The organism is Micromonospora sp. NPDC007230 (genome assembly GCF_042869115.1).
Taxonomy (GTDB): Bacteria; Actinomycetota; Actinomycetes; order Mycobacteriales; family Micromonosporaceae; genus Micromonospora.
Genome location: NZ_JBIAFE010000006.1, coordinates 224590 through 280338, shown reverse-complemented (window position 1 = coordinate 280338; position 55749 = coordinate 224590). Strand labels below are relative to the sequence as shown.

The 55749-nt window shown below is 73.1% G+C and carries 58 protein-coding genes (1 of these 58 only partly in view); 22 read left to right on the top strand and 36 right to left on the bottom strand.

The window, feature by feature from the left end:
- Window positions 1-58: 58 nt before the first annotated feature.
- On the bottom strand, window positions 59-736 hold the full coding sequence (locus ACFYML_RS11775) for a carbonic anhydrase (protein ID WP_387420539.1): 678 nt from the start codon (window positions 734-736) through the stop codon (window positions 59-61).
- A gap of 201 nt (window positions 737-937) precedes the next feature.
- Here ACFYML_RS11775 and ACFYML_RS11770 point away from each other — a divergent pair, with 201 nt between their 5' ends.
- Both ACFYML_RS11770 and mycP read left to right on the top strand, forming a co-directional pair.
- Window positions 938-1279 (top strand): helix-turn-helix domain-containing protein, encoded by a 342-nt coding sequence (locus ACFYML_RS11770; RefSeq protein ID WP_357442256.1) that lies wholly within the window; start codon window positions 938-940, stop codon window positions 1277-1279.
- A 57-nt stretch (window positions 1280-1336) separates the two neighbouring features.
- The gene (gene mycP, locus ACFYML_RS11765) at window positions 1337-2575 is read left to right on the top strand and encodes a type VII secretion-associated serine protease mycosin (RefSeq protein WP_387420538.1); all 1239 of its coding nucleotides are present in this window, start codon (window positions 1337-1339) and stop codon (window positions 2573-2575) included.
- A 132-nt stretch (window positions 2576-2707) separates the two neighbouring features.
- Here mycP and ACFYML_RS11760 read toward each other — a convergent pair whose 3' ends face one another.
- From ACFYML_RS11760 to eccCa, 7 genes are all read right to left on the bottom strand, one after another.
- Complete coding sequence (locus ACFYML_RS11760) at window positions 2708-2989, bottom strand: WXG100 family type VII secretion target (protein ID WP_073839147.1); 282 nt, start codon at window positions 2987-2989, stop codon at window positions 2708-2710.
- Between the two features lie 30 nt (window positions 2990-3019).
- The gene (locus tag ACFYML_RS11755; protein ID WP_073839146.1) at window positions 3020-3328 is read right to left on the bottom strand and encodes a WXG100 family type VII secretion target; all 309 of its coding nucleotides are present in this window, start codon (window positions 3326-3328) and stop codon (window positions 3020-3022) included.
- Between the two features lie 228 nt (window positions 3329-3556).
- A complete protein-coding gene (locus ACFYML_RS11750; protein WP_387420537.1) occupies window positions 3557-3844 on the bottom strand; it encodes a hypothetical protein in 288 nt (95 codons plus the stop codon).
- Window positions 3841-4569: a hypothetical protein gene (locus ACFYML_RS11745; RefSeq protein ID WP_387420536.1), complete on the bottom strand. Its 729-nt coding sequence runs from the start codon at window positions 4567-4569 to the stop codon at window positions 3841-3843. The genes ACFYML_RS11750 and ACFYML_RS11745 overlap by 4 nt, the downstream gene beginning before the upstream one ends.
- 31 nt (window positions 4570-4600) lie before the next feature.
- Window positions 4601-4894, bottom strand: a complete 294-nt coding sequence (locus ACFYML_RS11740) for a hypothetical protein (protein WP_357442245.1) — start codon at window positions 4892-4894, stop codon at window positions 4601-4603.
- A gap of 16 nt (window positions 4895-4910) precedes the next feature.
- On the bottom strand, window positions 4911-5330 hold the full coding sequence (locus ACFYML_RS11735; protein WP_387420535.1) for a YbaB/EbfC family nucleoid-associated protein: 420 nt from the start codon (window positions 5328-5330) through the stop codon (window positions 4911-4913).
- Between the two features lie 68 nt (window positions 5331-5398).
- Window positions 5399-9364: a type VII secretion protein EccCa gene (gene eccCa / locus ACFYML_RS11730; RefSeq protein WP_387420534.1), complete on the bottom strand. Its 3966-nt coding sequence runs from the start codon at window positions 9362-9364 to the stop codon at window positions 5399-5401.
- A gap of 171 nt (window positions 9365-9535) precedes the next feature.
- Between eccCa and eccD the strand changes: the two genes are divergently transcribed.
- Entirely contained in the window at window positions 9536-10933 is a 1398-nt protein-coding gene (eccD, locus tag ACFYML_RS11725) for a type VII secretion integral membrane protein EccD (protein WP_387420533.1), read from the top strand.
- Here eccD and ACFYML_RS11720 read toward each other — a convergent pair.
- Entirely contained in the window at window positions 10917-12089 is a 1173-nt protein-coding gene (locus tag ACFYML_RS11720; protein ID WP_387420532.1) for a type VII secretion protein EccE, read from the bottom strand. The genes eccD and ACFYML_RS11720 overlap by 17 nt on opposite strands.
- 162 nt (window positions 12090-12251) lie before the next feature.
- On the opposite strand from ACFYML_RS11720, the gene eccB reads away from it, so the two are divergent.
- The 9 genes from eccB to ACFYML_RS11675 all read left to right on the top strand — a co-directional run bounded on the left by eccB (window position 12252) and on the right by ACFYML_RS11675 (window position 19384).
- On the top strand, window positions 12252-13721 hold the full coding sequence (eccB, locus tag ACFYML_RS11715) for a type VII secretion protein EccB (protein WP_387420531.1): 1470 nt from the start codon (window positions 12252-12254) through the stop codon (window positions 13719-13721).
- 115 nt (window positions 13722-13836) lie between these two features.
- Window positions 13837-14211, top strand: coding sequence for a hypothetical protein (locus ACFYML_RS11710; protein WP_387272837.1), 375 nt, complete (start codon window positions 13837-13839; stop codon window positions 14209-14211).
- Window positions 14204-15445: a WXG100 family type VII secretion target gene (locus tag ACFYML_RS11705; RefSeq protein WP_387420530.1), complete on the top strand. Its 1242-nt coding sequence runs from the start codon at window positions 14204-14206 to the stop codon at window positions 15443-15445. Before ACFYML_RS11710 ends, ACFYML_RS11705 begins: the two co-directional genes overlap by 8 nt.
- 144 nt (window positions 15446-15589) lie before the next feature.
- Window positions 15590-16042: a hypothetical protein gene (locus ACFYML_RS11700; protein WP_387420529.1), complete on the top strand. Its 453-nt coding sequence runs from the start codon at window positions 15590-15592 to the stop codon at window positions 16040-16042.
- A 146-nt stretch (window positions 16043-16188) separates the two neighbouring features.
- Window positions 16189-17010, top strand: coding sequence for a hypothetical protein (locus ACFYML_RS11695; RefSeq protein ID WP_387420528.1), 822 nt, complete (start codon window positions 16189-16191; stop codon window positions 17008-17010).
- Between the two features lie 39 nt (window positions 17011-17049).
- Window positions 17050-17391, top strand: coding sequence for a YkvA family protein (locus ACFYML_RS11690; RefSeq protein WP_073839134.1), 342 nt, complete (start codon window positions 17050-17052; stop codon window positions 17389-17391).
- A gap of 51 nt (window positions 17392-17442) precedes the next feature.
- Window positions 17443-17862 carry a pyridoxamine 5'-phosphate oxidase family protein gene (locus ACFYML_RS11685; RefSeq protein ID WP_387420527.1) on the top strand — a complete coding sequence of 140 codons (420 nt, stop codon included), beginning with the start codon at window positions 17443-17445 and terminating at the stop codon, window positions 17860-17862.
- Window positions 17863-18164: 302 nt separating this feature from the next.
- Window positions 18165-18815: a C39 family peptidase gene (locus ACFYML_RS11680; RefSeq protein WP_387420526.1), complete on the top strand. Its 651-nt coding sequence runs from the start codon at window positions 18165-18167 to the stop codon at window positions 18813-18815.
- A 113-nt stretch (window positions 18816-18928) separates the two neighbouring features.
- Entirely contained in the window at window positions 18929-19384 is a 456-nt protein-coding gene (locus ACFYML_RS11675; RefSeq protein WP_387420525.1) for an HAD family hydrolase, read from the top strand.
- On the opposite strand, the gene ACFYML_RS11670 is transcribed toward ACFYML_RS11675, so the two are convergent.
- From ACFYML_RS11670 to ACFYML_RS11655, 4 genes are all read right to left on the bottom strand, one after another.
- Entirely contained in the window at window positions 19385-19633 is a 249-nt protein-coding gene (locus ACFYML_RS11670; RefSeq protein ID WP_387420524.1) for a ferredoxin, read from the bottom strand. It abuts the gene before it with no gap.
- A 28-nt stretch (window positions 19634-19661) separates the two neighbouring features.
- Window positions 19662-20867, bottom strand: coding sequence for a cytochrome P450 (locus ACFYML_RS11665; RefSeq protein ID WP_387420523.1), 1206 nt, complete (start codon window positions 20865-20867; stop codon window positions 19662-19664).
- Window positions 20868-21054: 187 nt separating this feature from the next.
- On the bottom strand, window positions 21055-21237 hold the full coding sequence (locus ACFYML_RS11660) for an antitoxin (protein ID WP_387420522.1): 183 nt from the start codon (window positions 21235-21237) through the stop codon (window positions 21055-21057).
- Between the two features lie 65 nt (window positions 21238-21302).
- Window positions 21303-21962, bottom strand: a complete 660-nt coding sequence (locus ACFYML_RS11655) for a dienelactone hydrolase family protein (protein WP_387420521.1) — start codon at window positions 21960-21962, stop codon at window positions 21303-21305.
- 225 nt (window positions 21963-22187) lie between these two features.
- On the opposite strand from ACFYML_RS11655, the gene ACFYML_RS11650 reads away from it, so the two are divergent.
- The 3 genes from ACFYML_RS11650 (at window position 22188) to ACFYML_RS11640 (ending at window position 23176) form a co-directional block, all read left to right on the top strand.
- Window positions 22188-22580: a MerR family transcriptional regulator gene (locus ACFYML_RS11650; protein WP_387420520.1), complete on the top strand. Its 393-nt coding sequence runs from the start codon at window positions 22188-22190 to the stop codon at window positions 22578-22580.
- Window positions 22550-22912 carry a thioredoxin gene (gene trxA / locus ACFYML_RS11645; RefSeq protein ID WP_387420519.1) on the top strand — a complete coding sequence of 121 codons (363 nt, stop codon included), beginning with the start codon at window positions 22550-22552 and terminating at the stop codon, window positions 22910-22912. The genes ACFYML_RS11650 and trxA overlap by 31 nt, the downstream gene beginning before the upstream one ends.
- An 87-nt stretch (window positions 22913-22999) precedes the next feature.
- A complete protein-coding gene (locus tag ACFYML_RS11640) occupies window positions 23000-23176 on the top strand; it encodes a hypothetical protein (protein WP_387420518.1) in 177 nt (58 codons plus the stop codon).
- Window positions 23177-23269: 93 nt separating this feature from the next.
- Here the strand turns inward: ACFYML_RS11640 and ACFYML_RS11635 are convergent, their stop codons facing one another.
- The 11 genes from ACFYML_RS11635 to ACFYML_RS11585 form a co-directional block, all read right to left on the bottom strand.
- The gene (locus ACFYML_RS11635) at window positions 23270-25642 is read right to left on the bottom strand and encodes a glycoside hydrolase family 65 protein (protein WP_387420517.1); all 2373 of its coding nucleotides are present in this window, start codon (window positions 25640-25642) and stop codon (window positions 23270-23272) included.
- Complete coding sequence (locus ACFYML_RS11630; protein ID WP_387271789.1) at window positions 25639-26388, bottom strand: HAD family hydrolase; 750 nt, start codon at window positions 26386-26388, stop codon at window positions 25639-25641. Before ACFYML_RS11630 ends, ACFYML_RS11635 begins: the two co-directional genes overlap by 4 nt.
- 47 nt (window positions 26389-26435) lie before the next feature.
- Entirely contained in the window at window positions 26436-26903 is a 468-nt protein-coding gene (locus ACFYML_RS11625) for a DUF4442 domain-containing protein (RefSeq protein ID WP_387420516.1), read from the bottom strand.
- Window positions 26904-26958: 55 nt separating this feature from the next.
- Entirely contained in the window at window positions 26959-27339 is a 381-nt protein-coding gene (locus ACFYML_RS11620) for a VOC family protein (RefSeq protein ID WP_387420515.1), read from the bottom strand.
- 722 nt (window positions 27340-28061) lie between these two features.
- Window positions 28062-28436: a hypothetical protein gene (locus ACFYML_RS11615; RefSeq protein WP_387420514.1), complete on the bottom strand. Its 375-nt coding sequence runs from the start codon at window positions 28434-28436 to the stop codon at window positions 28062-28064.
- Between the two features lie 261 nt (window positions 28437-28697).
- Window positions 28698-30002, bottom strand: a complete 1305-nt coding sequence (locus ACFYML_RS11610; protein ID WP_387420513.1) for an ABC transporter ATP-binding protein — start codon at window positions 30000-30002, stop codon at window positions 28698-28700.
- 124 nt (window positions 30003-30126) lie between these two features.
- Window positions 30127-32316 (bottom strand): CDP-glycerol glycerophosphotransferase family protein, encoded by a 2190-nt coding sequence (locus ACFYML_RS11605; RefSeq protein WP_387420512.1) that lies wholly within the window; start codon window positions 32314-32316, stop codon window positions 30127-30129.
- Between the two features lie 16 nt (window positions 32317-32332).
- A complete protein-coding gene (locus ACFYML_RS11600; protein WP_387420511.1) occupies window positions 32333-34285 on the bottom strand; it encodes a DUF5941 domain-containing protein in 1953 nt (650 codons plus the stop codon).
- Window positions 34282-35025 (bottom strand): ABC transporter ATP-binding protein, encoded by a 744-nt coding sequence (locus ACFYML_RS11595; RefSeq protein ID WP_073839119.1) that lies wholly within the window; start codon window positions 35023-35025, stop codon window positions 34282-34284. The genes ACFYML_RS11600 and ACFYML_RS11595 overlap by 4 nt, the downstream gene beginning before the upstream one ends.
- A gap of 23 nt (window positions 35026-35048) precedes the next feature.
- Complete coding sequence (locus tag ACFYML_RS11590; RefSeq protein ID WP_387420510.1) at window positions 35049-35876, bottom strand: ABC transporter permease; 828 nt, start codon at window positions 35874-35876, stop codon at window positions 35049-35051.
- Window positions 35877-35940: 64 nt separating this feature from the next.
- Entirely contained in the window at window positions 35941-37311 is a 1371-nt protein-coding gene (locus tag ACFYML_RS11585) for an L-serine ammonia-lyase (protein ID WP_387420509.1), read from the bottom strand.
- Window positions 37312-37955: 644 nt separating this feature from the next.
- Between ACFYML_RS11585 and ACFYML_RS11580 the strand changes: the two genes are divergently transcribed.
- Window positions 37956-38165, top strand: a complete 210-nt coding sequence (locus tag ACFYML_RS11580) for a PspC domain-containing protein (RefSeq protein ID WP_387420508.1) — start codon at window positions 37956-37958, stop codon at window positions 38163-38165.
- Window positions 38166-38413: 248 nt separating this feature from the next.
- Here the strand turns inward: ACFYML_RS11580 and ACFYML_RS11575 are convergent, their stop codons facing one another.
- The 7 genes from ACFYML_RS11575 to pdxH all read right to left on the bottom strand — a co-directional run bounded on the left by ACFYML_RS11575 (window position 38414) and on the right by pdxH (window position 44564).
- Window positions 38414-39178 (bottom strand): DUF4230 domain-containing protein, encoded by a 765-nt coding sequence (locus ACFYML_RS11575; protein WP_387420507.1) that lies wholly within the window; start codon window positions 39176-39178, stop codon window positions 38414-38416.
- A 99-nt stretch (window positions 39179-39277) separates the two neighbouring features.
- Entirely contained in the window at window positions 39278-40438 is a 1161-nt protein-coding gene (locus ACFYML_RS11570) for an acyl-CoA dehydrogenase family protein (RefSeq protein WP_387420506.1), read from the bottom strand.
- Window positions 40439-40550: 112 nt separating this feature from the next.
- Entirely contained in the window at window positions 40551-40856 is a 306-nt protein-coding gene (locus tag ACFYML_RS11565) for a type II toxin-antitoxin system VapB family antitoxin (RefSeq protein ID WP_073839113.1), read from the bottom strand.
- A gap of 176 nt (window positions 40857-41032) precedes the next feature.
- A complete protein-coding gene (locus ACFYML_RS11560; protein ID WP_387420505.1) occupies window positions 41033-41635 on the bottom strand; it encodes a nitroreductase family protein in 603 nt (200 codons plus the stop codon).
- Between the two features lie 2 nt (window positions 41636-41637).
- Window positions 41638-42567 carry an aldose 1-epimerase family protein gene (locus ACFYML_RS11555; protein WP_387420504.1) on the bottom strand — a complete coding sequence of 310 codons (930 nt, stop codon included), beginning with the start codon at window positions 42565-42567 and terminating at the stop codon, window positions 41638-41640.
- Window positions 42568-42636: 69 nt separating this feature from the next.
- Window positions 42637-43938: an MFS transporter gene (locus ACFYML_RS11550; RefSeq protein WP_387420503.1), complete on the bottom strand. Its 1302-nt coding sequence runs from the start codon at window positions 43936-43938 to the stop codon at window positions 42637-42639.
- Window positions 43935-44564, bottom strand: a complete 630-nt coding sequence (pdxH, locus tag ACFYML_RS11545) for a pyridoxamine 5'-phosphate oxidase (RefSeq protein WP_387420574.1) — start codon at window positions 44562-44564, stop codon at window positions 43935-43937. Before pdxH ends, ACFYML_RS11550 begins: the two co-directional genes overlap by 4 nt.
- 270 nt (window positions 44565-44834) lie before the next feature.
- On the opposite strand from pdxH, the gene ACFYML_RS11540 reads away from it, so the two are divergent.
- The 4 genes from ACFYML_RS11540 to ACFYML_RS11525 all read left to right on the top strand — a co-directional run bounded on the left by ACFYML_RS11540 (window position 44835) and on the right by ACFYML_RS11525 (window position 49748).
- Window positions 44835-45941: a citrate synthase 2 gene (locus ACFYML_RS11540; RefSeq protein WP_357442192.1), complete on the top strand. Its 1107-nt coding sequence runs from the start codon at window positions 44835-44837 to the stop codon at window positions 45939-45941.
- 251 nt (window positions 45942-46192) lie between these two features.
- The gene (gene serC / locus ACFYML_RS11535) at window positions 46193-47320 is read left to right on the top strand and encodes a phosphoserine transaminase (RefSeq protein ID WP_387420502.1); all 1128 of its coding nucleotides are present in this window, start codon (window positions 46193-46195) and stop codon (window positions 47318-47320) included.
- 189 nt (window positions 47321-47509) lie between these two features.
- On the top strand, window positions 47510-48592 hold the full coding sequence (gene sepH / locus ACFYML_RS11530; protein ID WP_387420501.1) for a septation protein SepH: 1083 nt from the start codon (window positions 47510-47512) through the stop codon (window positions 48590-48592).
- 169 nt (window positions 48593-48761) lie between these two features.
- Complete coding sequence (locus ACFYML_RS11525; RefSeq protein ID WP_387420500.1) at window positions 48762-49748, top strand: aldo/keto reductase; 987 nt, start codon at window positions 48762-48764, stop codon at window positions 49746-49748.
- A gap of 142 nt (window positions 49749-49890) precedes the next feature.
- On the opposite strand, the gene thpR is transcribed toward ACFYML_RS11525, so the two are convergent.
- From thpR to ACFYML_RS11505, 4 genes are all read right to left on the bottom strand, one after another.
- Complete coding sequence (gene thpR / locus ACFYML_RS11520; RefSeq protein WP_387420499.1) at window positions 49891-50469, bottom strand: RNA 2',3'-cyclic phosphodiesterase; 579 nt, start codon at window positions 50467-50469, stop codon at window positions 49891-49893.
- A 5-nt stretch (window positions 50470-50474) separates the two neighbouring features.
- Complete coding sequence (locus tag ACFYML_RS11515; protein WP_387420498.1) at window positions 50475-50984, bottom strand: hypothetical protein; 510 nt, start codon at window positions 50982-50984, stop codon at window positions 50475-50477.
- Between the two features lie 119 nt (window positions 50985-51103).
- Window positions 51104-52390 carry an MFS transporter gene (locus tag ACFYML_RS11510; RefSeq protein WP_387420497.1) on the bottom strand — a complete coding sequence of 429 codons (1287 nt, stop codon included), beginning with the start codon at window positions 52388-52390 and terminating at the stop codon, window positions 51104-51106.
- 72 nt (window positions 52391-52462) lie between these two features.
- Entirely contained in the window at window positions 52463-52912 is a 450-nt protein-coding gene (locus ACFYML_RS11505; protein ID WP_387420496.1) for a MarR family winged helix-turn-helix transcriptional regulator, read from the bottom strand.
- Window positions 52913-53099: 187 nt separating this feature from the next.
- Between ACFYML_RS11505 and ACFYML_RS11500 the strand changes: the two genes are divergently transcribed.
- Window positions 53100-53360, top strand: coding sequence for a DUF2530 domain-containing protein (locus tag ACFYML_RS11500; protein WP_387420495.1), 261 nt, complete (start codon window positions 53100-53102; stop codon window positions 53358-53360).
- A gap of 24 nt (window positions 53361-53384) precedes the next feature.
- On the opposite strand, the gene ACFYML_RS11495 is transcribed toward ACFYML_RS11500, so the two are convergent.
- Window positions 53385-54224: a DUF3027 domain-containing protein gene (locus tag ACFYML_RS11495; protein ID WP_357442183.1), complete on the bottom strand. Its 840-nt coding sequence runs from the start codon at window positions 54222-54224 to the stop codon at window positions 53385-53387.
- 87 nt (window positions 54225-54311) lie between these two features.
- On the opposite strand from ACFYML_RS11495, the gene ACFYML_RS11490 reads away from it, so the two are divergent.
- A protein-coding gene (locus ACFYML_RS11490; protein WP_387420494.1) for an MFS transporter crosses the window boundary here: on the top strand, window positions 54312-55749 show its 5' portion. It continues 173 nt past the right edge of the window; 1438 of the gene's 1611 nt are visible here — the first part of the coding sequence; it begins with the start codon at window positions 54312-54314; its stop codon lies beyond the right edge, outside the window.

Below are 55749 nucleotides of genomic sequence, written 5' to 3'. Positions count from 1 at the left end.
ACCACGCCGAGGGGCCGTCCCGCCACCGCGCGGGCGGCCCCTCGGCGTCAGGAAGGGCTCAACCGGCGACGGCGGTGGGCGCCGGGTCCGCGGGCGTGGCCGCGCCCGGCAGCGTCGCGCTCGGCTTGCCGGCCGGCACCTCGGCCACCGTCCGCACCTCGCCCGCGCTGAGCCGGTACGACATGCCGACCACCCCGCACCGCCCGGCCGTCACCCGCTCGGCGAGCACGGCGGACCGGGCCAGCAGCGCCTCCACGGTCCGCGCGATGTGGATGTCGACGATCTCGTCGAGGTCCTCGACACCCTCCCGGGCGGCCCGGGCCAGGCTGGGCACGACGGCGTCCACCAACGCGCCGAGGTGGCCGGCGGGGGGCGTGCCGGTGGCGACCACCTCGCGGGCGGCCTGCACCGCGCCGCACGAGTCGTGGCCGAGCACCACCACCAGCGGGGTGCCCAGCACGGTGACCGCGTACTCGACGCTGCCGAGCACCTCGGGGCCGACGGTGTGGCCGGCGGTCCGCACCACGAACAGGTCACCGAGGCCACGGTCGAAGATGATCTCGGCGGCGAGCCGGGAGTCGGCACAGCCCACGATCACCGCGAACGGGTGCTGGCCGTCGGCGACGGCGGCGCGATGCTCGGCGTCCTGGTTGGGATGACGGGGTACGCCGGTGACGAACCGCCGGTTGCCGGCGAACAGCTCGGCGAGCGCCTGTTCGGGATTGGTCGGCAGCACTGCACTCACCTCGTCCTCGCGCGAAACGACCTGGTCAGCCGGCCGGCGGCAGAGGCGGCCTCGACCACCACGGTCACACCCGAGCCAAGACACGTCAAGATTTACGTGATACGGATTTCATACGTCACCGGTCACTTGACGGCCGCCCGCTTGCGGCCCGCCGCCGCCCGGGGCCGGTCGACACCGGCGCGGGGCCATACCATGACCACCATGGCGACGACAGCGGGCGAGAACGGGAGCGGCCGGAACTGGACCTTCCTCACCAACCACGGGCACGTGCTGCTGGCCATCGCGCGCAACCCCACCGCGCGGCTGCGTGACGTGGCCGACGAGGTGGGGGTGACCGAGCGGGCCGCCCAGGCGATCGTCGCCGACCTGGCGGCCGGCGGCTACCTGCGGCGCACCCGGGTCGGCCGGCGCAACGAGTACACGATCAACCCGAGCGGCCACTTCCGGCACCCGGCGGAGGCCGACCAGCAGGTCGGTGCCCTGCTCGCCCTCTTCACCGCCGAACCGGCCGACAGGCGCGCCGCCGAGGCGTGACCGACCCCGGCGGCTCCCGTCACCGCACGGCCGGCGCGCCGACGGTAATCTCAGCGCGTGCGCGAGAGCTTGCGGCCGGACGGGACGACGGTGCGCGTCCGTACCGGTCACCGGATCCGGTCCATCCTCTGTGGAGCGGGAGCGGCCGCCCTGCTCGGCGCCATCCTGGTGGCGCCAGGGCCCGCCTCGGCGGCCCCGAAGTGCGGCCCACCCGGCGGCCCCGCCCCGACCGAGGCGTCCTGGGCGCTGGAGCGGCTCGACCCGGCGGCGGCCTGGCGGATCACCCGGGGCCAGGGCGTCACCGTGGCGGTCATCGACTCCGGCGTCTCCCCCAGCCACCCCCTGCTGCGCGGCCGGGTGCTGCCCGGCGAGGACTTCAACAACCTGGTCCACCTCAAGGGACAGTGCGACCTCGTCGGCCACGGCACCCTGGTGGCCGGCATCATCGCCGGCAAGGAGGGCACCGGCGTGCCGTACAGCGGGATCGCGCCCGAGGCCAAGATCCTGCCGATCCGGGTGCTGGCCGACAACCAACGCACCTTCGACGAATCGATCCCGGCCGAGATCGGCCGGGCGATCAAGTGGGCGGCCGACCACAAGGCCGACGTGATCAACCTCTCCCTGGTGACGCTGGACGACCCCCGGCTGAAGGACGCCGTGGACTACGCCCTCGACAAGGGGGTCGTCGTGGTGGCCGCCGCCGGCAACCGGCAGGAGAACCAGCAGGACCAGCCGGGTTACCCGGCCGCGTACCCGGGGGTCATCGCCGTCGCCGGGATCGACGACGCGGGCGAGCACGTGGGCAGCTCGGTCACCGGCGACTACGTGGACATCGCCGGCCCCGGGCTGAAGATCGTCGGCCCGGCGCCACAGGGGTCGGGATACCGGGCGGAGCCGCAGGGCGGCACCAGCTTCGCGACCGCGTACGTCTCGGGGGTGGCCGCGCTGGTCCGCGCCGCCCACCCGGACCTTTCCCCGAAGGAGATCGCCTTCCGGCTGACCCAGACGGCCGACAACCCGCCGGACGGGCACAACGCCGAGGTCGGGTACGGGATGGTCAACCCGTACCGGGCGGTGACCAGCCTGCTGGGGAGCCGGACCGACCCGCCGCTCGGCGCGCTGCCGAAGCCGGCGCCGCCGGCCGACCCGCTCGCGTGGCAGCGGACCGTGGCGATCTGGGTGGCCGCGGTCGGCGGGCTGCTGGCCGTCGCCCTGCTGACGCTCCGGCCGATCCTGATTCACGGCCGCCGGCGCGGCTGGCGCCCTGGCCGCCGCACCGCCGCGCTGGACGCCTGAACCCACCCACCCCGGCCCCGGACACCGCCCCGGGCGCCAGCGACGGTCAGCGTGCCTCTGGCGGCGCGGGAAAAGCACTGCGGCCCCGACCCCGGACAGAGCCGGAGCGGGGCCGCAGCGGGGCCGGTCGGGTCAGTTGCCCCAGACCTTGGAGTTGCTCATCTCGGTGGTCATGTAGTTCTCGCGGGCGATGCCGACCGCCTGGCCGATGTCGTTCAGGACCTTGTTGATGTCCCGCACGGCGGCGTCCCACTGGGCCTGGTGCTGCTGGTAGGCGACGCGGTCCTGGCCCTCCCACTCGAGCCTGGTCAGCATCGAGCGCAGCGTGTCCAGCTTCTCGTCGATGGTCCGCGAGATGGCCTGCATCTGCTGGTTGCTGCTCTCGAGGACGGCGTAGTCGACCTTGATGCTCATCGTTCCTCCTCTACCTGGCTACTACGCGGATCACGGGTTGAGAGCAGCGTGGAACTTGTCCAGCATCTGCTGCTGCTCTTCGTCGTTGACCTGGTGCGTCGTACCCGACTTGTCGAGCAGGTCGGCGATGTTGTCCATCGCGGTCAAGAGCTTGTTCGTGTCCTCGTTCCAGCGCGTCATCAGGCTCTGAAAACCCGTGGACGCCTGGCCCTTCCAGGCCATCGCCAGGTCGTCGACGACATTCCACAGCTTCTTGAGCTCACCGTCGACGTCGCTGCGCGTGGACCGCACGTCACTCGCGGCGGTGTGCAGAGTCGCTGCACTGACCTCGAACGCCATGCTTCACACCCTTCCGTCATCTTCGTGGCGGCGGATCCGCCGCGCCCCTCCCCCGCGGCAAGGCGTACACACCCCACCGACGGACACTTCAACCGAACCGTAGCGGACGACGTCCAACCCGCGCAGCCCTGTCCCCCTATCGTCGTCTCCCGGCAAGCCAGGATCCACAACACATTCCCTGGCGGACCGTACGATATGGACGGACGACCACCTCGATCCGCACCGGCCTCAGGACGGCTGGCGGTACGACTTGACGTGCATCATCACCCCGAACACCAGCAGTATCGCCAGCAGCACCACCACGGCCCACAGCACCGGCCGCTCGAAGGCGCGCTGCAGCACCACCGGAAGCAGCGCCACGCCACCGGTGAGCATCACCACTTCAGCGGCTCGCCGGACCCCCGCCGAGCCCGTGAGCCGGGCCGCCAGGGCGAGGCCGAGGAAGACCGGGATGGTCAGCAGGAAGTACATGAACAGCCAGTAGAGCGCCGCGAACACCCCGACCCCTCTCGTCACTGGTAGAACTTGGAATCCTTGACCCAGTCGATCTTGATGTCCTTGATGTCCGGGTCGGAGCCGGTGGGCGCCCAGCCGGGGCGGGAGTCCGACACGAACGCGAACCGGCTGTTGGTGTTGAAGCCAGCCATCACGGCGTGCAGGAGCGCGCCGATGTCCCCGAACACCATCACCAGGATGGCGGAGGCAGCCGCCAGTCCGGCGATGCCGATCGCCTGGGCCAGCGCGGTGGTGCCGGGGAAGAACTGGAACGCGATCGAGGCGATCACCGCGACCAGGATCGGCATGAGCGCCTGGGCCATCCCGGAGACCGCGTCGTTGTAGGCGTCCCGCGCCGAGGTGAGCGTGTCCTTGTTGGCGTTGAACGCCTCGGCCAACGAGTTGATCTCCGCCCCCAGCTTGCGCATGAAGAGGTCGAACGCGTCCCGGTCGTCGAAGTCCCACTCCTTCGGGTCCGGCGGGACCGCCGCGAGCGCCGCGCCGAACTGCTCCGAGCCGAGCAGGCGCGCAGCGTCGCTCCACTTCTTGATGGCCTCGTTGACCTCCTGGTTGTCGAACGTCTCCAGGTAGAGGATCGAGCCGATCAGGATCCCCGAGAAGACGATCCACATCCAGTTTCCGCGCGCGACGGCCGCCGCCGTACGCACCGGCGCCGTCGTCTCGGCGACCGAGACGGTGCCGGTCACCGCGCCGGAGGCGTTGGCGATGAAGATCTCCGGTGGCATCAGATGCTCCCCCCGTGGCTGGCCCGGCCGGTCACTTGACCACCCAGGGCTGGTCCGACTTCTCCCAGTTCTTCGCGCTCTGCTCGAGCTGCTCCGCAGCCTTGTGCAGGTGGTCGATTCCGGTCTTGACGTTGTCGAGGTGCCCGTCGACCGAGGCGTTGTGCTGGGTCACCGTCCCGTGGCCGAAGAGGCTCAGCGCGCCGCCCGGCAGCTTCACCTCCTCCAGCAACGCCTGCACGTTGCGCAGGTACTGGATCGGGCCGTCCGGAGCGTCGAGCAGCTTGCTCGCCTTCCGAATCGCGTCGACGTCGACCTTGTTGGCCATCGCGCCTCCTCCCAGCTCAGCGACGCAGGCCGCGGGTCGGGTCGGACAGGTCCACACCGAACTGGCGGAACCAGTCCTCCGGGGTCAGGGAGCCCTCCTGGGCCCGGCGGACCAGCTCGGAGCCGCCGAGCATCTCGGTCAGCAACTCCTGCTGGCGCTCGTTGAAGGCCGCGTACGCCGCGTCGATGGCGGCCTGGAGCGACTCCGCCAGCGAGTAGCTGTCCAGCCGCATCGCCCGCGCGTTGAGCTCGATGTCGCCGACCTTCATCTCGCCGTCCACGGTCACCCGGACCAGGCCGTCCGGGCTCTCCCCGGTCATCCGCAGGTCCGCTCGCTGCTGCTGGAACTCGGCCAGCCGACGCTGCTGCTCCTGCGCCTGGCGCAACATGTTCTCCACGGCGCCACCGGCGCCACCGTAACCCCACGGGGTGCTCACGACGGGTCCCTCTCTGCACGCGCGACGGTCGGGCCGACGCTATCGGAACGATTGCCTGGCGTCCGCCCCTAGGCCGGCTCCGTCCAGGCGGTCTGGATCAGCTGCTGGCCGTCCCGGCGGCGGACCAGGGTGCCCCGACCCGGCGGCTGCGGGCTCGGCCGCAGGTTGCCGAAGACCGCACCCTCCTCCCGGCTGCCGGACATCAGCAGGCCCGGCGAGTCCAGCTCGCGCAGGCGTTGCAGCACCGGCTCGTAGAGGGCGCGCGCCACGCCGCCCACCCGGCGGGTGATGATCAGGTGCAGGCCGATGTCCCGGGCCTGCGGCAACAGCTCCTGCAGCGCGCTGAGCGGGTTGCTGCCGCCGGAGGCGACCAGGTCGTAGTCGTCCACCAGGACGTAGAGGTCGGGGCCCTTCCACCAGCTCCGGTCGCGCAGCTGGGCAGTGGTCACGTCCGGGCCGGGCAGGCGGTTCTGCAGCGCGCTGCGGATCGAGCCCAGCCCCTGGCTGAACACCTGGTTGGACGGTGCGTAGTCGAGCAGGTGGTCGCCCTCCACCGCGCCCAGGAGGCCACGGCGGTAGTCGGCGATGACCAGCCGGGCCTGGGCCGGGGTGTACCGCTCGGCGATGCCCCGGGCGATCAGCCGCAGCAGGTTCGTCTTGCCACACTCGGCGTCGCCGAACACGGTCAGGTGCGGCTCGCCCGCCAGGTCCAGGTAGACCGGGGCCAGCGCCGACTCGTTGACGCCGATCGGGATGCCCGGGGCCGACCGGTCGATGACCTTCGCCAGCTCGCCGACCGGCAGCTTGCGCGGCAGCAGCCGTACCTTGGGCGCCGGGCGGCCCGACCAGTTGGCCGCGACGTGCCCGGCCAGGGCGACCGACGCCTCGGTCAGGTCCTCGATGTCGCGCTTGCCGTCGATCCGCGAGATCCCGCTGAGGAAGTGCAGCTTGTCGTGGGTCAGACCGCGGCCCGGCGTGCCGACCGGCACGTTCTGCGCGGCCCGCCGGTCGATCTCCGACTCGGCCGGGTCGCCGAGCCGCAGCTCCAGCTTCGTGCCGAGCAGATCCCGCATGTTGATCCGGATCTCCGCCCACCGCACGGCCGTGACAACCACGTGTACGCCGAAACCCAGCCCCCGGTTGGCCAGGTTGGTGATGGTCTGCTCCAGCTCCTCGTACTCCTGGCGCAGCGTGTTCCAGCCGTCGACCACCAGGAAGATGTCGCCGAACGGGTCGTCGGCGAACTCCCCGGCCGCCCGGCGGCGACGGTAGCTGGCCATCGAGTCGATGCCGTGCTGGGTGAAGCGCAGCTCCCGGTCGTCGATGATCGCGACCACCTCGGCCACGGTCCGCCGGACCGCCTCGGTGTCCCGCCGCCCGGCCACCCCGGACATGTGCGGCAGCCGCTCCAGGCTGCGCAGCGCGCCGCCGCCGAAGTCGAGGCAGAAGAACTGCACCTCGCGCGGCGTGTGGGTGAGCGCCAGCGAGGCGAGCATGGACCGCAGCATGGTGCTCTTGCCGCTCAGCGAGGCACCGACGATCACCACGTTGCCGCCCGCGCCGGACAGGTCGATCATCATCGGGTCGCGTCGCTGCTCGTACGGGCGGTCGACGATGCCGACCGGCACGGTGAGTCGCCCACGCCCCGGCCAGTTCGCCGTGGTGAGGCCGAACGTCGGGTGCACGCTCAACGGCGGCAGCAGCTCGGCCAGGCCCGGCGGCTCGGCCAGCGGCGGCAGCCAGACCTGGTGCGCCGGGCGCCCCCGCCCCTTGAGCCGGTCGATCAGCACGTCCAGCATGGCCACCGCCTTGCCGTCGGCCGCCTGCTCCGGCTCCGGCGCGGTCTCCGCCGGGCTCGGCAGGGCCGGCACCGGCACGTAGTCGATGCCGTACGGCACGATCCGGCGCTGCACCTGCGCCCGGGTGGACCGCTGCACCTGCCCCGGCGCCCGGTACGGCCCGGAGACGTACGCCGCCCGGAACCGGAGCATGGTGCTGGTGTCGGTCTTGAGGTAACCGTGACCGGGCGCGCTCGGCAGCTCGTACGCGTCGGGCACGCCGAGCACGATGCGGCTCTCGACCGCCGAGAAGGTACGCAGACCGATCCGGTACGACAGGTGGGTGTCCAGGCCGCGCAGCTTCCCCTCCTCCAGCCGCTGGGAGGCCAGCAGGAGGTGCACGCCGAGCGACCGGCCGAGCCGGCCGATCATGACGAACAGGTCGATGAAGTCCGGCTTGGCGGCGAGCAGCTCGCTGAACTCGTCACAGATGATCAGCAGGCTGGGCATCGGCTCCAGCGGCTCGCCGGCCGCCCGGGCCTTCTCGTAGTCGTAGCGGGAGACGTAGTTGCCGGCCGCCCGGAGCACCTCCTGGCGCCGGTTCATCTCGCCGGCCAGGGCGTCCCGCATGCGGTCGACCAGCGGCAGCTCGTCGGAGAGGTTGGTGATCACCGCGCTGGTGTGCGGCAACGCGTCCAGCGAGGCGAAGGTGGCGCCACCCTTGAAGTCGACCAGAACGAAGTTGAGCTCCTCGGACGAGTGCGTCACGGCCAGCGCCCCCACCACCGTCCGCAGCAGCTCGCTCTTGCCGGAGCCGGTCGCGCCGATGACCAGGCCGTGCGGGCCCATACCCTCGTGCGCGGACTCCTTGAAGTCCAGCTCCACCACATTGCCGTCCGGCCCGAGGCCGAGCGGGATCCGCAGCCGGTCGCGGTGGCTGCGCGGCCGCCAGGTCTGCTGCACGTCCACCGCCGCCGCATCGCCGACGCCGAGCAGGTCCGGCAACTCCATGCTGCGGGCCAGCGGCTCCTCGGTGCTGGCGCCCTGCTGCTGGGAGAGCCGGTAGGGGGCGACCTGCCGGGCCAGCCCCTCGGCACCCGCCATGCTGAGCCGGTCCGGCCGGCCGAGCCGCGACGTCGTGGCACCGCGGACCAGGTCCAGTCCGCTGCCGTCACCGGTGTCGAGGCAGAGCAGCCAGCGGCCGGCGTCCCGGGGCACCGTGCCGGACAGGTCGATGACCGTGGCACCGAGCAGGCCGGGACCCATCAACGCGCAGGTCGGCGAGACCTCGCCGCCGTCGAGCACCACCACCAGGTGCGGGGCGGTGGTGAGCGGCTTCGCCTCCGGGGCGAAGCGGGGCCGGCCGCCCAGCTCGTTGGCGAGCGCCGCCTCCGCCTCGGCAAGGCTGGCGAACACCATCCGGCGCGCGCCCGCCGCGTCCGTACGCCCCGGGTGCTGGGCGTGCGGCAGCCACTTCACCCAGTCCCACACCGGCTGCCGGTCGGGCGCGGCCACCACCGCCACGATGAGGTCGTCCGGGGCGTGGAAGGTGACCAGCTGGCCCAGGGCGGCCCGGGCCAGGTCGAGCACCGGCTCCCGGTCGCCGCGCAGCACGATCCGGCTGAACGCGCGCAGCGAGAGCGCGGTGGGCAGGTCCGGCACGCTGGAGTGGGCCCGGACGAACCGGCGCAGCGCGATCGCGCTCATCGGCTCCAGGTCCTCCACCGGCTTGGTCTCCGGCGGCACGATCTCCACCGCCAGCCGCTGCGGGCCGAGCGCGATCCGGGCCTCACCGAAGTCGTCCTCGGTGATCCGCCGCTCCCACAGCCGGCGCGAGGCGGCGATCGACCAGAGCGCGTCCGGCTCCGGGTGCCGCCAGGTCATCGCGGCGCGCTGCTGCTCGGCGGCCCGCCGGGTGCGCTTGCGCATCTGGGCCAGGTACCGCATGTAGTCGCGGCGCTGGGCATTCAGCTCGGCCTTGTTGTTGCCGCCGTTGCCCAGCGTGCCGATCGCCATGCCAAGCATGGACACCCCGAAGAGGCCGCCCGCGACGTACGTCATCATGCCGCCGCCGCGACCGGCGTACAGGAAGGCCATCGCGCCGACGCCGCAGAGCATCGGCAGGATCATCAGCACCTGTCCCATGCCCCGCGACTGCTGCTCAGGCAGCTCGGGCGGAGACTCCAGCAGCACCTCGCCGCGCGGCAGCGCGGGCCCCGGTTGACGCGGCAGTCGGCGGAACACCACCGTGCTCACGGCGTCTCCTCCCCAGAATCGGCCCTGATCGTGGTCTGCCAACGGCCCGAGTCGTCGGGTGGGCAACCTGTGCGACCGCCATCGTAGGTAATCTCCCGGAGGCGTCGTGGACCCGTATCCGGGCGACGCCGCCGGCCGAGGTGAATCGCAGGCGAGTACGAGGAGGCCACAGTGGCGACGAAGACCGCGACCGGCGGGCTGAGCCGGATCACCATCGTGGCGCCGCGCACCAGGATGGATCTGGCGTTGCCGTCGGACGTCCCGTTGGCCGACCTGCTGCCCACGCTGCTCCGGTACGCCGGTGAGGACCTCGCCGACGAGGGCGTGCGGCACGGTGGATGGAGCCTGTCCCGGCTCGGCGGGCAGCCGCTGGACGGTGGGCGTACCGCCGCGCAGCTCGGCGTCCGGGACGGCGAGGTGCTCTACTTCAACCCTCGGGCCGCCGCCGCGCCGGAGATCGTCTTCGACGACGTGGTGGATGCCGTCGCCACGGCCACCAACCAGCGCCCCGGCACCTGGCAGGTCGGCACGACCCGCTCGTTCGCGGTGCTCCTCGCCGGGGCCGCGCTGACGGCCGGTGCCGCGGCGGCGCTGTTCGCCGGGCCGCCGCAGCTGCCCGGCGCGCTGGCCGCCCTGGTGGTCGCGGTCGCCCTGCTGGTGAGCGCCGCGGTGCTGTCCCGGGCGGCCGGTGACAGCCGGACCGGCGCGATACTGGCCATGGGCGGGCTCGGCTACGCGGCGATCGGCGGCCTGCTGGTGCTCGCCGGGGACCGGGCGCTGGCCGACCTGGCCAGCCCGCACGTGCTGCTGGCCGCGACCGCCGCGGTGCTGTTCGGCGCAATGGCCGCGCTGGCCGTCGGCGACCGGCTGCCGCTGTTCCTCGGCGCGGTCGCGGTGGGGGTGGCCGTCGGCATCGGCGCGGCGCTCTGCCTGGCCTTCGGCATCGGCGCGGCGGCCGCCGCGGCGGTGGTGGCGACCGTCGCCTTCGCCGCCCTGCCGGCGCTGCCGATGATCGCCTACCGGCTGGCCCGGCTGCCGGTGCCGTCGATCCCGACCGGGCCGGACGACCTGAAGACCGACAGCGAGTCCGTCGACGGCCCGCAGGTGCTGAGCAACAGCGAGCGCGCCGACGCGTTCCTCACCGGCCTGCTCTGGACGGTCTCGGTGCTGGTGCTCGGCGGTCAGGTGGTGCTCGCCGACAACGGCCGGCTGCCGGCGGTGCTGCTCTGCCTGGTGCTGGCGCTGCTGTCGCTGCTGCGGGCCCGCCCGTTCATCGGCCGCGCGCAGCGCACCCCGGTGCTGCTCGCGGGCACCATCGGTCTCGGACTGGCCGCGGCGGCCACCTTCGGCGCCGGGTCGCTGCCGGTCCGGCTGGGGGTGATCCTGGGCGGGCTGCTGCTGACCACGGTGATCGGCCTGATCTACGGCCTCACCGTGGCGGGCAAGCGGATCTCGCCGGTCTGGGGTCGCCTCCTCGACATCGTCGAGATCCTGCTGATCATCGCCGTGGTGCCGCTGGCCGTCTGGGTCTGCGGCCTCTACGGCTGGATCGTCAACCTTCGACCGTGACCGTGCCCATCGCGGTGGCGACCGGGGCGGTGGCGTAGACGCCGGGACCGTGCTGCCCGTCCAGCGGGCGGGCCGGCACGCCGCTGCGCTTCGCCACGTCCCGGACCACCTTCACCAGCGCCTCGGCATGCCCGTCCATCGCCGCCACCCGCAGCAGCGGAGGCACCCGGCGGCCACCCGGCAGCACCACCGCCGCGACCGTGTGCGACGGCGCGGAGGTGGCGGTGACGGCGTCCACCAGCGCGCCGAGCGATCCGTTGGGGCGGACCCGCAGCGCCAGGCAGCGCTGGGTCCAGCCGCCGCCGCGCAGGCTGGTCCAGCTCTCCACCGGCGCCTCCGGGGCCAGGTCCAGCCCGGCACCGGAGACCACCGCGGTGTGCAGCTCGTCCCGGCCCAGCACCCGGTGGCCGAGGCCGGCGGCGTTCAGCGTCTTGCCGAGCCGGCCGATCCCGGCGGCCACGGTCCGGTGCACACCGCGAATGCCGCCGCCCCGGCTCACCGCTTCCGCGCGGGCGTCGGACACCGACAGGCGGAGCGCCACCCAGATCGTGCGGTGCGCCGCCGGCGGGGCCCCCGGCGCGGGATACCAGACCAGGGTGTGCGAGACGACCTGGGTCTGCGTGACCGGCCCGGTGAAGTCGGCGAGCACCGCGAGGGCCTGGTCCATCGTCGCCGCCTCCACCGACCCGGCGGGCGCGCCGGGCCGGCCGGTCAGCGCGACCGCGGCGAACCAGCCCCGGTCGTCCTGGCCGATGCCGAGCCGGGTGCCGCGCTCGGTGAGCTCGACGACGGTCAGCTCCGGGGCGAGCGCGGCCAGTCGCGGGTCGCCGGACGGCGTGGCGCTCCGGGCCCGCCCGCGGCGGCGGCGCAGCCGGCGGCGGAGCATCAGGTCCTCGTACCACCAGCGGCCGCCCCGGCGGGCGAACGCGGCGACGACGGCCAGCACGGCCAGCACGCCGACCGACGCGAGCAGCCAGACGGGGCCAACGGTGGCGAACCAGACGGCCAGCGCGGCGCACTCCAGCACCACGAGCTGACCGACGACGAGCGGGCCGAGCCGACCTCGCCGACGCTGGTCGGCCGGGATGATCGGGCGGTCCGCCGGGCCGGCGGGGGCGGTGGCCGTACGACCGGGTGGCGCCTGGACCTGCGTCATCGGTGAGCGTCCCTTCTGGACATTCTGGGCTTCCGCCCCGGCGTTGCGTCGCCGGAGGACGGGCGGGGTCCCGGTGAACCGCCGCCGGCCCCTTATCGTAGGGAAGCCCGCGGCGACGTTCGGACCTGATCGTCGCGGACCCACCCCTGCCGGAGGTTAGTCATGCGGACCCGCCGCGATCAGGTGCAGGCGTACCGCTTCGTCACCCGCCGCATCGTCTCCGCGCTGCTCTCCGGCGACCCGGAGACCAATGACCTGCCGATGCGCCGGCTCGGCATGGCGGTGTTCGGCAGCGTCATCGCCGCCGCCGTCGTGCTCGGCGGGGCGGGCGCGTACGGCCAGCTCACCGGGAACGCCGCGCCACTGGAGTCGAACACGCTGGTGATCGAGCGGGAGACCGGAGCCACCTACGTCTTCACCGACGGAGTGCTGCACCCGACCCTGAACTACGCCTCCGCCCGGCTCATCCTCGACGAGGCCGATCCGGCGGTCCGCACCATGTCGCAGGCATCGATCAAGGAGCGCCCGCGGGGGCGGGCGGTGGGCATCGTGGGCGCCCCGGACGACGTGCCGGACCGCAAGTCGCTCGTCGGCCTCCCCTGGTCGGTCTGCGACGTGCCCGACCCGGCCGATCCACAGCGCTCCACCACCCGGCTGGTGATCGACCGGCCGCTGCCGGGCGGCACGTCCCTCACCGACCGGGCGGTCCTGGTCCGGGTGAACGAGGCGCGGTACCTGCTCACAGGCGGTTCCCGGCTGCGGGTGGTCGGTGACGAGCAGGCGCTGGTCGCGTTGAAGATGGCCGGCGCGGCCACCCTCACCGTGGGGCAGCAGCTGCTCAACGCGGTGCCGGTGGGGCCGGCGCTGCGCAAGCCGACCATCGACGGGGAGGGCAGCTCCAGCGGCCTGACGGTGGGTGACCGCCCGGCGAAGGTCGGCCAGGTCTACCGGGCCGCCGGCAACCACTACGTGCTGACCCGGCAGGGACTGGTGGCGATCAAGGAGATGACCGCGCTGCTGCTGCTCGGCGGCGGCGGTCAGATCACCGACATCACGCCGGACCAGGCCGGCCAGCTCCTCACCGACCAGCGACTGGAGCCCGAGGGCCTGCCGGACAAGCTGCCCACCCTGCACGAGGTCCGCGCCGGCCGGACGGTATTGTGCGCCACCTACCGGGCCGGGGCGTCCGGCCAGCCGCCGGTCACCACGCTGGAGGTCTTCGACCAGCCGCCGGCCGAGCTGACGGCGGCGACCGGGGTGGCCGCCCGGCAGACCTCCCGGGACGCCGTGCGGACCGCCGAGAGCGTGCTGCTGCCGGGTGGCAAGGGCGTGCTGGTGCAGGCCACGGCCGGGGAGAGCGGGAAGGCGGCGGCCGGTGCCACGGTCTACCTGATCACCGCGCAGGGGGTCCGCTATCCGCTCGGGCCCAACGCGAAGGTCGCGCTCGGGTACGGCGACGCGACGCCGACGGCGGTGCCGGCATCCCTGCTGGCGCTGGTGCCGACCGGGCCGACGCTGGCGCGGCAGGACGCACTGACCTTCTTCGATCCGGGCGCCGTGCCGGCCGGCTCCGCGACGACCGGCCCGGACGGCAACCAGCAGTCGGGGGCGAGCCCGGCCCAGGGTGGCTGACCTCGGACCGCCGTCCGATGTGGAATATGGGCGGCCACGGGTCGCCCGGGCTGGGCCGGGTCGACTAACCTGAGCGTGACCAACGGTTATCGACGATGACTACGGGGATGCAGCCATGACCGGGCGCACGACAGTGGACGTACTGTCCCTGGAGGATTTTCACCAGCGACTGGGGCGGCGACTCAGCGAAGCCGAGTCGGTGCTGAAGAAGCTCAACACGGAGATGCAGTGCCGGCCACCCGCGCTGGGCACCTTCACCGACGCGACCGGCAACGCCCGTCGCTACTCCGAGACGCACACGAGCTTCGCCAACCACGTCGAGCGGCTGCGCCAGGCGATCGAGGCCGCCCAGAAGGCGACCAAGACGATCATGACCAACTACAAGACCGCCGAGGCACGCAACGCGGCCGCCGCGGCCGACATCGTCGCCGCCCTCTCCGGCCTGGATGCGGCGATGAGGCCGGCGAAGGGAGAGGATCCGCGTGTCTGAGTACGTTCAGCGCTACGAGCACGTCAGCCACCAGGAGCTCTACCAGGGCGTCACCGCGGGCGACCCGAAGCAGGTCGACGGGCTCAGCGCCCAGTGGAGCTCGCTGAAGGACACCCTGGAGGGCCTCGGCCGGGACCTGACCAGTGACCTGGACGCGCTGGCCAAGACCTGGACGGGCGACGCCGCCCGGGAGTTCCACCGGCGGCTGAACCTGGTCGTCGGCTACTCCGGCAATCTGGCGCAGGGCATGGCCGACATCCGGCAGGCGCTCGACATGATGGCCACCGAGCTGCGCACCGCCCAGTCGAAGGCGGAGAGCCCGGAGGAGACCGACGACAACGACAAGCTGCTCTCCGGCGCCGGCAAGGGCTTCCTGGTCGGCGGGCTGCCGGGCGCGGTGATCGGCGGCATCGTCGGTCACCAGCAGGACAAGGAGGAGCAGGAGAAGGCCCACCAGCGGATGGTGCAGGTCGTCGCCAACCTCGCCGAGGGTTACGATTTCTCCGCCTACGGCCGGATCGTCGTGCCGGAGCCGCCGGACCCGGGCCTGCCCGGCGACGGCGACCCGACGAACCCGACGCTGAAGAACGGCCGCTCGGTGGGCACCCCCTCCACCGGCCCGACCTCCGGCACCTTCGGGCCCACCGCGGGCGCCACCGCGACCACGTCGGGCGTGCACCACACGGGCCCGAGCAGCGGCACGGTGGGCGACGGCCCGACCGGGCACCCGGGCGCGGGCAGTCCCGGCACGATCGGCTCGGTGGGCGTCGTCGACCCCGCCGGCACCTCACTCGCCGGCGCCGGCCAGATGGTCACCAGCCCGACGACCCCCGGCCTCCCGGGCACCGGCACCGCCAGCGCCCCCACCACCAACGTCCCGAGCGGCGGCGGGGGCCAGCTCTACGGGCTGCCGAACGGAGGCACGGGCGCGCTGGCCAGCTCGGGTCCGGGCACGGCCAGGGTCGGGGGCATGCCCGGGGCCGAGAACCGGTCCGCAGCCGGCACCGGGCGGCTCGCCTCCGGGCGGGGCGTCACGATCAACGCGGAGGGCCGCTCCAACGGTGGCCGGGGCACCAACGCGCGGCCCGCGATGGCCGGGCGCAACGGCGTCCTGGGCGGGCGGGGCTCCTTCGACGAGGACGAGTCGGAGGAGCGGCTGACCTGGCTGACCGAGGACGAGATGGTCTGGGGCGACGGCAAGTCGGCTCCGCCGCCGGTGCTCGGCACCAACTGATCGCACGCTGACGAACGGCGCGGCGACCCTCACGAGGGGCGCCGCGCCGTTCGCGTTGACCGCCTCTGTCCATGGTGGGCCGGGTCACGTCATCCGTACGCCCGTTGAGCTGCACGAGGCGAATCTGACAGATAGGTTGAACTGGTGCCGGTCGTAGCGTTCGCCCCGTCCCTCTGGGCGGCGACGCTGCGCACCCTGCGGGAGCTGACCCAGGTGGCGGTGACCGCACTGGCGCTGGTCGTCGGCCTCACCGGCCCGGCCGCCGCTGCCTCGGCCACTGGCCCCGTCGGTCCAGACGCGACGTTCCGTCCGGCGACCAGCCTCAGCACCGACCTGGAGCCGGTCGACGCGCCCACCCCGGGCAGCCTCGTCGATGCCGGGGCGGCCGCGACCGGCGCGTGGGCCGTCGACACCAGGCCGGCCGCCGCGCCGCACTCCTCGGCCGGTCACCCACTCGCGGCGGCGACCTCGCCGACTCCCGGCGTGGCGGCACGGTTCGTCGACGGCGATGCCGCGACGCCGCGCCCGCACGTCGCCGTGGCCGCCGCGGACCCCGACCGCGAGCCGATCGCCCGGCGCGGCCCACCCCGCGCCTGATCCCGGCCGCCCGCGCGGCCCTCGATGAGTCCACACCACCCCCAACGGGTACGGCCGCAGCGCGCCCTTCCCCGCGCCAACGGCGTTCCTCCGCCCGGCCCCGGGCCCAGATCCTGAATTTCGAGTTCCACCACGAGGTGCTGGTGATGCAGACCGTCTTCTCCACCGTCCTGCCCGACGTTCCCCAGGCCGCCGGAATCTGGCTGGCCCTGCTCGCCGTGGCGGCGATCGTGGTCGCCGCCCTGATCGTCCGCCCCGACCGGTTCCGCTCGGCGCTCGGCGACCGGATCAGCGCGGCAGCCATGCCGAGCAGCCTGGAGCTGGCCGAGGAGGCCCGCGAGCGGGCCCGGTACGCGCAGGAGGTGAGGGTGGCGGCGGAACGGGCGGCGAGCACCGCCGAGCGGCGGCGCGCCGAGTGGCTGGCCGCCCAGGAGGAGGTCGAGGAGGCGTGGCGGGCGTACGAGGCGGCGGAGCGGGACGTCCGCCGACTGGCCGCCGCTGCCACCCTGCCCCTGCCGCGGACCGACCGGACCCCGGCCGAGTACGCGGACCGGGAGCGCTGGCTGCACCGGGCGGCACTGGACGCGCAGTGGCGCAAGGAGATCACGGTGGAGCAGCTCAGTGACATCCTCGGACACCACGGCTGGGACCCGCGCCGTCATCCGGTGGAGCAGGAACTGCTGCTGCGCCGGCTGATCCGGGACAACCTCCGCGCCCGGCACCAGACCGCCCGGGAGCGGGAGCAGGCCGCCTGGCGGGCCGCCGAGCTGGCTGCCGCCGCCGTGCGGAGCCTGCGCGACGAGGCGTACGCGGCGACCGGCCCCGCCCCGGAACCCCAGTCGCTGATCTCCACCGTGGACCTCACCGCGGTGGAGATCACCCGCGAGCTGCCCGCGGCACGGGGCGGGGAGCCGGCCCGCGGGGCCGGATCGGTGGCCCGGGGACGGGCGGCGGTCCCGGCGTACTGACGCCGGGCGGAGCTGGCCCGGCTCGGCTAGCGTGACCTCGTGTCCCGTGAGAGCTGGGTGCTGGTCGTCCTCGCCGGTCTCGTGGCGCTGGCCACGCTGGTCGGCGCGATACTGCTCGCCGTCCGGGTGGTCCGCACCCGCCGGCTGCTCGGCGCGCTCGGGGTCGGCGGCAAGGTCGCCTTCTACGGCGCGCTGATCTACGCGATCCTGCCGGTGGACCTGCTACCCGACCCGATCTACCTGGACGACATGGGCGTGCTGGCGGGTGCCCTGTTCTATCTGGGCCGGCTGGCCGCCCGGCACCGCGCGGCGCAGCGCGGGCTGCCCGAGCAGCCGCCGTCCCCGCCGGGGCCGGGTCGCCTGCGCCGCCCCGTGTCATGATCGGCGTCGGGCCGGCGGTCGGCTCAGGTTCGGCGCACCGAGGACTGGGGCATGGCGGGTGAACACCGGTTGAACCCGGACGACGAGCGCGTGACGAGGTTCTTCCAGGACCGGCACCTCGCCACGCTGACCACGCTGCGGGCGGACGGCACACCGCACGTCGTACCGGTGGGGGTCACCTTCGACCCGGTCGCCGGGCTGGCCCGGGTCATCACCTCGGGCACCTCGGCCAAGGCGCGGCACGTGGCGGCAGCCGGCACGGCGGGCGTACCGGTGGCGGTCTGCCAGGTGGCGGGCCGCTGGTGGCTGACCGTCGAGGGGCGGGCGGTGCTGCGGAGCGACCCCGCATCCGTGGCCGAGGCCGAGCGCCGGTACGCCGAGCGCTACCGCCCGCCGCGGCCCAATCCGCAGCGGGTGGTCATCGAGATCGCCGTGACCCGCCTGCTCGGCAGCCTCCCCGCCACCACCTGATCCGGGGCCGCCCGGACCACGATCCCGCCCGGATCCGGCCTGAGTGGGCCGCCTGTCCGGTTCGGTGGTGAGCAGGGCCACCTGGATGGCGGAATCGCCTGCCCCTGCTGCTCGTTGCATCTCCCGTACGACCGAGCAGGACGGCCCGACGGACGAAGGCCCGGGCCCACGGTCGTGTGCGCCCCCGGTCCAACGCCGTGGGCCGTGGGACCCCGGCACGCCGGCTTCCCCGAGAACAGCCGAGCGCCACTCCTGGTGCTGCGTCTCCCCGGAGACGTCAACCCCCCGAATGGAGCTTCGACATGAACTCGATCTTCCGTAACAGCATGCTGTCCGTCGCCGGTCTCGTCATGTCCGGCGGGATCGTGGCCGGTCCGGCCGTGGCCGCCCACGCCGCTCCGGCGCAGGCCAAGCCCGTCAGCGCGGCGAGCGCTGACAAGGGCAAGGGCAAGGGCGAGCGCCGCGCCGGGTACGAGTACCAGGCGCAGCCCAACTTCTACTACTGCGGCCCGGCGTCGACCCGTATCGCGCTGTCGGCCGAGGGCAAGTCGGTCAGCCAGGACGAGCTGGCCCAGAAGCTGGGTACGACCGTGAACGGCACCGACTCGGCGATCGACATCACCCGGGTGCTCAACGAGTACACCGGCGGCAAGTACAAGACCACCGAGATCCGGGACAACTCGGCCACCAAGGATCAGGTCGAGCAGTTGCGGGCCGACGTCAAGGCCGCGGTGGACCAGGGCCGCCCGGTGGTCGCCAACATCATCGGCAGCGCCGTGGACGTCGACGGGGTCGCGCACAGCTACACCGGCCACTACCTGACGGTGGTGGAGTACAAGGACGACGGCAACACCGTGCTGATCGCCGACCCGGCGAGCCCGGGCGAGCCGGAGTACTGGATGAACGTGGCCGACCTGGCCAACTGGATCGCCAGCCGCGGCTACAGCTCCTGACCGAGCGGCATGAAGGGCCGGTCTCCCGAGGGGGAGGCCGGCCCTTCGCCGTGCTCACGACCGGTGCACGAGGCCGGCTCGGGCCCGCCGGCACACGCCGTTAGCATGTGGCCGTGCCGCGGCCGGTGATCTTCGACCTCTTCCACACCCTCGTCGACGGGGCGAACTCCGAACGGGACCGGGTGGTCGGCGAGATGGGCCTGATGGTGGGGGTGCCGCCGGAGGCACTCGTGGCCGCGTACCACGCCACCTGGCGGGACCGGATGACCCGATGGGACGTCGCGGAGACGGTCCGGATCCTCGCCGGGCGGCTCGGCGGGACGCCGACCGAGGACCAGGTGGCCCGCGCCGCGGCGCATCGCCGGAAGCTGGCTACCCGGGTGCTGGCCCGGGTCGCGCCGGAGACCCTCGCCGTGCTGGACGCGCTGCGCGCCGACGGCCACCCGATCGGCCTGATCAGCAACGCCACCGCCGAGGCGTGGCCGTCGAGCGCGCTGGCCCGCCGCTTCGACGTCGCGGTCCACGCCCTGGCCGCCCTGGGCGAGCTGCCCGCCCTGCTGCGGGGCTGATCAACCCTCCGGGGCGATCCGCCGGAAGTTCTCCACATCGGACACCACGATCGCCTCCATCGGGCAGGATTCGGCCGCGTCGAGCACCGCGTCCGCGGGGACGATCCGCTCGGCCAGCGGCCGGGACAATCCGTCGACCAGGACGAAGTGCTGGGGAGCCACTCCCGCGCAGATCCCCGACCCGATGCACCGGCTGGGATCCACGTGCAGTCGCCACTGCGTCTCCGGCACGCGCTCCACCTCGCTCACGGTCCCTCCCCCTTCGCCGTCGCTCCGCTCACCAGCCCACCGGCATCGCCACCAGGCCACGCACCAGCAGGCCGCTCTTCCAGGTCAGCTCCTCCTCGGGTACGGCCAGCCGGAGCCCCGGCGCCCGATCGAGCAGGGTCTCCAGGACCACCCGCAGCTCCATCCGGGCCAGTTGGGCGCCGAGGCAGTGGTGCACGCCGTGCCCGAAGCCGAGGTGCGGGTTGACCTCCCGGGCCAGGTCGAGCCGGTCGGCGTCGGGGAAGACGGTCCCGTCCCGGTTGGCCGACGGGATGGAGACCACGACCGGCTCGCCCGCCCGCACCAGCACCCCGCCGAGCTCGACGTCCTCGGTGGCGTACCGGGCGAAGGCGGCGGTCGCGCCGAGCGGGATGAACCGCATCAGCTCCTCGACGGCCGTCGGCACCAGCTCCGGCCGCCCACGCAGCGTGTCCCACGCGCCGGGGGTGGTCAGCAGGACGTACATCATGTTGGGGATCTGGGTGACGGTGGTCTCGTGCCCGGCGGCGAGCAGCCCCGCGGCGAGCATCACCATCTCCTCCTCGCTGAGCCGATCCGCGTGCTCGTCGCGGGCTCGCACCATGGCGCTGAGCAGGTCGTCCGCCGGCTCGACCCGCCGCCGCGCGACCAGCCCCGCCATGTACGCGAGCAGGCTGTCGAGGTAGTGCTGGACGAGGCCCGGCTCCAGCGAGGTGGTGGAGACGATCGCCTCCGACCAGGTGTGGAACTTGTCCTGATCGGACACCGGCACGCCGAGCAGGTCGCAGATGACCCGGATCGGCAGCGGGGTGGCCAGGTACGCGACCAGGTCGGCCGGCTGCCCGGCGGCGAGCATGCCGTCGACCAGTTCCTCCGCCACCGCCCGGGTTCGCGGGCGCAGCTGGTCCACCCGGCGCGCGGTGAACGCCTTGGCCACCAAACGGCGCACCCGGGTGTGGTCCGGCGGGTCCATCGACAGGATGCCGGTCTGCTGCTGGTGCGGCGTGTTGCGGGGCTCGTCGCGGCCGGTGGCCGCCGCCCGGCTGAACCGAGGGTCGCCGAGCACGGTACGTACGTCGGCGTGCCGGGTGGCCAGCCAGGCCGGCTCGCCGTACGGCAGTTGGACCCGGATGAGCGGCTGCTCGCGCAGTTCGGCGTAGCGGGGGTCCAGGTCGAGTCGGTCAGGGGCGTTGAACGGGTAGCGCTGCGGGATGGTCGCCTCGGAAGTGTCGGTCACCGGCTGGCTCGCTCTCGTCCACGGCACCGCCGTGCGGTGCGGGTCGACTCCGCATGACTCCACGCTGAGTCATGCCCCGACTGCGGATGGTAGCGAGATTGGTCGATGAAGGCCAGCGGGGTTTCCCACCGGCCCGGACACGCCGCTCCCGGACCATCCACTGGACGGCCCGGGAGCGAGGGCGCGGTCAGCGGTTGGGGTCGCCCTGGTTGATGCGCCGCTCCGCCGCCTGCTCGCCCTGCTGGACCTGCTTGTCGTACCGGTCGCCGGTGCGCTGGTCGGCCTCCTGGCCGGCCTTCTGGACAGCCTCGTCGGCTTGCTTCGGATGCTGCTTGGCCTCGTCCTGGGCCTTGTCCATGAAGTCACGCATGCTCCGCTCCCCTCTCCTCCGTCGATGCCTTCCCGGCAACCAGAGGCACAAACGGGCTGCCCGCGTCAGGCGGGGTGCGGGGTGCGGAGGTGAGTGGTGAACCAGGTACCGGCCTGGTCGGCCACCTGTTCCAGGGTGCCGGGCTCCTCGAACAGGTGGGTGGCACCGGGGACGATGCGCAGTTCGGCCACCTCCCCCAACTGGGCCTGCGCCTGCTCGTTGAGCACGATGACCTGCTCGTCCAAGCCGCCGACCAGCAGCAGGGTCGGGGCGCGCACCGCCGACAGGGAGCCGCCGGCCAGATCGGGCCGACCGCCGCGGGAGACCACCGCGCCCACCTGCTCCGGGCGCGCCGCCGCGGCGACCAGGGCGGCGGCCGCGCCGGTGCTGGCGCCGAAGAGCCCGATCGGCAGCCGGCCCAGCGTCGGCTCGGCGCCCATCCAGTCGACGATGGCGGCCAGCCGCCCGGCGAGCAGCCCGATGTCGAAGCGGAGCTCGGCGGTCCGCGCGTCCAGTACGTCCTCGTCGGGGGTGAGCAGGTCGACCAGTACGGTGGCGAGCGACCGGCCGTTGAGGGTGTGCGCCACGGCCGTGTTGCGCGGGCTGTGCCGCGAGCTGCCGCTACCGTGCGCGAAGAGCACCACCCCGACCGCGCCGGACGGCACGATCACGTCCGCCGGCAGCCCGCCCTCGACCACCGGGATCGTCACCTCGCGCGTCTCCATGCCCCACCTCCGCCACCCGCATACCCCCACCCGCCCCGCCCTCACCTCCCACCCTGCCGCGCCCACCCACCGCCACCCACCGGGACGATCATGAGGTTGGCCGCCGAGAAAGCGCCCGCTCCCCGACACCGTCAACCTCATGATCACGCGGTGGCGGGTGGCGGTGTTGCCTTGACGTCGGCGGCAAGGTTTAGCGTGGCGAACAGGGCGGGCGAGGGAGGTCGGATGCGCATCGGTGAGCTGGCGGAACGCGCCGGTACGAGCACCCGGACCCTGCGGTACTACGAGACGCAGGGGCTGGTGCGGCCACGCCGCTCCGCCAACGGCTACCGGATCTACGACGAGGCGGAGCTGCGCGTCGTCCACGAGATCCGGGCGCTGCTGGCGGTGGGCTTCGGCCTGGACGACATCCGACCCTTCGTGGCCTGCCTGCGAGCCGGCAACAGCTCCGGTGACGTCTGCCCGGATTCGGTGGCCGTGCTGCGGCGCAAGCTCGCCGAGGTGGACGACTATCTCGACCGGCTCGGCGCGGTCCGCCGACAGCTGCACGACCAGCTCGCCCACGCGATCGCCCAGCGGGAGGAAACATGCCTCAGGACACGGCCCAGGGCCGACTGACCACGGTCACCGACGAGACGTTCGCGGCCACGGCGCTGGCCGGCGACCGGCCGGTGGTGGTCGACTTCTGGGCCGAGTGGTGCCCACCGTGCCGGACGGTCTCCCGGCACCTCGCGGAGCTGGCCGAGGAGTTCGGCGACGCGCTGCGCTTCGTCACGCTCAACTCGGACGAGAACCCGGAGACCACGCGCGCGTACCAGGTGATGTCGCTGCCCACCATGCTGGTCTTCCGGGACGGGCAGGTGGTCGGCTCGATCGTCGGTGCTCGGCCTAAGAACCACCTGCGGCTGAGCTTCGGCCAGCACGTGGCGGGCTGGCAGCCGCCGGCCTGAGCCGCCGTTTGCCGCCGGGCCGATCGGGAAGGCGCGCAGTGACCACGGACCGGCGCAGCCGCGCCCCGACCGATCGCGAGGATCGTCATGGCACAGCAGGACAGGTCCCGGCAGCAGGCCGCCGAACAGAAACGCCGCGAACAGGACGCCCAGCGCACCCGGGAGTGGGCGGACGAGGCGGCGCAGGCGCGTACCGCCGACGACCCGCGGGCGATGTCACCCCGGGACGCCGCCGGCCGGCCGTCCGACGGCCGCCAGTTCTGACGTACCCGAGTTCGACGAGGTCGCGGCGCGCCTGACACCGGGCCGCGACCTGGAGTAGTGTCCCGGCCCCCGCAATGAGGGGGCCGGGACGTATCAGGCGAAGTGTTCCGGCAGGTGCAGCAGGGGCGCCCGGCCCGGCGGCTGCTCCGGCGGCGGACCGGACGGGTGGGCCGGCGGCACCGGCACGGTGACCGGCTGTTCGCCGGTGACCTGGATCGTCTCGCCGTGGTGGCGCAGCTCCAGCACGGTGTCCGGGCCGGCGTGCCGCAGCGAGTACGTCGTCTGGTGCGGCCGGACGTCCACCCGCAACCGGATCGACCGCCACTGCATGGAGAACTCCAGGCGGCTGAGCCGGCTGGACAGCCGGGGCGAGAACGAGAGCGTCCCATCGTGGTCGCGCAGCCCGCCGAAGCCCGCCACCAGGGCGATCCAGGCCCCGGCCAGCGAGGCCATGTGCACCCCGTCGCGGGTGTTCTCGTTGAGGTCGTGCAGATCCATCAACGCGGCCTCGCGCAGGTAGCGGTGGGCCAGCTCCGGGTGGCCCACCTCGGCCGCCACCACCGCCTGGGTGCAGGCGCTCAGTGAGGAGTCCCGGACCGTCCGCCGCTCGTAGTAGAGGAAGTTGCGCACCTTCTCCTCGCCGGTGAACGCGTCACCCCGCCAGTGCATGGCGAGCACGAGGTCCGCCTGCTTGATGACCTGCTTGCGGTAGAGGTCGAAGTACGGGTAGTGCAGCAGCAGCGGGTACTTCTCCGGCGGGGTGTGCTCGAAGTCCCACTCCTGCAACCGGGTGAAGCCCTCCACCTGCTCGTGCACCTGGAGTTCGTCGTCGTACGGCAGCTGCATGGCGTTCGCGGCGTCCCGCCAGGCGGCCGCCTCCTCGTCGGTGACCCCGAGGTCGAACGCCTGGTCCCGGTGGCGCATCGCGCAGTCGGCGGCGGTGAGCAGGTTCCGCTGCGCCATCAGGTTGGTGTAGATGTTGTCGTTCTTGACCGCGGTGTACTCGTCGGGGCCGGTCACCCCGTCGATGTGGAACCGCCCGTACCGGTCGTGGTGGCCCAGCGAACGCCACAATCGGGCGGTCTCCACCAGCAACTCCAGCCCGATCTCCCGTTCCGTGCCTTCGTCGCCGGTGGCGAGCACGTAGCGGCGCAGCGCGTCGGCGACGTCCGCGGCGATGTGGAACGCGGCCGTCCCGGCCGGCCAGTACGCCGACGACTCCGGTCCCTCGATGGTCCGCCAGGGGAACGCCGCGCCCTTGAGGTTCAAGGTGCGGGCCCGCTCGTGGGCCTGCGGCAGCGTCGAGTGGCGCCAGTAGAGCGCGTCCCGCACCGCGTTCGGCTGGGTGTAGGTGAGCACCGGCAGCACGAACATCTCGGTGTCCCAGAACGCGTGCCCGTCGTACCCGGGGCCGGTGAGTCCCTTCGCCGAGATCGGCCGGCGTTCGGCCCGGGCACCGGCCTGGAGCACGTGGAAGAGCCCGAACCGGACCGCCTGCTGCACCTCCGGGTCGCCCTCCACCCGCACGTCGGCGGCGTCCCAGAATTCGTCCAGGTATTCCCGCTGCGCCCGGCGCAGCCCGTCCCAGCGGTCCAGCCGGGCGGCCGCCAGGGCCGCCCCCACCTGGTCGCGCAGCGCGGGCAACGACCGCTTGCTGGACCAGCCGTACGTCAGGTACTTGACCACCCGCAGCGTCTCGCCCGGCCTGAGCACACAGCCGATGGTGGTGCGGACCCAGTCCTCGTACCCCTCGGACTCGATCGTGGTGCGCTCCGGGCCGCTCACGTCGTGCGCCATCTGGCCGGCCACCCGCAGCCCACTGACCTTGGTGCGGTGGATCAGCAGCCCGCCGTCGTCGGTGGTCAGCTCCTCCTCGGCGAGCAACGGCGACTCCAGCACGGCGGCCACCCGCGGGTCGCGGCTCTGCGGCGGCAGGGTCTCGTTGGCCACCAGCTCGGACTGGAGGATCAGCCGCATCGGCTCCCCGACCGCCTCGACCTCGTAGTTGATCGCGGCGACCGAGCGCTGGGTGAACGACACCAGCCGGGTGCTGCGGACCTTGACCTCCCGCCCGGCCGGCGACCGCCAGTGCAGCTCGCGGTGCAGGGTGCCGGCCCGCAGGTCGAGGATCCGCTCGTGGGAGAGGAGTTCGCCGTAGCGGACGTCGAGCGGTTCGTCGTCGACGAGCAGCCGGATCAGCTTGCCGTTGGTGACGTTGACGATGGTCTGACCGGACTCGGGAAAGCCGAAACCGGCTTCCGCGTACGGCAGCGGCCGCAGCTCGTAGAAGGAGTTGAGGTAGGTGCCGGGCAGTCCGTGCGGCTCACCCTCGTCCAGGTTGCCGCGCAGCCCCACGTGCCCGTTGGACAGGGCGAAGACCGACTCGGACTGGGCGAGCACGTCCATGTCGAGCCGCACCTCGCGGACGTGCCACGGCTCGACCGGATACGCGCGCTCCCGGATCATCGGGCCGGCTCCGTCATCAGCTCGGCCAGGTCGGTCACCACGACGTCGGCGCCGTGGGCGCGCAGTTCGTCGGCCTGGCCGACCCGGTCGACGCCGACCACGTATCCGAAATCGCCGGCCCGGCCGGCGGCCACGCCGGCCAGCGCGTCCTCGAACACGGCCGCGTTCGCCGGTGGCACGCCGAGCAGTTCCGCCCCGGCCAGGAACGTGTCGGGGTACGGCTTGCCGCGCAGCCCCCGCTGGCGGGCGACCAGCCCGTCCACCCGCGCCTCCAGCAGCCGGTCCAGCCCGGCCGCCGCCACCACGGCCTGGCAGTTGGCGCTGGCCGAGACGACCGCCCGGCGGAGCCCGGCCCGGGCCGCCGCCTCCAGATAGCGCACCGAGCCCTCGTACACCTCGACCCCGTCGGTGCGCAGCCGCTTGAGCAGGATGACGTTCTTGCGGTTGCCGACCCCGTTGACCGTGTCCGCCTCCGGCGGGTCGTCCGGCGTGCCCTCGGGCAGGCTGATCCCGCGAGAGGCCAGGAAGGAGCGCACCCCGTCGGCCCGCGGTTTGCCGTCGACGTACCGGTTGTAGTCCGGCCCGGGGTCGAAGGGACGGAACGGTTCGCCGGTGGCCGCGGAGCGTTGCCGCAGGAACGCGTCGAAGGTCTCCGCCCAGGCTGCGTTGTGCACCTTGGCGGTCTGCGTGAGCACACCGTCCAGGTCGAAGAGACAGGCGGTCACGTTGGCGGGTAGGCCCAGCACGGTACGAATCTATCCACCGAGCCGGCCAGGCAAACCCGATTCGGGCGTCAGCGGTTCGGACGGAGCGTCCAGGTCACGGTCAGCACCGAGGTGGTGGTGCCGTCCTCGGTGCCGATCTCCACCTCGACCGGGAACTCCGGCCGCTGTCCCGCGTCCAGCTCGGCGAGCACCTCCGCCGGGGTGCGTCCCAGCCGCGCGGTGGCCAGCACCGGACCCAGGGCGACCTTCTGGTACGCGATGGTCGCCGTCACGGCCAGCGGCACCGCCCGGTCGAGCACCTGCCCGAACGCGGCGAGCACCACCGCGCCGGAGGCGGTCTCCCCGAGGGTGAACATGGCCCCGGCGTGCGGGCCGCCGACGTGGTTGTGATGCTCCGGGAGGTCGGGCAGCCGGACGACCGCGCGTACCCCGCCGTCGGCCTCCGGCGCCACCTCGACGAATTCGATACCGAGCGTGCGGGCGAACGGCACAGCCTCCAGCAGACCGGCCGCCACCTGGCGAGAGTCGATGGACATGCCCGCACGCTACTCGTCGGTAACTTCGCCGGCAAGAGCGACCGAGCTTCCGGGTCTATGCGGTGGGATGCCGCTCAGCCCCGCTGCGCAGCACACAGAACTCGTTCCCCTCGGGATCGGCCAGCACGACCCAGCCGCTGCCGTCCGGCTCACGTCGATCGGCGACGACGGTGGCACCGAGCCCACGGACCCGCTCGACCTCCCGGTCGCGCAGGGCGTCCGGTTGCAGGCAGATGTGTACGCGGTTCTTCACGGTCTTCGGCTCCGGCACGCGCTGGAAATAGAGCCTCGGGCCATCGGGGGGCTCGATGACGAGCTCCTCGTCGTCGGGCTCGAACTGCGGGTCGACCGGGCAGTCGAAGACCTTGGCCCAGAACTGCGCCAGCTCGTACGGGTCGGCACAGTCGAACGCGACGTTGCGGATGGCAGTCCCCATCCCGACACCTTCGAGCCGCGCGGAGAAGTGGTCAACTCAATTCGACCAGCTGGGCGTCGGCCGCGCTCAGCGGCGCTTCGTGTGCGTGACGAAGGACGACCAGCTCGCCGGGGTGAAGGTCAGCACCGGCCCCTGCCGGTCCTCTGCCGGCGGGGAACTCACCGGTACAGCAGCCCCGGCTAGGGATGTTGCCTTCCGGTCGCTGCCCCAGGCAGGCCGGGTCCGTCCGCTCGGGGAGCGGCCCGAATCGTCGTTGTCTCGTTCGCTTTCGAGCTGATGTCGTAAGCGGCTCACCAGCCCCAACGGTGCCCTCGCCGCCACGGATTGCCCCGCCAGAGCCTGCCCGCACGGCCCGCCCGCCCTCAGGGCGAGACAGATGCCCACCTCGGGCAGCGGAACCGGTGCCGATGAATCGTTTGCGACGTCAGCTCGAAAGGCGCTCGCAAGCGCCATAGCGCCCGTGACCGATTTATCTCCCCCAAATGGTTGCCGGCGGCATGCGACCTAAGGGTGGAGCGAGATTTCCCGGCCGGGCGCAAAGCGCCGACAGGCAACCCCACGCCGGAAACCGCTTATTTTTACACGCACCTCGGAAGCGCCTCCCGGAACGGGCGGATGAGATACTCGAAGAATCTCATTCCACCCGACCGGAAGGCGCTTATGCGTTTCCGAATTAACCCCTTCCCGGATTATCTACCGGGCACCAGGGAACAAGGCCGGATCTAACACGTCGACGAGGAGGAAATCCGGATCTTGTCGACGGTGCCGTACTGGTCCAGGTAGATGGGGTTGTCCGGGCGGACGCAGGCGGTGCGACCGTTGGTGAAGTGGAAGTAGGCGACGTCGTCGTTGCGAGAGTTGAAGGCGTAGGCCGATCCGTAGCTCTGCGAGCCGAGGTTCTGCCAGGTGGAGGTGATGTCCTGGTAGGACGCCGTCGGCGACTGCGAGGTCCAGTGCGACGCAGTGAGGTAGAAGCAAACGCGCGGATAGGTGCATCCGTATCGGGTGGAAGCCTGCGCGGGCGCCGGGCCCGCAAGCGCACCGACAGCCAGCGCCGAGATGGCGACTGCGGCTGAGGCGACAAACCTCTTCGACATGTAATTTACCTCCCCGTGTTGTGCCGCCCCCGTGGCAGCACCCGCTTAAGGTTACATAGACGTCCGGTCATGTCAACAGCTCGTACACGCCGAATTACCCATTGATTGGATCCCGCGCCGAAACCGCGAACGACACCGGAGAGGGCCTTCGGTTTGTTCCGCACAAGGGAATCGAATTTGGACAATTGCGGGCACCGCCTCGACCTGCAGTTGGCGCCGACGTGCCGCAGATCGAGTTGACCGAGGCGGTGGCCGCCCCGCTCAGCGCCAGCCGACGTCGATGCGGTCGCCGCGCTCGTCGAAGAAGTGCAGCGCGTCCATCCGTACCTGGACCGCCAGCGGGTGCCCGGCCGACACCGCCGGGTACGGGGCCAGCCGGACCGCCAGTTCCGCCGGGCGGCGGTGGTGCCGGCCGGGGTCGGTGAGCACGCTGGTCCGGTTCACGGCGCTCGGCGGCGCGGAGATCGGGGCGTCGCCGGCCCGTCCGGTGAGGCGCTGCATCACCTGGCCGAAGCGGCGCAGGCCCCGCTGGCCCGGCTCGCCGGTCTCCACCGGGGTGCCCATCTCGTCCACCACGATCGCGGTGGCACCGATGTCGAGGAAGGCCAGCGACTCGTGGCCGTGGTGCTCCAGATAGCGGATCCGGCCCTGAAGCACGTGGCCGGCGGTGCCGGGGGCGACCGGGGTGAGCCCCTCGGCCCGCATCCCGACGACGATCCGCTCGCCGTGGTAGTGCGCCACCGCCCGGGAGCGGATGTCGTCCCAGGGCAGGTAGAGCGACTGCTCGCCCAGGCTCAACGCCACATACCGGTCGAGGTGGACGTAGACCGACGCCTCCAACAGGTTCATCCGGGGACTGCCGAGGAACGCGGCCACGTAGAGGGTGGCCGGCCGGCCGTACACCTGGGTGGGGGTGCCCACGTCCTGGAGCACGCCCTTGCGCATGATGGCGACCCGGTCGGCCATGGTCAGCGCCTCGGCCTGGTCGTGCGTGACGTAGATGGTGGTGACGCCCAGCTCGCGGGTCAGCCCGGAGATCTCGGCGCGCAGCTCGGCCCGCAGGCCGCTGTCCAGGTTGGAGAGTGGCTCGTCCATCAGGAACAGCCCGGGGCGGCGGACGATCGCCCGGCCCATCGCCACCCGCTGCCGCTGGCCGCCGGAGAGCTGGCTGGGCTTGCGGCCGAGCACGTCCGCGATGCCGAGCGCGCTCGCCACGTCCTGGATCCGCTCCCCCCGTGGGGCCTGGTCGACGCCGGCCAGCCGCAGCGGGAAGCCGATGTTGTCGCCGACGGTCATGTGCGGGTAGAGGGCGAAGTCCTGGAAGACCATGGCGATCTTCCGGTCCCGGGGCGGCAGGTCGTTGGCGACCTCGCCGTCGAGCATCACCGCGCCCGAGGTCGGGTCCTCCAGGCCGGCCACCATCCGCAGGACGGTGGACTTGCCGCAGCCGGAGGGGCCGAGCAGCACCATGAACTCGCCGTCGTTGACGTCCAGATTGATGGTGTCGACCGCGACTGTCCCGTCCTGGAACACCTTGGTGACATCCTTGAGCGCGACGGTGGTCACCGTCACCTCCCCAGCTCGTCGGCCGAACCCGGAATGACTGTGACCAAAATCATCGAATCCGCACATCGGGTAAACGTGTGATGTTCGGCTCGTGACCGTCCTATTAAGGCGTTCGGAAGCGGTTTCAGGCCGGCTCGTCGAGGAAGACCCGGCGGACCACCCGCTCGGCGGCGCGGCCGTCGTCCAGCGCGCAGAACCGGGCCCGGAACCGCTGCCGGGCCTGCTCGGCCTCCGCGCCGCGCACCGCGCCGGAGCGGAACACGTCGAGCAGGGCCGGGAAGTCGAGCGCCACCGCGCCCGGCGGCTCGACGAGCACGTCGAGGTAGACCCCCCGGGCCACCCGGTACGCGTCCCAGTCGGGGGCGTAGACGACGATCGGCCGGTCCAGCACGGCGTAGTCGAACATCGCCGAGGAGTAGTCGGTGACCAGCACGTCCGCGGCGAGGTACACGTCCTCCACCCGGTCGTGGTCGCTCACGTCCAGCACCCCGCCGGCGAACCGGCCACGCGGACGCCGGTCCCGGTCGTGGAAGTAGTGGCTGCGCATCAGCAACCGGCCGGACGGGCCGAGCACGGCGCGCATCCGGTCCGGGTCGAACGGCGGCCGCCAGCCGGGCAGGTGCTCCCGGTGCGTCGGCGCATAGAGCACCACGAACTCGTCGGGGCCGATGCCCAGCCCGGCCCGGGCCCGGCGGCACTCCGCCGGGGTGGCCGTGGCCAGCCGGTCGTTGCGCGGGTAGCCGACCTCCAGCGTGGTGTACCCGGCCGGGTAGGCCCGCTCCCACATCTGCGTCGAGAAGCTGTTCGAGCTGACGCTGTAGTCCCAGCGGTCCACCCGGCGCAGCAGGTCGGCGAAGTCCATCTCCATCGCGCCCATCGGGTACCGCTGCTGGTCCAGCCCCATCACCTTGACCGGGGTGCCGTGGTGCGTCTGCAGGTGCACCGAGCCCGGTCGCTTCCGGACGAAGTCCGGGAAGTTCACGTTGTTGACCAGCCAGCGGGCCCGGGCCAGCACCCGGTAGTAGGCCTGGGTGCCGGCGACCACGTACTCCACCCCCGGCGGGAGGGTGTCGACCCGGTCTCGCCGGACGATCCACACGCCGCGTATCTGGGGGGCGAGGCGGCGCGCGGCGGCGTAGATCGCGGCCGGGTTGCAGGCGTACCCCCGGTACCAGTACGCGGCGTAGACGGCGAGGCTCGGGTCGAGCGGCCGGCGTAACTCGATCCGGTAGTACTCGCCCAGCGCGGCGTCCCGAGCCCGGCCGGCGGTCCGCCGCGCCACCGGCAGCACCCGCCGCCGGGCCCGGCGCGCCGAGCGCCGCGCGGTCTCCTCGGCCTGGTGGGCACCGCGCAGCGCGCTGAACGTACGCCATCGCCCGGCCGCCACCAGTCGGTGCTTGAGCCCGTCCACGCCGGGTGGCACCGGGTAGCCGCCGGGCGGCCGGAGGCGCAGGTAATCGTCGTGGATCTGGGTGAAGAAGGCGGGCCGCAGCTCGGGGGCGATCCGCGCCCCGTTGCCCAGCACGGTCAGGTAGTGCCAGATCATCCGCTCGAAGACCGCGGGGCGCAGCGGTTCCGTCTCCGGCCCCCACCGGTCCATCAGCCGGAACACCCGGTGCCACTGGGCGAACACCTCGAAGTGCCGGTCGCCCCGGGTGCGGGTGATCGCTCCGGTCCGGCGCTGCCGATAGTTGAGGCAGACCCGGTCCAGCACGCCGATCCGCTCGGCCGCCATCAGCACCGGGTAGCTGAACGAGACGTCCTCGTACCAGCCGGGCGCGAAGCGCAGCCCCCGCTCGACCAGGAGCTCCCGCCGGACCAGCTTGTTCCAGGCGGTGTGCAGCAGGCCCAGCGTCTCCGGCCGGTCGCGCAGCCGGAACGTCGCCTCGCCGGGCGGCTCGGGGAACACCTCGCGCATCGCGCTGCGGGTGCCGAGGTTGTTCCAGTGCGCCCGGACGTGGTCGACGATCAGCACGTCCGGGCGGGTGGCCAGCAGCCGGTCGGCCACGTGCGGCAGGCAGCCGGGGACCAGCCAGTCGTCGCCGTCGACGAACCAGACGTACGTGCCGGTGGCCCGGTCCAGCCCGGCGTTGCGGGCCGGACCGAGCCCGGCGTTCTCGGCGAGCCGGACCGGCCGGACCCGGGGGTCGCGCTCCGCGTACTCGGCCAGGATCTCGCCGGTGTGGTCCGGCGAGGCGTCGTCGACCCCGATCACCTCGAGGTCGTCGTACGGCTGGTCGAGGATCGAGTCGAGACACTCCCGCAGGTAGCCCTGCACCCTAAAGGCCGGTACGACGAAGCTGAGCAGAGTCATCCCGGCCGGCCCTCCGTCAGCCCGGCGAGCGGTCACCCCCACCCACCGGGACCGGCGTGCGTCGGGCGCGGGCCGGCAGGACCACCCAGGCGAGGACCACGCTCGCGACAAAAACCACGAGAAGGTACGCACCGAGTGTAACCAGACCGATACTCGCGTATCCGACGAACGCCGCCACCGTCAGCAGCGCCGACCGCCCCTCCCAGCCGAACGTGGCGGGGTGCAGCGGCGGCGCCAGCTGCCGCTTCTCCAGCCGGGCGGTCAGGTCGTAGTGGTGCAGGGTGAGCACGAAGACGTACCCGAAGATCAGCCAGGCGGGCGCGCGGCCGGCCACGCCGGCGGCGATCGCGAACAGGTACTCCCCGGCCCGCAGCGCGGCCGGGACCAGCCAGTCCAGCGGCCCGTCGTGCGCCGCCCGGGCGCCGAACCCGGCGACCAGCAGCACCAGCAGCCCGACCGGCACGGCCCAACCCGGCAGCCGGTGGCCGGCGTGGACGGTCGACAGCGCCCAGAGCAGCAGCGCCGCCGCGCCGAGCGCGCCGAGCACCGCCACCACCAGCGGACCGCGCACCACCGGCAGCGTCCTGGCCAGCGGCCCGTCGTCGCGGTGCAGGGTGCGGTCGACCGTCGCCATCACCGGCACCCGCATCCAGCGGGCCCGCAGGGTCCGCAGCGCCCCGGTGTACGCGAACGCCAGCGTCCCCCAGGCCAGCACCGCGCAGAGCGCGACCAGCGGGCCGAAGAGCGCGGCGGTCACCGCCATCAGCGCCCACCGCTCGCCGATCGGGAAGACCACCGTCCGCTTCAGCCAGTAGGACACCGACCCGGTGTCCGCCTGCACCTTCGTCGAGGCGGCGTTCAGCTTGCCGCCGATGCCGCCGGCCTCCCCGGTCGTCGGGCGGGGCCGGCGGGCCGCCTCGTCGTGCAGCACGCCGTACCAGGTGTCGGTCATGTGCCGCACGGTCTGCAGGGTCATCGCGGCGATCGCGAGCGCCCAGCCATAGCGGAAGCCGGCGTGGGTGGCGCCGTAGCCGAGGCCGGCATAGACCACGTACTCCTTCGCCCGGTCGGCCATGGTGTCCAGCCAGCCGCCCCAGGCACTGAACTGCCGGGTGTAGCGGGCCAACTGGCCGTCCACGCAGTCGAGCACGAAGCCCAGATAGAGCAGGACCGCCCCGGCGACCAGCGCGGGCCGCCCGCCGACGCCGAAGAGCACCGCGGCGGCCACCGCGAAGGCCACCGAGATCATGGTCACCGCGGTCGGGCTGAGCCGCAGCCGGGCGGCGGCTTTCGTCACGTACGGGGACCAGGTGCTGACGAAGAACGTGGTGAAGAAGTCGTCCCGCTCCTTCACCGACAGCCGCAGCTCGGCCCGGTCCTCGTCGACCGCCTGCACGGCCGCCTCGGCAGCGCGGAGCTCGGCGGCGGTGCCGACCCGGTGCGCCACGAGCAGGCGTACCCGATGGGCGAAGATCAGCGGGCCGCACGCCGCGAGTTCGGCGAAGAGCCGGTCCACCGCGGACGCCGGTCCGCCCTCGGCACCGGCGACCGCCTGCGCGGCGGCGGCGAGGGCCGGCAGGTCGTTCGGGCCGACCCGCAGCGCACCGCCGAACACGCCGGTCGCGTCCGCCAGGTCGCCGGCCGCCACCACCTGGCCGCGCTCCTCCCGGACCGTCACCTGCCCGTCCTGCGGCGGGTCGGTGAGCACCAGCGCCACCCCGGGCCCCACCGGGCTGGTCGCCAGGTGCCGGAGCACGGCCGTGTGCGCCACCAGGTCGGCCCCGCTGACCAGCACCGGGCCGCTGGCGCCGGCCACCAGCGAGGCCAACTCGAGCAGGTCGGCGGCCACCCGCACGTCGCTCGCCCCGGCCCGCCGCCACTGCCCGGCCAGCCGGTCGACGAGACGCTCCCCGGCCTCGGTGGTCAGGCCCGCCGCCGGGTCGGCGGCGAGCACGATCGCGAGGGTCACCGCTGCGCGGCGCTGGCGTACGCGTGCAGCGCCTCGTCGATGGTCCCGTCGACGGTCAGCCGCCCCGCGTCGAGGTAGAGCCCCCGACGGCAGAACCGGGTGAGGTCCTTTTCGTTGTGTGACACCAGCACCAGCGTGCGCCCTTCCGCGAGAAGTCGCTCGATGGTCGCATAGCACTTCGCGCGGAACTCCGCGTCCCCGACCGCGGTCACCTCGTCCACCAACAGGATGGGGTGGGGCAGGTGGGCGATGACCGCGAAGCCCAGCCGCACCTTCATCCCGGACGAGTAGTGCCGGACCGAGGTGTCGATCGACCGCTCGACCTGCTCCCCGGCGAACGACACGATCTCGTCGAAGTGCCGCCGCAGGTAGCCCGTCGACAGCCCGTGCAGCCCGCCCACCAGGTAAAGGTTCTCCCGGCCGGTCAGGTCGTTGGAGAAGCCCGCGGACAGCTCCAGCAGCGGGGCCACCTCGCCGCGTACCCGGATCCGGCCCTCGTCGGGGATCAGCACCCCGGCGATCAGCCGCAGCAGGGTGCTCTTGCCGGTGCCGTTGCGACCGACCACGCCGACCGTCTCGCCCGGCTGGATCCGGAACGACACGTCGCGCAGCGGCCAGAACTGGCCGGCGTCCGAGTTCCGCCCGCCCCGGTGGATCAGCAGCTCCCGCAGCCGCAGCTGGCGGCGCCGGTTCCGGACGAACCGGATGCCCAGCCCCGCCGCCTCGATGATGGCCGTCATGTCGCCTCGATGCGGGCCGTCATTCAGAGTTCCTTGAGCACGGCCGGTTCCAGCCGCCGGAACGACCACCAGCCGACCGCCAGCACCAGCACGCTGCCCACCACGGTGATGGTGAGCAGCCGGGCGTCGGGGAACTGGTCCGGATACCAGATCGCGTGGTGCAACTGGAAGATGCCGACCAGCGGGTTCAACTCGTAGAGGAGCTTGACCCAGGCCGGCATGCCCGAGCCGCGGACCAGGCCGAGCGGGTAGATGATCGGGGTGGCGTAGAAGAGCACCCGGATGATCAGCCGCATGAAGCGCTCGATGTCGCGCATCAGCACGTTGAGCGCCGACAGCAGCAACGCGACCCCCGCCAGCAGCACGAACTGCACCGACACGGCCAGCGGCAGGGCGAGCAGGTGCCACCCGACGTGGATCTTCCCGTGCATCGCGTAGACCGCCGCGATGCCGGCCAGGATGGGCAGGCCGGCGGCGTACTCGGCGAACCGGCCGGTGACCCGGCCGATCGGGAAGACCTGCCGGGGCAGGTTCATCGTGGTGATCAGCCGAGCCTGTCCGGTCAGCGCGTTCGTCGCCTCGGTGAGCGCCGAGCTGGCCCACATCCAGGCGAAGATCCCGGTGACCAGGAAGAGCGGGTACGACCCGGCCGCGTCGCCCAGGTGCCCCCGGGTGGCGCCGGAATAGAGCACGCCGAAGACGAACCAGTAGATCAGGCCCATGCCGAGCGGCTCGATGAGCGACCAGAAGTAGCCCAGCACGGACTGCTGGTACTTCACCGCGAGGTCCCGCTTGACCAGGATGCGCAGCGAGTTGCGGGCCGACCAGAGCGCGGCGACGCCTGTCGTCACCGTCCCATCCTCACCCTGACCGACGTCCGCCGGCAGGGCTACCGGTCGGGTCACCCCTTCGGGTTCAGCACTCGATCACGTTGACCGCGAGGCCGCCCCGCGCCGTCTCCTTGTACTTGACCTTCATGTCCGCGCCCGTCTCCCGCATGGTCTTGATGACCTTGTCCAGCGAGACGGCGTGCACCCCGTCACCGCGCAGCGCCAGCCGGGCTGCCGTGATCGCCTTGATGCTGGCCACCGCGTTCCGCTCGATGCATGGGATCTGCACCAGGCCGCCGACCGGGTCGCAGGTGAGCCCGAGGTTGTGCTCCATACCGATCTCGGCCGCGTTCTCCACCTGGGCAGGGGTGCCGCCCAGCGCCTCGGCCAGCCCGGCGGCGGCCATCGAGCAGGCCGAGCCGACCTCGCCCTGGCAGCCGACCTCGGCCCCGGAGATCGACGCGTTCTCCTTGAACAGCACCCCGATCGCGCCGGCCGCGAGCAGGAAGCGGACCACGCCGTCCTCGGAGGCGCCCGGCACGAACCGGGTGTAGTAGTGCAGCACGGCCGGGATGATCCCGGCGGCGCCGTTGGTCGGGGCGGTCACCACCCGCCCGCCGGCCGCGTTCTCCTCGTTCACCGCGAGCGCGAACAGGGTGACCCAGTCCATCGCGCGCAGCGGATCGGTGGCGTCGGCCTCCGCCTCCAGGCTCCGGCGCAGCTCGGCCGCCCGGCGGCGGACCTTCAGCCCGCCCGGCAGGACGCCGTCCCGGTCGCAGCCGCGGGTGACGCAGTCCCGCATCACCCGCCAGATCTCCAGCAACCCGGCCCGGACGTCCGCCTCGCTGCGCCAGGACAGCTCGTTGGCGAGCATCACCTCGCTGATCGACAAGCCGTTGCCGGTGGTGACCGCCAGCAGCTCCGCGCCGGTCAGGAACGGGTACCGGACGCGGGTGCTGTCCGGCTTGATCCGGTCCGCCCCGGCGGCCGCCTCGTCGACCACGAACCCGCCGCCGACGGAGTAGTAGGTCCGTGCCCTGATCACCGCGTCGGCCGTGTCGTACGCCACGAAGGTCATCCCGTTCGGGTGGTACGGGAGCGAGCGGCGGCGGTGCAGCACCAGGTCCCGGTCCGGGTCGAAGTCGATCTCGTGGGTGCCGAGCAGGCCGAGCCGGCGCTCGGCCCGGATCCGCTCGACCCGCGGCCCGACCGAGTCCGTGTCGACCGTCTCCGGCGCCTCGCCCTCCAGCCCGAGCAGCACCGCGCGGTCACTGCCGTGGCCGTGTCCGGTGGCGCCCAGCGAGCCGAAGAGTTCGGCCTGCACCCGGGCGGTGTCGGTGAGCAGCCCGTCCGCCTTGAGCCCGGCCACGAACGTGCGGGCGGCGCGCATCGGCCCCACGGTGTGCGAGCTGGACGGCCCGATGCCGACACTGAAGAGGTCGAAAACACTGATCATGGCTGCACTTTCCTCGCCGTCGTACCCGGGTGCGGGTCCGGCCCGGTGGTGCCGACCCCGGTCCGGGGACGGCGGGCGGCACCCGGGGTGCGGGCGCCCGACCGGCGAGCCTACCCGCCCAGGTCAGCCCCCGCCCGCGACCCCGCACACCGCCACCCTGCACCCCGGCCCGTCTCCCCCGCGTCACCGCGCCCTCGCGCCCTCGCGGCCCGCGCCCTCGCACCCTCGCGGCGCCCTCCTCGCCCTCGCCGCGCCCTCCTCGCCCTCGCCGCGCCCTCCTCGCCCTCGCGGCGCCCCGCGCCGAGATCGTGCTCGATCCAGGAAGTAGTGGCCTCGGCGTGACCGGGATGGCACTCGATCCAGGATCGAGTGCCATCTTCAGCGATCCGCGTGCGGTGTGCGGTGTGCGGTGCCGCGCCGGCAGCGAGCGCAGGCAGCGGCCGCCCGACGAAGCACGCTCGGCCAGACGTGAGTGGCGGACCCGCCAGCGAGGTCGTTGCTGGGCGTGGGTCGGCGGGACCCGGCGGGGTAAGCACCTACGGGTGCCCAGGCCACCGATCCTCCTCGGGGCCGAGGGCGCGGCTCCCACCCGTTCCTAGCGTGGAATCAGCGCGGCGGATCCGCCGCAGAGTGGGAGTACGACGATGAGTCGCAAACTGGTCCGGCCCCGCCAGGGGCGCATGCTCGCCGGTGTCTGCGCCGGCCTGGCGCAGCGGTTCGGCATGTCGACCGGGTTGGTCCGGCTGCTGTTCCTGCTGTCCCTGCTGCTGCCCGGCACCCAGGTGATCATCTACCTGATCCTCTGGATCCTGATGCCCAACGAGGACCGCTACCTCGCCCCCACCCGCCACTGACACCCCACCCCACCCCACCCCACCCCGCCACCGCCCGCCCGGGCGGCCCGGCCAGCAACATCGGGGAAGTTGCTGGCTCCGCCGCGCCTGAGGCAGCAACTTCCCCGAAACTGCCGCCGCTGCGGGCGCGCCTGCGCGGGCGGACAGCGCGGCGCGTGTCGGGGCGGGCGGACAGCGAGGCGCGTGTCGGGGGTAGGGACAGCGCGGCGCCCGCCCCGGACTCGGGGCGGGCGCCGACGTCAGGAGGGTCAGGGGGCCGTGTAGGTGACCGTGATCTTCTGGTAGCCGAGAGAGCGGAGCAGGCCCTCCAGCATCTTGCGGGTGTTCTCCTCGGCCCGCGCGGTGAGCCCGCTGTCCCGGGCGGCGGCGGTGATCCGGTCCTCGGCCAGCTGGTAGACCTGCTGCTGCCGGTTGGGGTTGCCGGCCACCAGGTCGTTGAGCCGATTGATCAGGCCGCGCTGCTCGGCGAAGACGTAGCTCTTCTCCAGGTCGAGGTTGGTCTCCCCGAGCTGCGGCGCGGGCAGCTTGATCTCCACCGACTTCTTGTCGGCGGACTCCACGATCGCCCCTTCGGCGATCTTCGAGAAGTCGACGTACGCCTCGACCCGGCCCGCCCCGACGAACAGGGTCCGCTCGTTGAGCAGGAAGTCCGGCACGTTCCTCCGGTCGTTCTGCAGGTCGACCACGACCTGGAAGTCGCCCTCCGCGGCGACGTACCGGCTGAGATCCCGGATCGACTTGAGCAGCGGCGGCTGGCTGCGGTCGGTCTGCTCCTTGGCGAACGGGTTGCGGAACTCCGGCAGGATCCCGGTGGCCTGCACGCCGAGCAGCACCACCACGGCCAGCGCGGCCGCGCCGAGCACCCAGAGCAGGCCACGGACCGGACCACCCGCCGACGGCGGGACGCCCGGCGCGGGATCGGGTGTGCCGTCCGACCGGGCCCTGAGATCGTCACTGCTCGGGTAGCCGGGGAACTCCCTGGTGGGCTCGTTGATGTCACCGTCGCGGGCCATCGCCCTCACCGTCCTCGTCAGACACAGCGTCTGAGAATGACGGTAAGGCCCCGGTACGACACCCGCCCGGCGAGCGGCGGCGCAGTCGAAAACCGCAGGTCAGGCGAACGCGGAGAGCCCGGTCAGGCGCTGCCCGATGACCAGTTGGTGGATCTCCGAGGTGCCCTCGTAGGTCAGCACGCTCTCCAGGTTGTTGGCGTGCCGCATGACCGGGTACTCGCCGGAGATCCCGTTGGCGCCGAGGATGGTCCGGCACTGCCGGGCGATCGCCAGCGCCTCCCGCACGTTGTTCAGCTTGCCGACGCTGACCTGCTCGGGGCGGAGCTTCCCGGCGTCGGCGAGCCGGCCCAGGTGCAGCGCCAGCAGCAGGCCCTTGTTCCACTCGACGGCCATGTCGGCGAGCTTGGCCTGGGTGAGCTGGAAACCGGCCAGCGGCCGGCCGAACTGGGTCCGGGTGGTCGCGTACGACAGGGCGGTCTCCAGGCAGTCGCGGGCCGCGCCGAGCGCTCCCCAGACGATGCCGTGCCGGGCCTCGGTGAGGCAGCTCAGCGGCGCCTTAAGCCCGATCGCCTCGGGCAGCCGGGTGTCCGCCGGGAGCCGGACGTCGTCGAGGACGACCTCCCCGGTCAGCGAAGCGCGCAGCGACATCTTGTGCCGGATCTCGCGCGCCGTCACCCCGGGCGTGTCCATCGGTACGGCGAAGCCGCGCACCCCGTCGTCGGTGCGCGCCCAGATCACCCCGACGTCGGCGATCGGCGCGTTGGTGATCCACATCTTGGTGCCGTTGAGGATCCAGTCGTCGCCGTCCCGGCGGGCCCGGGTGGCCATCGAGGCCGGGTCGGAGCCGTGGTCCGGCTCGGTCAGCCCGAAGCAGCCGATCGCCTCGCCGGCCGCCATGGCCGGCAGCCAGCGCTGCTTCTGCTCCTCGCTGCCGTAGCGCCAGATGGCGTACATGGCCAGCGAACCCTGCACCGAGACCAGCGAGCGGACCCCGGAGTCGCCGGCCTCCAGCTCCAGGCAGGCCAGCCCGTACGCGACGGCCGACGCGCCGGCGCAGCCGTACCCGGTCAGGTGCATGCCGAGCAGGCCGAGCTTGCCGAACTCCCGGGCCAGCTCGCGCGCCGGCACCTGGCCGTCCTCGTACCAGCCGGCGACGTGCGGGCGTACCCGGTCGTCCACGACCTGGCGCACGACGGCGCGGATCTGCCGCTCCTCCTCGCTCAGCGAGGCGTCGACGTCGAGCAGGTCCAGCACGGTCATGCCGTCGCCTCGCTCCGCCCGGCGCCGGCCCGACCTGCCCGGAACTGAGCTTGATGATTCGCTCGCTCGCGCTCGCTCATGGCCGCCACCTTAACGAAGACTCAGGAAACCGTCACTCGGGCTGGCCGCTGAGCACCAGCACCCGGGCGTGGATCTGGTTGCGCTGCTGGAGCGCCGCGCGCAGCGCCCGGTGCAGGCCGTCCTCCAGGTAGAGGCCGCCGTTCCACTGCACCACGTGCGGGAAGAGGTCGCCGTAGAAGGTGGAGTCCTCGGCGAGGAGCTTGTCCAGCGCCAACTCCCGCTTGGTGGTGATGAGCTGGTCCAGCCGGAGCGGGCGCGGCGGGATCTCCGCCCACTGTTTGAGCGTGAGGTTGTGCTCCGGGTAGGGACGCCCGTCCCGGACCGCTCTGAAGATCACGGCACGCTCCCCTCCCCCAAGGCCGGATCCACCCCGACGCCCCGCCGATCGCGGCGGGCGCTCCGGGGCAGCTGATGATGTCCGTGCCAGCCTAGCGGCACCCGCCACACCGCGTTTTACTCCCTCATGTCGGTTTCTCCCCCGCCGACACCCCGCGCCGGACCGGGGGAACCAGCTCAATTCCAGCGGCCGCGCCGGACCACCTCGTCCACCGGCCGCCGTCCCCGGCGCAGCGACGGTGACCGGTGGTCGGGCGCCTGGTAACCGATCGTGACCGCGCCGATCGGCTGGTAGTCGTCCGGCACGTTGAACGCCTCCCGGTACGCCCCGATCCGCTGCGGTGGGATGCCGAAGAAGCACGCCCCCAGGCCCTCGTCCACGGCGGTGAGCAGCATCAGCAACGCGGCGAATCCGGTGTCCACGTACCAGTAGGGCACCGGCCAGCGGTCCTCGGCGCGGTCCGCCCACCCCTTGTCCGGCTCGGCGTAGCGATCCAGGTAGGCGGAACGGTTGGCGTGCGGCACCACGATCAGCGGGGCCCGCCGCATCCCGGCCAGCCAGCGTTCCCGGCCGCCAACGCCCGGGGTGGCCGCCGCCCAGAACCGCTCCCGGTCCGCCGGCTCCTCCAGCACCAGGAAGCCCCAGCCCTGGGCGAAGCCCGCCGAGGGCGCCCGGATCGCGTGCGCCAGCAGCCGGTCCACCACCTCCGGCGGGACCGGCCGGTCCGGGTCGTAGTTGCGGACCATCCGGCGGCGCCGGACGACGTCGGCGAACTCCATGCTCAGGCCTCGGGCCGGACGCCCCAGGCACCCCGCCAGGTCTGGCCGGGAGCCAGCACGATCAGGTCCCGCCCGGAGCGGAACGCGTCCGGCGGGCAGGTCATCGGCTCGATGGCGACCGAGCGGCGGTGCCGCTCCCCGCTGAGCGTGTCGCCGGTGAAGACCTGCCACCAGCCGAACTCGCGGTCCGCCCAGACGTGCAGCCGGGCCGAGCCGTCCGGCGTGGCGAGGGTCACCGCCGAGCCGCCGTCGGCGTCCCGCTCGACGTCGCCGAAGGCCACGTCGAGCACCGCGTGGCCGATCGGGCGGGGCGCGGTGAAGTCGTACTCGCTGCCGGCCACCTCGGTCGCCCCGATCGGAAGCAGCCGGCTGTCCACCAGCACCCGGATCCGCCCCGGCACCCGCAGCGACGACTCCGCCACGCCGGTCTTCGGCAGCCGCAGGTAGGGGTGCACCGAGAAGCCGAACGGCGCCGGCTCGCCGGCCAGGTTCGTCACCTCGTGCTCGGCCCGCAGCCCGCCCGCCCCGACCCGCCACCGGGTACGCAGCCGCAGCGGCCACGGGTAGCCGGGCCTCGCCGGCAGTTCGTACCCGACCGTGACGCTGTCCGCCGCCTGCTCGACCAGGTGCCAGGACGCCCAGTTGACCAGCCCGTGGAGGGCGTTGTTGCGGGACGGCTCGCTCAGGTCGAGCTGCAGCGACCGGTCGGCGAAGGTGTACGCGCCGTCCCGGATCCGGTTCGGCCACGGGGCCAGCACCTGGCCGGCCCCGCCGGGGCAGAGCTCGTCCGCCGCGTACCCGTCGAGGTAGTCCACCCCGTCGTGCCGGTACGCGCGCAGCCCGCCACCCACCTCGACGACGACCGCCTCGTGGCCGTCGGCGGCGATGGTCCACTGTGCCCCCGAGGGCGACCGGTTCACGGCGTTCTCCATGCCGGCGACCTTAGCCCGTCGGCCCCAACCCGCGCCGGACTCAGCCCGCCGGCCGGCACGGGAGGCGGCTCACTTCCGCTCGGCCTCCGCCGTGCTGGCGGCCCGGTAGCGGAGCAGGGCCGGGAAGGCCACCACCAGCAGCACGGCGAGGAAGGCCGAGACGAGGCCGCCGCCCACCCAGGCGACACCGGCGCCGAAGCCGGCGGCCATCGTGCCGGCGCGCAGGTCGCCCAGGCGTGGACCACCGGCGACCACCACGGTGTTCACGCCCTGGAGCCGGCCGCGCATCCGGTCCGGCGCGTAGATCAGCAGCATCGACTGCCGCAGCACCGAGCTGACCAGGTCGGCGGCCCCGGCCAGGCCGAGCAGCAGCACCACCAGCCAGAGCTGGCGGGCCAGCCCGGCCAGGGCGATCGCGATGCCCCAGCCCACCACGGCCAGCACCAGCGCCAGCCCCTGCCGCCGCAGCCGGCCGATCCAGCCGGAGGTCAGCCCGCCCACCATCGCGCCGATGGCGATGGCGCTGTAGAGCCAGCCGACGGCTCCGGCACCACCGAGCCGCTCCTGCGCCACCTCGGGGAAGAGCGCCCGCGGCATGGCCAGGACCATCGCGATCAGGTCGATGGCGAACGACAGCAGCAGCACCGGCGTGGTGGCCAGGTAGCGGAACCCGTCCACGATGCTGGCCAGTCCCGCCTTCCGCGGCGTGCCGTCGCCGTCCGGGTCGGGCTCGGGCGGCATCGCCGGCAGGCGCAGGGTGGCCCAGAGCGAGACGGTGAACAGCAGCGCGTCCACCGCGTACGCGATCGGCAGCCCGACGTCGATCCGCCAGGTGGCGAAGATCAGGCCGGCGGTGAGCGGCCCGAAGACCGAGGTCGCGGTGAACGTGGTGAAGTTCAGCGTGCTGGCCGCCGGCACCAGCTCGGCCGGCACCAGCCGCGGCAGGATCGCGCTACGGGCCGGTGAGGTGATCGCGAAGGCGATCGACTGCACCGCGACCAGGGCGAGCAGCAGCGTCGGGCTGCCCACCCGGAACACCGACTGGAGCAGCAGGCCCAGGGTCGACGCCCAGAGCAGCCCGCCGGCGGCGAGCAGCACCTGGCGCCGGTCCCGGGCGTCGGCGACCGCTCCTCCCCACAGCCCGAAGACCAGCAGCGGCAGGAACCCGGCCACGCCGAGCAGCCCGACCCAGAACGAGCCGCCGGTCAGGGCGAACATCTCGACCGGTACGGCGACCGCGGTGAACTGGAAGCCGAACATCACCACGCCGTTGCCGAGCCAGACCCGCCGGTACGCGGGCACGCTCAGCGGACGCAGGTCGATCGCCCAGCGGCGCGATCCGCGCGGCCGGGCCTCCTTCACTCCGGTCACGGCGCCAGCCGCTCGGTGATCCAGTCGCCGCCCTCGGTACGGCGGAACCGCAGCCGGTCGTGCAGCCGGCTGACCCGGCCGTGCCAGAACTCCACCGTCTCCGGCCGGACCCGCAGCCCGCCCCAGTGCGGCGGGGCGGGGATCGGCTCCACGTCGGCGAACCGCTCCGCCGCCGCCCGGTACGCCGCGTCCAGCGCGGCCCGCTCGGGGACGACCTGGGACTGGCTGCTGGCCCAGGCGCCGAGCTGGGAGCCGCGCGGCCGGCTGGCGAAGTACGCCTCGGTCTCGGCCCGGTCCACCCGCGCCACCCGCCCGGTGACCACCACCTGGCGTTGCATCGGGAACCAGGGGAAGACCAGGCTGGCCCACGGGTTGGCGGCCGCCTCGGCGGCCTTGCGGGACCCGTAGTTGGTGTAGAAGACGAAGCCGTCCTGGTCGTACCCCTTGAGGAGGACGGTGCGGGCGCTCGGGCGGCCCTCGGCGTCGGCGGTGGCGACCACCATCGCGTTCGGCTCGGGCAGCGGGTACGCCACCGCGTCGGCGAACCAGCGGCCGAACTGGGTGTGCCAGTCCGATGCCAGGTCCGATTCGGAAAGGCCCAGGTCGGCGGCGTACTCGTTACGCATGCCCGCCGGGGCCGGTGTGTCGCCCGTCACTCCGTCTCCCCCTCGTCGGGGCGACCGCGTCCCCCGACGCTGGCCAGACCCCACCGCCCAGTCTGGCCCAGACCGTGAGCTTGTCCACCCGCGGGGATGAGGCGTGCAGCACAGTCGCCGCGGGTCGCGCACTTGGTTACCGAGCAGGCAAGATGGCACGAACACATCCCTGAGGGTCGCCTAAGGAGCGGGGCCGGATCAGCCCGCGCGGGCGCACCGAGCCGGAAGCCAGGAGACGACATGTCCGACTTCAAACCGGGCCTGGAAGGCGTCGTAGCCTTCGAGACCGAGATCGCCGAACCGGACCGCGAGGGTGGCTCGCTGCGCTATCGCGGCGTGGACATCGAGGATCTGATCGGCCAGGTCTCCTTCGGCAACGTCTGGGCGCTGCTGGTCGACGGGCGCTTCGGCCCCGGCCTGCCGCCGGCCGAGCCGTTCCCGGTGCCGGTGCACTCCGGCGACATCCGCGTCGACGTGCAGTCCGCGGTCGCCATGCTCGCCCCGTACTGGGGCCTCGACCAGCTGCTCGACATCTCCGACGAGCAGGCCCGCGAGGACCTGGCCCGGGTGTCGGTCACCGCGCTCTCCTTCGTCGCCCAGTCCGCCCGCGGCCTCGGCCTGCCCGCCGTGCCGCAGAAGGAGATCGACAAGGCGGAGACGATCGTCGAGCGCTTCATGAAGCGCTGGCGGGGTGAGCCCGACCCGCGGCACGTCAAGGCCGTCGACGCCTACTTCATCTCGGCCGCCGAGCACGGCCTGAACGCCTCCACCTTCACCGCCCGGATCGTCGCCTCCACCGGTGCCGACGCCGCCGCCTGCATCTCCTCCGGCATCGGCGCGCTCTCCGGTCCGCTGCACGGCGGCGCGCCGTCGCGGGTGCTCAGCATGCTGGAGTCGGTCGAGCGCAGCGGCGACGCCGAGGGGTACGTCAAGGGCGTCCTCGACCGGGGCGAGCGGCTGATGGGCTTCGGCCACCGGGTCTACCGGGCCGAGGACCCGCGCGCCCGAGTGCTCCGGCGCACCGCCAAGGAGCTGGGCGCACCCCGCTTCGAGGTCGCCGAGGCGCTGGAGAAGGCCGCGCTGGCCGAGCTGCAGGCCCGCCGCCCGGACCGGGTGCTCGCCACCAACGTCGAGTTCTGGTCGGCCGTGGTGCTGGACTTCGCCGAGGTGCCGGCGCACATGTTCACCTCGATGTTCACCTGTGCCCGGATGGGCGGTTGGTCCGCGCACATCCTGGAGCAGAAGAAGCTCCAGCGGCTGGTCCGCCCCTCGGCCCGGTACGTCGGCCACGGCCCGCGCAAGCCGCAGGAGGTCGAGGGCTGGGACGCCATCCCGCACGGCGTCTGATCCCGCGTATCCCTCGAAGGGCCTCGTCCGGCACGGACGGGGCCCTTCGCGCATCGCTGTGGCGCATCCCTCACCGCGGGGGATGGGACCAGCCGCCGGGCGGGCCGGCCCGGGTGGGAGGATGAAGGCCGGCAGTGCCGCCGGACCGGGCTCGGATCCCGGCTCCCCCGCGCGCCCACGCGCGGCCGACGTCGGTCCGCGCCCGCTGAAGGGCCCCTCCTCGCAGCCCACGCGGAAGGATCGAGACAACCGTGGCTGACGCACCGACCATCCGGATTCCCGACGACATCAAGCCCGCCGACGGGCGGTTCGGCTGCGGGCCGTCCAAGGTCCGTCCGGCGGCGGTCTCCGCCCTCGCCGACGTCGCCACCAGCTACCTGGGCACCTCCCACCGGCAGCAGACCGTGCGGGACCAGGTGGCCCGGCTGCGCCGGGGCATCGCCGAGTTCTTCACCCTCCCCGAGGGCTACGAGGTGATCATCGGCAACGGCGGCACCACCGCCTTCTGGGAGGTCGCCACCTTCGGCCTGGTCCGCGACCGGGCCCAGTTCGCCAGCTTCGGCGAGTTCGGGGCCAAGTTCGCCAAGTCGGTCAGGGACGCCCCGTTCCTGGGCGAGCCGACGGTCCGCAAGTCCGAGCCGGGCAGCGCCCCGACCCTGGTCGCCGAGGCCGGCGTGGACGTCTACGCCACCCCGCACAACGAGACCTCGACCGGCGTGGCCGTGCCGATCAGCCGGGTGCCGGGCGCCGACGAGGGCGCGCTGCTGCTGGTCGACGCCACCTCCGGCGCCGGCGGCCTGGAGGTCAACGTCGGCGAGACCGACGTCTACTACTTCGCCCCGCAGAAGTGCTTCGGCTCCGACGGCGGCCTCTGGCTGGCCCTCATGTCGCCGGCCGCGCTCGCCCGGGCCACCGAGATCAAGGAGTCGGGTCGCTACATCCCGGCCTTCCTCGACCTGGTCACCGCGATCGACAACTCGCGGCTGGAGCAGACGTACAACACCCCGGCGCTGGCCACCATCTTCCTGGCCGCCGAGCAGACCGACTGGATGAACGCCCAGGGCGGCCTGGCCTGGGCGGCCAAGCGCACCGCCGAGAGCGCCGGCATCGTGTACGGCTGGGCCGAGCGGTCCGAGTTCGCCACGCCGTTCGTGGCCGACCCGGCGCTGCGTTCCAACGTGGTCGCCACGATCGACTTCGCCGACGGGGTGGACGCCTCGGCGATCGCGAAGGTGCTGCGCGCCAACGGCATCGTCGACACCGAGCCGTACCGGAAGCTGGGCCGCAACCAGCTCCGGATCGCGCTGTTCCCGGCCGTCGAGCCGGCCGACGTGGAGGCGCTCACCGCGTGCGTCGACCACGTGGTCGAGCGACTCTGATCACCTCGTGACGCTGGGTGGCCGTCGACGCTCCGACGGCCACCCACCGTGATCATCGCCGCAGGTCAGTCGCGACATGCCGGGGTGTCGCATCCCCCACCTTCGGGTAGATGCGCGTACGGTGGTGCGAGACGCCCGGGTGGCCGGCTCGTGGCGTGACGGCCAGCGAAGCGGGACGGAGGCAAGCCCATGCGCCCAGTACGCTTCGTCGCCCTCTCCGAGGACGGCCAGGCTCTGGTGCTCGCCGACGAGGTCGGGCGCCTGCTCGCCCTGCCGATCGACGAACGCGTCGCCTCGGTGCTGCACCCCGATCCCGGCGCGGCGCCCCTCGCGGTCGTGGCGACCGCCGCCGACCCGACGCCGTCGCTCTCGCCGCGGGACATCCAGGCCCGGATCCGCTCCGGCGAGTCCGCCGAGGACGTCGCCCGGATCGCCGGGGTCCCGGTCGACCGCGTCCTGCGCTACGCCGGCCCGGTGCTCCAGGAGCGGGCCATGCTCGCCCAGCACGCCCGGCGGACCAGGCTCAAGGGCGCGGAGAAGCCGACCCCGCTGGCCGAGGTGGTCAACGGCCGGCTCGGTCAGCACGGGATCGACACCGAGAAGATCTCCTGGGACGCGTACCGGCGGGACGACGGCACCTGGCGGATCATCGCCACCTGGCCGTCGGGCAAGGCCACGGCGCAGGCGGTCTGGGATCTCGACAAGACCCGGCAGCACGTCACCCCGCACGACGACATGGCGCAATACCTCTGCGCCGAGCGGCCCACGCCGATCCTCGGTCAGGAGCCGGCACCGGAGCGGGGCGGCCACGCGCTGCCCGGCCCGTCGCGCGGCGAGCCGAGCCGGGGCGGGCACGGCCTGCCGGCGCCCGCCGAGCACGCCCGTCCGGGTCGGGACCCGATCCGCGCCGGCCGGGACGCCCTGCTCGCCTCGCTGGACCGGCCGCTCGGCGGTGCGTCCGGGCGGGGTCTCGACACCCGGTCCCCGGCCGCCCTGGCCGGGTCGGAGGCACCCCGCCAGCGGCCGGTCTCCGGTGGCGCCGCGGCGCTGCTCGGGGGCGGCCCGGGTTCGGCCTTCGACGACGACTCGGACGCGCCGAAGGAGGTCCCGGCCGTACCGTCGCTGGCCGTGCTCCGGCCGCGGCGCACCGGCCCGGCAGCGGCGGCCGGCGGCGGCGAGTCGGCGGAGGCCGGCGGCAAGCCGCGCAAGCGGCTGCCGAGCTGGGACGACGTCCTCTTCGGCAGCGGCCCGGCGGCCCGCGAGTCATCCTGATCCACCCGGTCCACCCTGGCGCGCGACGGCTCCAGGTCGCAGCGCGGCGCCGGACCGGCCTTCATTCGGTCCGGAGAGCCGCCAAGCGGCGCGGAGGCCGAATTATGGCCGTCAGCCGAGCTGGAGTCGTCGCAAGGCACTCGAAGTGCCCGCGTGCCAGGGTGGACCCATGGAGTACACGAACCTGGGACGCACCGGTCTCGCGGTGAGCCGGCTCTGCCTCGGCACCATGAACTTCGGTCCGCAGACCGACGAGCCGGAGAGCTTCGCCATCATGGACCGGGCTCTGGAACACGGAATCAACTTCTTCGACACCGCGAACGTCTACGGCTGGAAACTCGGCGAGGGCGTCACCGAGCAGATCATCGGCCGCTGGTTCGCCCAGGGCGGCGGGCGCCGCGACAAGGTCGTCCTGGCCACCAAGGTGTACGGAAAGATGGGCGACTGGCCCAACGAGCAGGGCCTCAGCGCCCGGCACATCATCCGGGCCTGTGAGGAGTCGCTGCGCCGGCTGCAGACCGACACCATCGACCTGTACCAGATGCACCACATCTCCCGGACCACGCCGTGGGAGGAGATCTGGCAGGCCATGGAGACCCTGGTCGCCCAGGGCAAGGTGATCTACGTCGGGTCGTCCAACTTCGCCGGCTGGCACATCGCCCGGGCGCAGGCGGCGGCGGGCCGGCGCAACTTCCTCGGCCTCGTCTCCGAGCAGTGCATCTACAACCTGCTCACCCGGCACGTCGAGTTGGAGGTGATCCCGGCCGCGCAGGAGTACGGGCTGGGCATCATCCCCTGGTCGCCACTGCACGGCGGGCTGCTCTCCGGGGTCATCCGGAAGATGGCCGAGGGCGGCGCGGCGCGCGGCACCACCGGCCGGTCGGCCGACGCGCTCGCCGCGCACCGGTCCACCATCGAGGCGTACGAGAAGCTCTGTGCCGACCTCGGCCACGACCCGGCCGACGTGGCGCTGGCCTGGCTGCTCTCCCGGCCCGGGGTGACCGCCCCGATCGTCGGTCCGCGCACGCTGGACCAGCTCGACCGGACCCTCGGCGCGCTGGACGTGGACCTCGACGAGACCACCCTGCAGCGGCTGGACGAGCTCTTCCCGCCGCTCGGCAACGGCGGCCCCGGCCCGGAGGCCTGGGCCTGGTGACCCCGTCCCGGGCCGACCGGACGCGTTCCGGCCGGCCCGGGCGCGTGCCTGCGCCGCGAGGTCGGCGATCTCGCGGGGTAGGTGCACCGAGGACACCGCCGGATCGCCGACCTGGCGCGATCCCCGGCGGCGCTGGCCTGGGTCAGATCGGCCAGGCGGCCAGGCGGTCGTAGGTGGGGCGGGGGCCGGGATGGCTGCGGACCAGCACCAGCTCCTCCGCCGGCCATTCCGGGCCGAGGTAGTCGTGCAGGGCCTCCCGGTCGGCCAGGATGTCGGCGCGGTCGATCCGGTCCCCGGGCCGGGCGATCGTCAGGTGGGCCCGGAACGGTTTCTCGTCGTGCGGCAGCTCGGCGCGGCGCAGCCCGAACCGGATCAGCCGGGCCAGCACGGCCAGCCCCTCGACGTCGCCCCGGGCGTCCACCCACAGCACGGTGAACCGACCGCGCCCGAAGCTGCCCCCACCGCCGAGGCGAAGCCGGGGTGAGTTGTCCCGGCCGTCGCGGAACGTCTCGGTGGCCAGCCCGAGCGCGCTCTCCACGTCGACCAGTCGGTCGTCCGGCACGTCGCCGAGGAAAGCCAGGGTGAGGTGGGCGTTCGCCGGGTCGGCCAGTCGGACGTTGGTGCCGGCGGCGGTGGCGGCGCCGACCCGCAGCCGGGCCACCTGGGCGGTGAGGTCGTCGACCGCCGTCCGGGGCGGGTAGACCGCGACGAAGAGCCGCACCGGCGTCAGCGGTGCCGCTGATGGTGCCCGGCGCGGGCCGCGGGCAGGGTGAGCCCGGCCGCGTGCACCAGCCCCTCCACCCGGACCCGTTCGATCTCCCGGTCGACGCCCTCCAGGTCGGCCAGATGCTCGGTGATGTCAAGTGCCCGGCAGGCGGCGCGCAGCCGCTCGTCGTACGCGTCGATGACCGCGCCGTGCCACACCACGGAGCGGTCGGCGGCGGCGAGCCGGTGGCCGCCGAGCCGGCGCAGGTCGACGGCGAGCTGTTCCAGCGGGCGGCGGTCCCCCCGGTCGAACTCGGTGAGGTCGATGTCGCGGGTGAGCGAGTCCGCCTCGATGGCCCGGTCCAGCCGGGCGATGGTCCGGCGTTCGCGGCGCTGCTCCCGCCACTCGGCCCAGCCGCAGGCCACCCGGTCGATGATCTCGTCGGCGCAGAAGAGCAGCGCGAAGACGGCGGGCAGGCAGCAGACGGCGAGGATCGCCAGCATCAACAGAAGTCCCCGCCCCACTCCCACATATCGACGCTAAGCCGCCTCGTGGCGGCCCGCTACCCGTTTGGCGAGATCGGGCCGGAATGCGTAAACGGACGGACCGGCCCCCGGGGCGGGAACCGGTCCTTCCGGTGGTCAACGGGTCACTCGGCGCCGGGCGAGACCACGTAGAAGCGGGGCATCGGCAGCACCCGCATCCGCAACCGGGCGCCGGAGCGGCGCAGTTGCCAGGTGAGCGCGAGGAGCGCGGCGGCCAGCGAGATCAGCCCGCCGATCCAGATGCTCGCCCCGGCGCCGAAGGTCTCGGCCACCCAGCCGATGATCGGCGCGCCGACCGGGTTGGTGCCGAGGAAGACCAGCACCCACAGCGCCATCACCCGGCCCCGGAAGGCGGCGTCGACGCTGAGCTGGACCCGCTGGTTCGCGGCCTGGGCGAAGAAGACCATGAAGAACCCGGTCGGCAGCAGCAGCGCCACGACCAGCCAGTACGCCCCCGCGAGCCCGACCAGGGTGCCGAAGGTGGCGCAGCCGACCGCCGCCCCGAGCACCAGCCAGACCGAGGGGCGGCTGCGCCGCCCGGTGCCGGCCAGCGCGCCGGTCAGCGCACCGACCGCGAGCGCGGTGCTGAACAGGCCGAAGGAGGCGGCGCCGGTGTTGAACACGGTCTTGGCCAGCGCGGCGAGGGTGAGCTGGAAGTTGAACAGGCTCATCCCGATCACCGACATCAGCGCCATCGGCAGCAGGATGTCGGGCCGGCGCGCGACGTACCGCAGGCCGTCCACCACCCGGGCCTGGTCGCGCTGGCCGGCCGGCAGCAGGTCCTTGCGGTGCAGTTCGGAGGTACGCATCCGGACCACGTTGACCAGCGGGGCGATCGAGCTGAGCGCGCTGAAGAGGAACACCGGTCCGACGTCGAAGGCGGCGATGGCCAGGCCGGCGACGGCCGGGCCGATGATCCGGGCCGAGTTGAAGGTGGCCGCGTTGAGCGAGAGCGCGTTCGGCAGCAGCGGTACGCCGACCAGTTCGGAGACGAACGCCTGCCGGACCGGGGTCTCCACCGCGTTGGCGACGCCGAGCAGGGCGGCGAACGCGAAGACGTGCCACAACTGCACCAGGCCGGTGATCACCAGCAGGCTCATCACCAGCGCCAGCGCGGTCCAGAAGGCGTTGGCGATGAAGAGCAGCAACCGCTTGTCGTAGCGGTCGGCGAGGCGGCCGGAGAGCAGGGTCAGCAGCAGGACGGGGGTGAACTGCAACGCGGTGACCACGCCGAGCGCGGTGGCCGAGTTGTCGCTGAGCTCGAGGACGAGCCAGTCCTGGGCAATGAACATCATCCAGACGCCGATCAACTTGATCAGCTGTCCGGTGGCGAAGAGTCGGTAGTTGCGGACTCGTAGGGACTGGAACATCGTGCTCAGCCTGGCCTGCACGCTAAGTGCGCCTCCTCGCGTCGGGTACGCCTCATCCACGGCGGACGGGGCGGACCGCACGACGCGGTCGACTCAGGCGCGAGCGATCTCCTGGAGGATGTCGGCGGCCCGCCGCAGCGTGTCGCGTTCCTCCTCGGTGAGTTCGGCCAGCTGGTCGGCCAGCCACTGGTTGCGGGCCCGCTCGAACTGCTCGAGCACGGCCCGTCCCCCCTCGGTCGCCGCGAGGATGACCTGCCGGCCGTCGGTCGGGTGGGGGGTGCGCTGCACGAGGCCGCGCTCCTCCAGCTTCGCGACGATCTTGGTCATCGTCGGCGGCTGCACCCGCTCGACGTCGGACAACTCCCGGGGCGTCAGGGCACCCGCCAGGTTGAGGCTGGTGAGCGCCGAGAGTTGGCTGCCCGTCAGGTCGCCGACCGGGCGGGCCTGCCGGACCCGCCGGTTGAGTCGGGTGATCGCATTACGCAGCTGAGGGGCCAGCTGCGCCGGTGGCACGCGTTTCGCCGTCACCGTCCGCTCCGTCACACTAGTTAGCTTAACTAATGAGCCTGGCTAACGACATGCGATATGACCAGGCTCACCAGAAGATCGACTTTTCCCCGCGTCAGAACACCACGGACCCGATCGGCCCGCGCGGGAAGTACAGGATGAACAACAACGCCGCGGCGTACAACAGGGGGAGGATGTCCGCGGCCTCGCGTACGCTGTGCCGGTGCCTCAGGAGCAACCGCCGCGGCCCGAACCGCTCGACCCGCCGATGGTGCCGTTCGCCGTCGCCGGGCTGATCGTCTGGGCGGTCGTCGGGCTGGTGCTGCTGATCTTCTTCCGCGGCTGGCTCACCGAGCACGGGCACCAGAACTGGCTCTGGACCTGCCTGGCCGGCTTCCTGTGGGGCTTTCCCGGTCTCGCGGTGATGATGCGGCACGACGCCAACCGGCGCCGCCGCCGAGAGGCCGCCGCCCGCCGGGACTGACTCCGGCGGCGGGCAGGACAGCCGTCAGGGGTGCCCGTACGGCTCCGCGGGCTCGGCCGCCTCCACCGAGCCGGGGGCCCGGCTGACCGACACCGCCTCGACCGCGCTGTCGTCGTAGACCGTGGGCAGCTCGTCGACCGGCGTCTCGGCCGTCTCGGCCAGCGTCTCCGAGTGCGCCCCGCAGCCGTGGTCGGCGCTCACCACTCGGCCGTCGTCCGGGGCGTAGAAGTTGCCGCAGGCGCCGAAGGACTGCCGCAGGGCGCCGGCGAGGGGGAGGTAGAAGCCGCAGGTGCCGCAGCGGGCGGCGGCCGGCGCGGCCACCGAGATCGCGGCGTTCGGGCCGTGGTCGCCGTCGTACCAGCGCTGGGCGGCGTCCGAGCGGCCCTCCCGGGACAGCACCCGGGGCCGGCCCAGACCCAGCTCCCACGCGGTCTCCTCGACCGCCGGGTCGTCGGAGAGCAGGTAGCCCGGGGCGAGGCGCTCGTCGTCCGGCGGGGTGGGCAGCAGGTCGCCCGGGCCCAGGTCGCCCGGCTTGAGCCGCTCCTGCCAGGGCACCCAGCCCGGGGCGAGCAGCGCGTCGGGGCCGGGCAGCAGGACCGTCTCGCAGATCGTGACGTGCCGGCTGCGCGGCACCCGGGTCACCGTGACGGCCCAGCGCCAGCCGCGGTATCCGGCCAGCCGGCAGTCGAAGTAGTGGGTGACGAGCCGGTCGCCTTCGGCGACGGCCTGGAGGTGCTCGCCGACGTCGGCGGGGTCCACCTCGGTGATGGCGGCGCGGGCCACCTCGACGGCGGCGGCGCAGACCTGGTCGAGCCGGGGAGCGCGGGCGGAGGCGGGCCTGGTCACCCGCCCATTGTTCCCCATGCCCACGGTCGGCTGTCAGGCACTCCCCGGAGTCGTTCTCCACAGGTGGTGCGACGCGGGCCGATCAGATGGGCCAGGATGGGAGACATGCCGCTGTCCTCCCGCTCCGGCCGGTCCCTCCTCGGGCGGACCGTCGGCACCGGCATCCGTGCCACCCGCCTGCTGCTCCGCGGCTCGCTGCACGGCGGACGGTGGATGACCCGGCGGGCCGGCTCGGCCCGGGCGCGCAGCGCCGGCAACGAGGTGGGCATGGTCCGCCTCTTCGACCTGCACGCCCTCTCCTGCGCGGGGGACACGCTGATCGCCATCGGCCTGGCCGGGACGATCTTCTTCGACGTGCCGCTCGGCGAGGCGCGAAACAAGGTCGCCCTCTACCTGCTGGTGACCATGGTGCCGTTCGCCATGCTCGCCCCGGTGGTCGGGCCGCTGCTGGACCACTTCCGACACGGCCGCCGGTACGCCCTGGCGACCACCATGCTCGGCCGCGCCTTCCTCGCCTGGCTGCTCTCCGACTACCTCGGCAGTTTCGGGCTCTACCCGGCGGCGTTCGGCGTGCTCGCCCTCTCCCGGGCGTACGGGGTGGCCCGCTCGGCGGCCGTACCCCGACTGCTGCCCGAAGGGCTGGGGCTTTCCCAGGTGGGCGCCCGGGCGAGCGTCTACGGGACGGTGGCCGGCGGCCTGGTCGCCCCGCTCGGGCTGGCCACGTTCTGGTTCGGGGCGCAGTGGCCGCTCCGGGTGGCCTCGCTGATCTTCCTGGTCGGCATGGTGATCGCGTTGCGCCTGCCGCCGCGGGCGGACTCAGAGCCGCCGGAGCGGGTGCCGCAGCCGTTCCGGGCACTGCGCCGCCGCGACGGGGAACGACCGCTGGGTCGGGGCCGCCCGGCCGGCCGCCTGGTGATCGCCACCCTGATCGGCGCCGCCGCGCTGCGCGGGGTGTACGGCTTCCTGCTGCTCTTCATGGCGTTCGCCATCAAGGCCGGCGACCTGACCACCGACTTCTTCGGCCGGGACCTGGGCGCCCAGGGTGCGCTGGGCCTGGTCGGCGGCGCGCTGGCGGTGGGCACCTTCCTGGCCACCGCGGTCGGCACCCGGCTGCGCATCCACCGGCCGGCGGCGATCCAGTCCAGCGGCACGATCGTCGTGGCCGGGGTGGCGGTGCTGGCCGCGCTGAAGTTCTCGCTGCCGCTGGTGGCGCTGCTCTGCCTGGGCGCCTCGCTGATGAGCGGGATCGCCAAGCTCGCGGTCGACGCGTCGATCCAGGAGCGGATCCCGGAGCGGCTGCGGGCCAGCTCCTTCGCCCACTCGGAGACCGCGCTCATGCTCGCCTTCGTGGCCGGCGGTGGGCTCGGGCTGGTCCCCTTCACCGGCCGGGTCGGGGTCGCGGTGGCCGCCAGCGTGGCGGCCCTGGTGGCCGCGCGCGGCGTGCTGGTGGCCAGCCGGCTGCGTAACGAACGCCTGGTCGGCCGGCCGCTCGGGGACGAGGAGCTGGCCGCCGAGCAGGCCGAGCCGGCGAAGGAGGTGGCCG

Bases quoted from the DNA above. Each gene is read 5' to 3' on its own strand.
- ACFYML_RS11770 (WP_357442256.1), top strand. From the start codon at position 938: ATGACCACCATGGCGACGACAGCGGGCGAGAACGGGAGCGGCCGGAAC.
- ACFYML_RS11760 (WP_073839147.1), bottom strand. From the start codon at position 2,989: ATGAGCATCAAGGTCGACTACGCCGTCCTCGAGAGCAGCAACCAGCAG.
- ACFYML_RS11755 (WP_073839146.1), bottom strand. From the start codon at position 3,328: ATGGCGTTCGAGGTCAGTGCAGCGACTCTGCACACCGCCGCGAGTGAC.
- ACFYML_RS11745 (WP_387420536.1), bottom strand. From the start codon at position 4,569: ATGCCACCGGAGATCTTCATCGCCAACGCCTCCGGCGCGGTGACCGGC.
- ACFYML_RS11740 (WP_357442245.1), bottom strand. From the start codon at position 4,894: ATGGCCAACAAGGTCGACGTCGACGCGATTCGGAAGGCGAGCAAGCTG.
- ACFYML_RS11720 (WP_387420532.1), bottom strand. From the start codon at position 12,089: ATGACGCAGGTCCAGGCGCCACCCGGTCGTACGGCCACCGCCCCCGCC.
- eccB (WP_387420531.1), top strand. From the start codon at position 12,252: ATGCGGACCCGCCGCGATCAGGTGCAGGCGTACCGCTTCGTCACCCGC.
- ACFYML_RS11710 (WP_387272837.1), top strand. From the start codon at position 13,837: ATGACCGGGCGCACGACAGTGGACGTACTGTCCCTGGAGGATTTTCAC.
- ACFYML_RS11695 (WP_387420528.1), top strand. From the start codon at position 16,189: ATGCAGACCGTCTTCTCCACCGTCCTGCCCGACGTTCCCCAGGCCGCC.
- ACFYML_RS11685 (WP_387420527.1), top strand. From the start codon at position 17,443: ATGGCGGGTGAACACCGGTTGAACCCGGACGACGAGCGCGTGACGAGG.
- ACFYML_RS11680 (WP_387420526.1), top strand. From the start codon at position 18,165: ATGAACTCGATCTTCCGTAACAGCATGCTGTCCGTCGCCGGTCTCGTC.
- ACFYML_RS11660 (WP_387420522.1), bottom strand. From the start codon at position 21,237: ATGCGTGACTTCATGGACAAGGCCCAGGACGAGGCCAAGCAGCATCCG.
- ACFYML_RS11655 (WP_387420521.1), bottom strand. From the start codon at position 21,962: ATGGAGACGCGCGAGGTGACGATCCCGGTGGTCGAGGGCGGGCTGCCG.
- ACFYML_RS11650 (WP_387420520.1), top strand. From the start codon at position 22,188: ATGCGCATCGGTGAGCTGGCGGAACGCGCCGGTACGAGCACCCGGACC.
- trxA (WP_387420519.1), top strand. From the start codon at position 22,550: ATGCCTCAGGACACGGCCCAGGGCCGACTGACCACGGTCACCGACGAG.
- ACFYML_RS11640 (WP_387420518.1), top strand. From the start codon at position 23,000: ATGGCACAGCAGGACAGGTCCCGGCAGCAGGCCGCCGAACAGAAACGC.
- ACFYML_RS11635 (WP_387420517.1), bottom strand. From the start codon at position 25,642: ATGATCCGGGAGCGCGCGTATCCGGTCGAGCCGTGGCACGTCCGCGAG.
- ACFYML_RS11625 (WP_387420516.1), bottom strand. From the start codon at position 26,903: ATGTCCATCGACTCTCGCCAGGTGGCGGCCGGTCTGCTGGAGGCTGTG.
- ACFYML_RS11620 (WP_387420515.1), bottom strand. From the start codon at position 27,339: ATGGGGACTGCCATCCGCAACGTCGCGTTCGACTGTGCCGACCCGTAC.
- ACFYML_RS11615 (WP_387420514.1), bottom strand. From the start codon at position 28,436: ATGTCGAAGAGGTTTGTCGCCTCAGCCGCAGTCGCCATCTCGGCGCTG.
- ACFYML_RS11605 (WP_387420512.1), bottom strand. From the start codon at position 32,316: ATGACTCTGCTCAGCTTCGTCGTACCGGCCTTTAGGGTGCAGGGCTAC.
- ACFYML_RS11595 (WP_073839119.1), bottom strand. From the start codon at position 35,025: ATGACGGCCATCATCGAGGCGGCGGGGCTGGGCATCCGGTTCGTCCGG.
- ACFYML_RS11585 (WP_387420509.1), bottom strand. From the start codon at position 37,311: ATGATCAGTGTTTTCGACCTCTTCAGTGTCGGCATCGGGCCGTCCAGC.
- ACFYML_RS11580 (WP_387420508.1), top strand. From the start codon at position 37,956: ATGAGTCGCAAACTGGTCCGGCCCCGCCAGGGGCGCATGCTCGCCGGT.
- ACFYML_RS11575 (WP_387420507.1), bottom strand. From the start codon at position 39,178: ATGGCCCGCGACGGTGACATCAACGAGCCCACCAGGGAGTTCCCCGGC.
- ACFYML_RS11570 (WP_387420506.1), bottom strand. From the start codon at position 40,438: ATGACCGTGCTGGACCTGCTCGACGTCGACGCCTCGCTGAGCGAGGAG.
- ACFYML_RS11560 (WP_387420505.1), bottom strand. From the start codon at position 41,635: ATGGAGTTCGCCGACGTCGTCCGGCGCCGCCGGATGGTCCGCAACTAC.
- ACFYML_RS11555 (WP_387420504.1), bottom strand. From the start codon at position 42,567: ATGGAGAACGCCGTGAACCGGTCGCCCTCGGGGGCACAGTGGACCATC.
- pdxH (WP_387420574.1), bottom strand. From the start codon at position 44,564: ATGCGTAACGAGTACGCCGCCGACCTGGGCCTTTCCGAATCGGACCTG.
- ACFYML_RS11540 (WP_357442192.1), top strand. From the start codon at position 44,835: ATGTCCGACTTCAAACCGGGCCTGGAAGGCGTCGTAGCCTTCGAGACC.
- sepH (WP_387420501.1), top strand. From the start codon at position 47,510: ATGCGCCCAGTACGCTTCGTCGCCCTCTCCGAGGACGGCCAGGCTCTG.
- ACFYML_RS11525 (WP_387420500.1), top strand. From the start codon at position 48,762: ATGGAGTACACGAACCTGGGACGCACCGGTCTCGCGGTGAGCCGGCTC.
- ACFYML_RS11495 (WP_357442183.1), bottom strand. From the start codon at position 54,224: ATGGGGAACAATGGGCGGGTGACCAGGCCCGCCTCCGCCCGCGCTCCC.